Consider the following 55711-nt stretch of genomic DNA (forward strand, 5'->3'; position numbering starts at 1 on the left):
AGGCATTCGGCATTGCGGTGCGCATCACCCCCATCGCCACCCCCAGCTTCGTCAGCATCTTTCCGGTCAGCCGCATCGAGATGGGCCTTGGCGTCGCGATCGGCGCCATCACCTTTTCCGGCTCCGTCATCGCCTTCCTGAAGCTCAACGGCAACATGTCGGGCTCGCCGATCCTGTTGCCGCTCAGGCACGTCATCAACCTCGGCACGCTCGTCGCCATCCTCGCGCTGATCGCCTACTTCACGCAGGACCAGAGCGCCTGGGTGTTCTGGACCATCATGGCGCTGAGCTTCGCCATCGGTTTCCTGCTGATCATCCCGATCGGCGGTGCCGACATGCCGGTCGTGGTCAGCATGCTGAACAGCTATTCGGGCTGGGCCGCGGCGGCGATGGGCTTCACGCTTCACAATAGCGCCATGATCATCACCGGCGCGCTGGTCGGCGCCTCGGGTGCGATCCTGTCCTACATCATGTGCCGGGCGATGAACCGCAGCTTCATCTCCGTCATCGCCGGCGGCTTCGGTGCCGAGGCAAGCAGCGGCGGCGCGGCGGCGGCTATCGATCGCCCCTACAAACGCGGCTCGGCCGAGGACGCCGCCTTCCTGATGAAGCAGGCCGACAAGGTCATCATCGTCCCTGGCTACGGCATGGCCGTCGCCCAGGCGCAGCACGCGCTCCGGGAGATGGCGGACCTGCTGAAGAAGGAAGGGGTGGAGGTCAAATATGCCATCCACCCGGTCGCCGGCCGCATGCCCGGTCACATGAACGTGCTGCTCGCCGAGGCCAACGTGCCCTATGACGAGGTGTTCGAGCTGGAGGACATCAACAGCGAGTTCGCGCAGGCCGACGTGGCCTTCGTGATCGGCGCCAACGACGTCACCAATCCCGCGGCCAAGACCGACAAGAGCTCGCCCATCTACGGCATGCCGGTCCTTGACGTTGAAAAGGCCCGCACCGTGCTGTTCATCAAGCGCTCGATGGGCGGCGCCGGCTACGCAGGTGTGGATAACGAGCTATTCTACCGCGACAACACGATGATGCTTCTTGCGGACGCCAAGAAAATGGTCGAGGAAATCGTCAAGAGCTTGGGATAGCTGGATAATTTCCGTTATCCCAGCGCCGGTAAAGAGCGCGGGAAGGGGAAGCGTTTTGCGCAAATTGGGCATCATCGGCGGCGCGAGCTGGTCGTCGACCGCCATGTATTATGACCAGATCAACAGGGCCGTCGCACAGCGGCTGGGCGGGCTGCACAGCGCCCGGTTGGTGATCGAAAGCCTCGACTTCGAAGCCGACTATGCGAGCTTTCACCGCAGCGGGGATTGGGCCGGCGCCGACCGGGTGATCGCCGGCGCCGCGGCGCGGCTCAAGGCGGCGGGCGCCGAAGGCCTGCTGCTCGCCTCCAACACGATGCACAAGAATGTCGAGGCGGTGCGCGCCGCTGTCGACCTGCCGATCGTCGACATTCGCGAGATCACTGCTGAGCGGTTGAAGGCGGACGGCCGCAGCCGCATCGCCCTGCTCGGCACCCGTTTCACCATGACCGAAGCCTGGGCGCGCGGCCCCTACGAAGAGCGTGGAATCGTCATCCAGGAGCTGAACGCCGAATGGCGCGCCGAGGTCGACCGGATCATCTACGAGGAGCTCGCCGGCGGCCGCGTGGTCCGCGACAGTCAGCGCAAGCTGAAGACGCTGATCACCGAACTTCAGAAGCAGAAGGTCCAGGCGGTGGTGCTCGCCTGCACCGAGCTGGTCATGGCCGTCGACGTCCGCGCCAACGTCCTCCCCGTCTACGACACCACCGCGATCCACGCCCGTGCGGCAATGGAATGGATGCTCGCCGACGAGGAGCAGGCGAGGGCGGCCGCCTAGCTTTCCTTGCTCCGACAAGGGTGGCTTCGCCCGTGCGGCTGGAATGGAGTCTGAGCAACCAACGTCCGCTTCCCACCCATTGCGGACACGCGCGGTGCCAGTATTCATTGAGCATGAGCGATGGGCGAACATTGCCTGGCGGCGTGGTTCACGAACTTCCTGACGACTTGCGAGCCGTCCTGATAGTGGACGAAGCTGCTTCTGCTACCTGGAATGACATCACACCCCTTGCCCGCAACGAGTGGATTTGCTGGGTGATCTCAGCGAAGAAAGCCGAGACGCGGGACAAGCGCGTCCGATGGGGTTGCGAGAGTCTTGGCGAGGGAAGGCGCCGACCTTGCTGCTGGCCTGGATGCCCGCATCGCTAAGAAAGGCTGTGCCACGTCCGCTTTCCACCCGTTCTGGACGTTCAGCCGAGAGTCCGCTTTCGACCCATTGCGGACATTCGATCCTGAGGGCAAACTCTCCGGTATGCAGCCCTCCAAGCGCCTAACGCTGTGCGTTTTAGCTGCTGCTCTTGGTGGCTGCTCCTACAGCTACAGTCTGCGTGCCGTTGTCATAAACGGCCGCTTGGCGTTCGTTGTTGATCCCTCGTCTGGGCGATCACCGGATTGCGTAAGGGGCATCACTGTATCCTTGGACGACAGCGGCCCAAATGCTGTGGCTGAGCAGGGCGACGACGAAGGCTTAGTTAAGAATGGCGGTGCCTATTGGTGGGAGAACAAGGAGACCGGTTCATGCCTGAACGACTTTCCGGTCTTTTATGGCGCACCGCTTGAAGGCAAGCCTTTCGACTACGGCGATGAACACTCTGGATATGTGAGGCCGAAAAAGCTGCGCGTTGGAGTGATTTACGAAGTCAACGCCCAAAGTAGCGGCTCAGGTTATGGCAGCGGGTGGTTTCGCATTACGCCTCAACTGACAGTGGAGAGCTGGCCCGAAGATCCCACGCCGGTGAGCCCCAGCAGCTAATTTCCGCTTCTCACCTTTTCCAGACGCTCGCCTACTTTGGTGGCAGGGTCTCTTCCGATGGCTCTTCATGAGGACCGGTGATGCGAAACTGTTCTATCGCCGCCCAAGCTCTTTCAGCAATGGCGACCTTGAAGGGGTGGCTCAGTAGCCAACGGAATCGAGCTGACTTTCGAGCCTCTGCTACGATGCGTTCAAGCAGCTCGGGCGACGGGTCTTCAAGGACATCTTCGAGCGGACCGCAGCCAAGCTGACCGAGGAACACGGGTTCATCTGTTCGAGAGGCTCCGATTATCACGTAGGCGAAAGCCTTCTCGGGATCATCGAAATGACAGGTGATTATCTCGCCGAAATCGTCCGCAAACTCATCGGGCCAATCACCTTGGCCGGACGCGAAATATTCAGCATAGGCGTCCAGCTGCTGGATCATCTTGTCTGCATCCGGCCGAGCTAAAGCCCGTTCGAGTTCGTCCGAGTAGCGAGCGCCTGTCATGCTCACTGTTTACTTAAGCAACCGGTTTGATATGTCTACATGTCAACGTCCGCTTCCCACCCATTGCGAACTCTTACGGCTTGGGAAGAACGAACCTCTTAAGCGCCACCATAACGACGAGCATAATGGCTCCTAACCCTGCAAGGGCGGCGGTTAGGTCGGCATCCTGCGCACGCCCATACCAACCGGATTGCAAGGCCACTGTGAGGAGGGCACATCCAACGGTGAACGCTCCCGCAAACCAAGTGGCATTGCGGATTGCCCGCTTGGACCGAAGCTCTGATGGTGAGGGTTCCATCCCGGTGCCCTACCGGTGCCAATGTCCGCTTTCCACCCATTCGAGACGTTCAGCGAACGCCTGCATACGACCCATTGCAGTCAACGGAAGCCTGGTACCGGTGTGCAGACACGTTTGTTCACCTGAACGCGACTGGGCCTCAGCAGCAAGGGCTTTCAGGCGATTGATCGAACAGCTGTTCCATAGCGTTGCGACCGCGCTTCGACAGACGTACCAACGGCTGCCCACCGACCCTGTCGAACTCCACATCTCCCCTTTCGGACAACGATGTAAGCCATCGCACCGCTACGGAGTTCGGCACGTCAATACTCCCGAGCAGCCGATCCTCACTCAGTTCGGAATGTGACAGGTCGGCCAAGAAGATCTGAAGCAGAAGATCCCAAGCAGGGTCGGCGAACAGTCCGCCGCCGAACGCTGCGTGCCTGCTTCTGTTGAAGGTGATCATGCACTGCACTCGCTCTATGATCGAGTGGCCAGGCAGGGGTGAGGAAACTGAGCGGTGATATGTCACTGAAGAAAATCCGAAATTCGGGACATTATTGCGATGCAGCATAACATCGTTGAAGCAATCGAGACCTGTTAAGATGCACATAATGTGCACCAAGGCACTGTGTGGAGGAACTTTCGATGAGGCAGCTTCTGTCGGATAAGCAGATGGAAGCGAAGAGCCGTCCAACGGTCATCGCGCTCTGCGTTCTTACGCTTCGCCTCATGGAAAATTGGCGGTCGGTCATTCGGGAAGTTGACCTAGATCCGAGTGACTCTGACACAACGATGATTGTCATGGCTGTGGTGGCAATTGGCGCTGAGAAGTTCATCAGGGGCGAGCTGGAACCGGAGTTGCACAATCTTAAAGCGGTCATGCCGGCGGGACGGCTGAACGCGCCCAATGTTAGCTCGATAGCCGCCGCGACGGGCATCAATCGAGAAACAGTCCGGAGAAAGGTGTCGCACCTCATCAAGGCAGGGCTGCTGGAGCGGGAAGAGGGCGGCGGTCTTCGCGTGCCAGCCTCATTCGCAGTGCGGGAAGAGCTGCGAAGTGTGATCCGCGCCCAAGTGGACGCTTTGGAGAGAACCGTAAATCAACTTCGAGTGATAGGTGGCCTGAGGGGAGCCTAACAATCGGGCTTGAAGAGCAATGAGCCAAAGGTTCACGTTGCTAATCAAACTATTCGGGGTAGAGGCGGCGCTTCTCTGCTCGGGAACCACATGCAATGATCAATGACGTTCTACCGTCACAGCTGTGCACGGATGCCCTTCAACAGCTTCAGCAGGCTCTCAGCTTGCTGGATCAGGCTGAAGCTCCGGGCGACATAGGAGCGCACGTGGACATGGCGATTGCCCGACTCCAGTCTCATCTCGAGAACTCCTTGGCGGCCTAAGGCGGCTTCTGGGCGCAGCAAGTAGACCTGCGAAGCAAAGAGCAGGGTAGCGGAAGGGGCTTGCCGTCATTCGCGGCGAATGTTGCTCCGAGACCGTCGCCGCTGTTGCCACGAGCAATCCAATGCCCTCCTTCTAATCAATCGCGACCATCTGCGTTGCAAGCGCCGCTAGGGTCGCTCCAAAGCTTAGGAGAACGCGGAACGTCGAACGGACCGCATCATCGTTGATGAGCAAGGGAGAAAACAGCGCACTAGGACCGTAGATTACTAGTAGGCTGCGCCGGATTTGCACATGTCTGCTTTCCACCCGTTGCGGACGTTAGCTTACGTCTGCTTGCGGCCCGAAGTGGATGTTCATACCCCCGATCCTGAAAAACTGCCGGCAGATTCCGGCTCCCAGCCAATTGCCGAACGTGCCAGTATCGCCTGGTGAAAGAGAAGGACTTCTACTCCGTTCTCCAGGTTTCGAGCAGCGCAGAACAGGCGGCCATCCAGAGGGCGTATCGCGCCTTGATGCGCCGCTATCACCCGGATGCGGGGTGGGAACAGGACGCCGCTCGAACCAAACAGATCAACGCGGCTTATGATGTTCTGAGCGACCCCGAGAAGCGTCGCCTGTATGATGCGCAGCGGCTCAAACAGGAAAAGGGGAAAGAAAAGAAGAGACCGCCTTCTCGACCGAAGCGACCCACTGTTGCGCCCGAACCTTTCGAGGCTGAACCCTTTGAGCAAAGGCGCGGTATTTCGGAAAGAGCATTGTTCTTGTGGTCGCTGGCGTTCATCTTAACTCTTGTCGCCTTGCTCCTCACGGGCCCCTGACGAACTGCGAGCACGGGTTTTCCAGCTTCGAGTTCCAAAGGCCTCGGCTTTCCACCCCGAGCAGACACATCGTCACCCCACTGCAGAATGGATTTTCCTACAGGCCCTGTTTTGTGCCTTAACATGGCAGATGACCGGCAAATCCGAAGCCTGCCCGCCTCACGCCCATCCTGAGCGATGTCGAAGGGACGGCTGGACGCCCCATCGGCAGGCCATCTTCCTGGCTACGCTTGAACGAACCGGAAATGTGCGCGCTGCGGCCGGTGCTGCGGGGATGAACCGTGCCAGCGCCTATCGGCTGCGCGAGCGGTCGGACGGGCGGGCCTTCAGCAATGCTTGGGACCTGGCCCTTAGCCGGCGTCGCGCGCGGCTGCTTGAGGAACAGCTGACGAAAGCGACACTTTTGCTCGCAAGGGCCAGGCCTTCGACCAAAGGCGACACCGGGGCGCGTGCCTCTTTCCCTCGGAAAAGTGGCGAAAGCGACAGGTTCGGCGCGGCCGCGAATCCACGTCAACCGAGTCACACGCGTCGCCTTCGCCCCGATGCCATTCCGGAGGCCGTGCGACTGGCAGCGCGAGGGGCAATCGCCTACATCCACGATCGTGACCAAGGCTGATCGCCCCGACCATCCCCGAGCCGCCGAGCGCTTCAACGAAGAGAATGCGACCTACACCGTCCAGGGCGGTGGCGAGGCGCCCGACCTCGAGCGTGGCGTCAAGGCGATCCGCGAGGTGGTGAAGACGCTGCCGGTCCGCCCCGGCGTCTACCGGATGCAGGATGCGCGCGGCGACGTGCTCTACGTCGGCAAGGCGCGGGCGCTGAAGAACCGGGTGACCAACTACACTCAGGTCAACAAGCTGCCCAAGCGGCTGCAGAGGATGGTGAGCCAGACCCGGTCGATGACCATCGTCACGACCAATACCGAAGCCGAAGCGCTGCTGCTTGAGGCGCAGCTGATCAAGCGCTTCCGCCCGCCCTACAATGTCCTGCTGCGCGACGACAAAAGCTTCCCCTTCATCCTGCTTCGTGAGGACCATGCCTTCCCCGCGTGCAGAAGCATCGCGGCGCGCGGCGGATCAAGGGGCAATATTACGGGCCGTTCGCCAGCGCCGGGTCGGTGACCCAGACGCTCAATTCGCTCCAGAAGCTCTTCCTGCTGCGCAGCTGCTCCGACAGCTATTTTGAGAATCGGGCGCGGCCCTGCCTGCTCTACCAGATCAAGCGCTGCTCGGCGCCATGCGTCGGGCGGATCGACGCGGACGCCTATGGCGAGCTGGTCGAGGATGCGAAGGGCTTTCTGACGGGCAAGTCGACGGGTGTTCAGGCGCGGCTCGGCAAGCTGATGGCCGAGGCGGCCGAGGCGCGGGACTATGAGCTTGCCGCCGTCTACCGTGACCGGCTTCGGGCGCTGACCTACATTCAGGGCAGCCAGACGGTTCACTCCGAAGGGCTCGGCGACGGCGATGTCTTCGCGCTGGCCTGCAAGGGCGGGCAGATGTGCATCCAGGCCTTCTTCATCCGCGGTGGGCAGAACTGGGGACACCGCAGCTTCTTCCCGGCTCACACCACCGACGTGCCGGAAGCCGAGGTGCTGTCGAGCTTCCTGGTCCAATTCTACGAAGACATGCCGCCGCCCAAGCGAATCCTGCTCGACCGCGATCTTCCCGATCGCGAATTGCTTGAGGAGGCGCTGGGCGAGCGGGCGGAGAAGAAGGTCGCATTGGAGCAGCCGCAGCGCGGGCCGCGCCGCAAGCTGGTCGAGCAGGCCAAGCGCAACGCCGAGGAAGCGCTGGACCGGCGGATGGCGGAGGCGACCACGCAGGGCAAGTTGCTCCGCGAGCTGGCCGACACGTTCGAGCTGCCTGACGTCCCCAAGCGGATCGAGGTCTACGACAACAGCCACATCATGGGCACCAATGCGACCGGGGCGATGATCGTCGCCGGGCCCGAAGGCTTCCGCAAGAACAGCTATCGCAAGTTCAACATCAAGTCGGCGCAGACCGACGACGATTTCGGCATGATGAAGGAAGTGCTGGAGCGGCGCTTCGCCCGGCTGGAAAAGGACGATCCCGACCGGCAGAGCGGGGAGTGGCCCGACCTGCTGCTGATCGACGGCGGAAAGGGGCAGCTCAACGCGGTTCTGGAGATCATGGAGGATGCCGGAGTCCACGACATCCCGGTGGTCGGCTTAGCCAAAGGCCCGCACCATGGCCGCGAGGGCAGGGAGGTATTCCACTTCCCGAGCGGGCGCGAGCTGACCCTTCCCACCAACTCGGCATTGCTCTTCTACCTGCAGCGGCTCCGCGACGAGGCGCACCGCTTCGCCATCGGCACCCACCGCGCCAAGCGCGCGAAAAGCCTCACCACCTCGACCTTGGACGAGGTGCCGGGCATCGGACCTAACCGGAAGAGGGCATTGCTGATGCACTTCGGAACCGCGCGCGCCGTGAAGGGCGCCGCGCTGGAGGATCTGGAGCGCGCGCCCGGGATCAGCAGCGCGATGGCGCGACAGATCTACGACTATTTCCATCCGCGCGGCTGACCGGTGCTGATCGAGACCGACGCCATCGTCTGCGGCCTTCGGGCTCACGGCGAGCATGGCGCAGTGGTGCGGCTGATGACCCCGCGCGATGGCCTGCAGGCGGCCTATGTGCGTGGTGCAAGGGGGCGGCGGATGCGACCCGTGCTGCTGGCGGGCAACGTGGTTCAGGCCCGCCTTCGGGCACGCACGGAGGGACAACTCGCCCAGGCGGAGGTGGAACTGGTTCACAGCCGGGCGCTGTTGATGAGCGAGCCGCTGCCTGCCGCCGCGATCGAGTGGGCAACGGTTCTGGCCGCCACGGCTCTCCCCGAAGCGCAGCCCTACCCGCGGCTCCATGCCGCACTGGACGGGCTGCTGAGCGCGATCGAGGCTGCCCCGTCGGCAAGCGGGTGGGGCGCAGCCCTGGTCCGATATGAGCTGTTGCTGCTGGCCGAGCTTGGCTTCGGTCTGGACCTCGACAGCTGCGCGCTAAGCGGATCGCAGGAGGACCTGGTCGCGGTCAGTCCGCGGTCCGGCCGCGCCGTGAACCGAGCGGAGGCACAGCCCTATGGCGACCGGCTGCTGCCTCTTCCGGGCTTCGTCCGGGCAGGGGGAGTCGGAAGCTGGCGAGACATATTGGACGGCCTTCGGCTCAGCGGGCACTTCCTGACCCGCGACCTGCTGACCGACCGGGCCGCGCCGATCCTTGAGGCGAGGAGCCGGCTGGTGGACCGCATCGGGCGCGCGTCCGGCTTAGGCGACAATCCCGTTGCCGAGCGGGGCGGGGGTGCCTAGCTAGGCGTCATGAGCTTCGCCGATCCGCTTGCCATGTTGTTTCCCAACGTCGCTGTCACCAATGGCATCACGGTGCGTGTCGCCGTGGCGTATCTTTCGGAACAGTCGAGCCCGGCCGCCGCGCGGTGGTTCTGGTCCTACCACGTAAGGGTGGAGAATGGATCGGAGAAGGCGGTGCAGCTTTTGTCGCGCACCTGGAAGATCAGCGACGGGCGCGGCAACCTGCACGAGGTGCACGGGGAAGGGGTCGTCGGTGAGATGCCGCTGATCCCGCCGGGTGGCAGCTACGACTATGTGTCCGGCTGCCCGCTCGATACGCCGACCGGGTCAATGGTCGGCGCTTACCATATGGTCGACGAGGATGGCGGCACGTTCGACATCGCCATCCCTCGCTTCAGCCTGCTTTCACCGCTGAACTAAGCTGGCGCGATTCCAAATTTCGTCCAAGGTGCTGCTGATAGCTAACAAGTAAAGGGGCAATAACAGGGATATTTGCGCGTTTCGGCTGTTAGAACAGGATTGTTTAACCGGCGGGGATCTCGATAAGGCCTGAGAAGTCCCAGTTTCCAGCCACTTCCAAGCCTAAAACACGCGTTCTCCTGTTATTCGCCGGAACAGGGCTCTAAATCGCCATAACAGGCGCTTTAATCGCCACGAACAGGGTGTCTGTTCGCCATAACAGGGCGACGATTAGCTTCCGTGGGGCTGGTCAGAGCAGCTTCGCCCAGTGCGGCGATCTTCTCGCAAAATCCCCCACGAGTTCTGCCATGCAGATGCCGTGTTTTCGTTCGAACGCTCGTTTGCCGCGGCCGAGTTGAACGATCGCTATGGATCAGGATCCGGTCGACCAGGACACGGGTGTCTGTCTGGTCGTCCGGGGTGCTCCCTCTACTGTGTGGGAGCTGGGTGCTTGCTCTGATTTCTGACTACATCCACCAGAACATCGAACAGTGGCTGATGTTGGGCAGTGAATGTCGGGATAGGTCGAACCGTAATCGCGACGATCTCGACTCCTGCGTTTTGGCGTCAAACAATGAGCCGCAGATTTTCGAGCGCACCGACCTTAAGCGTCGACAGGCGAGGAGAAGCCGATCGTCTGAATATCGCAAGAAAGCGGCAATGCCTCCGCGTTTGGATAACGGCTAAGGCGCTGAATGTCTGCAACGGACAAAAGACGGGAATTCAGCGCCTAGCTTAACCTACTCGTAAATCTATCGTTCTAACCCGCTGGGCTCCGCCTTGCTCATCAACCATGATGCGGTTCGAGCGGCGCTCTGCCGCTTTCCACGTCTGGGCATTCAAGATGCTCGCTATGCGCCAAAAAGGGGGCGGAGATTGCTCCCATGCCGGGCGACCGCTAGCAACGAGGTGCGGTGACGCAGCATACGCCGGAGCTAAACATGGATGACATTGAAGCTGACGTGAGGCGCACGGTCGCCACGCACGTCGCAAACCTCATCGCTCAACTGGAGCGGATCGGCCTTAGACGTGACCTGATGTTGGACGGTTTAGAGCAAGGCGTTCGTGACATGCGCGAGCAGACGAAGCGTGGGATAAGCTGAGCATCTAAGGTTTAACCTCGATGGCTGGCCGACTGCCTCCGATACTCTTGGTAGGTTGGTAGTTCCTCAAAAGGCGGAGGTAGCCCGCTTGCTTCATAATGTTGGCGGGGCATGAAGGTTTGAAACGTTTGGATGCTTCCCCAGTCCATGAAGACGACCTCGCCAGCCTCTTCGTCTACATCCTTGTACAAGCCCTTGGTGATCATCGCGCGCCCCAGCTGTCAGTCGAATGATCGCACACCATCATTCCAAGATGGGGACGGCACAACTCTCCGATGCATTCGGTAATATTAAATTGAGGCGATCGAGTTTGCCTGGAAGTACGCGTCCATCGCCTCCACGCCCGTGAATGAAAGCTCAACGAAAACCCGCCGACCGTCATAGGGGTCATTTCGCCGAACGATGAGCTGACTCTTCTCCAGCGTTGTGATCCACCGCAGAGCCGTCGTCGGTGGAACGCCAGAGCCACCGCATAGACTGCTTACCGACAATCGACGCTGGCCGAGGTGCGCAGAGTAAAGTTCCAGCAGCATGTCCCATGCCGGATCCGCAAACAGGTGCGCGGGAAAGTGGCGATCGCGGTTCCTGCGTGCTTTAAGGATCGCGCCAATGTGCTGCTCAGTGGGACGATCCTTGGGATCTCCGCTGTATTTAGGTGCCGGTGTCAAAGTCTCTAGAACCGACAATACGGAGTGGAGCTTCTCCCGGACCTCCTGAACCGGAGCGAACGGGGGCTGGTCTGAACTCAACTTATCAAGGTCATGCTTCATTCCGGCCTCCAATGTTGACCAAGCAGTTTCGAATATGAACCTACTTTCAAATTTAGGTAAATGCTTCTTTCATGATTGCTTCGTTATGGAGGCATCTAGCAGCTCCGGGGCACAGGTTGGCTGCTAAGTCACGCACGTCGGATTTTGAGTGCGGCGGTAAATCAGGGGAAAACCATGGGCTCTTTAATCAGCGGCGATTTGGTCGATGCGATACAGTATCTGGAAGCGGCGCTTGCGCTGATCGACGCGCATGATGCACCAGCTCACATTGGGGCGCATGTGGACTGGAGCATCTGCCACCTGAAAGAGCATCTGGAAGTCGGCAACACTGTCCTAGATGCCAGTGTCCGGAGTTTGCAGGCGTCTGCTCCCCTGAGCCATTAATTCGTGATGGTCTGAGTTGAGGGGCGCCGGACCCAGCTGTCCGTTGTTCGGTCGCACGCCATCAGGTCAGGGTAGGGGGGCCGCGAAAGCATCAAACGTCGTTAACGCTTGTTGGCGTTATCAAGACCTTGGGTCACGAGCTTCGCTTGTGCTCGTTTGTGAGTCAGATGGCGTTCGAACCCCGATATAACTTAGTCGGCGACTACATTAGCGAAGGTCAGCAATTGCATGACTACGCTCTAAGTGGGCATCAACTTCAAGGTCGAGCAGCGGCCGGACGAATTCAAGCCAAGTAGTGAGTGGCCGTTCCACACCACCGTTAATAGCACCTCTTCGCTTCCGCAGCATATTACCACAAGTTCACTCGGCGAGCAGTTCAGCCGCGTAGTTCCTCGCAGTCCGTCCTCACTGATGTTCTGCCGCGGTCAGTTGACGATGTGGCTCGAGCCCCAAGGTAATGCGCTACTCCTACTTCTCGGCGGAGCGCAGTAGGCAGTTGGCGTACTTACCGATTGTTGGATGATGCTTCCAATCTGCGCATCAATCAGCTCGAAGACAATCGATCACGAGCTGAGTATAAGCGTGTAACACCTTCATCGGGGCCATGGCAAGCAAGCCCGCAAAGGTAAGCACTGGACGTCGGCGAACACCGGGGGTGTAAGTCAAACTTACGGCGTCAACTTAGACGTCCAGAGCCTGTAGCTTCTCGGCTATCGCGGAGAGAGGGGATGCAAAGGCGGTGCGGACGGCAGCGGCCGCCGCCCCAGCAAGCGAGAGTGCGACCACCGCCAAAAAACCGTACTGGATTGCAGAGGACAAATTTCGGCTGAGCTCGTGTGCTTGGGCGGTGCTATGCCGTGGGACGGACCTCCGATCCGCTTCTTCGCCCAATTCGGTCTTGGCATGCGCGCAGGAGCGGTTCTGAATGATGTCATCAAGAGGCAGCGGGTCTTGGGTTTGCGCGCCGAACTCCTGCTCCTTGGCCCAGATAACTCTAGCCACAATGACGTGGCTACCCCTGCGCAGCTCTACGTAAGAACCTGCACGTGGTGGTGAGCTGCTCTGGAGGTGAAGTCCCTTGGACGACATGTTGCGAATGCACACGTCCGTCCAGCTGACACCCTGCTTCATACGAGCGGGAAGCAGTACCCGCCGCCGTGCTTCCCGAGGCTTTTGATAAAGTGCTCTGCACTCCTTTAGCGTCTGCATTTTGGCCTCCCCGGGAAGGGTGGGCCGCGCGGAGCTACGGGAGAGTGAAGCAAAGCTCCGAATCGAACCATTAACTCGGCCACCGGGGCGCTGCTCTTAGCTCACTGGAGGGTCAGTGCGTGCTCACATGCTGTTCGAAGGTTGTGCAATCTAGGGGTTTTTGACGTGTCATCGTCGCTGTTCAGCGCTTCAGCCGAGACCTCCGTCAACATCTGCATAGCAAGGTCCAGGTGCTGCAACTTGTAGCTGTGCCGCACGAGGGTGTCCGTGCATGCAGTTAGCTCATCCTCAAGCTCTCTTATGCATTCGAAGATCTCGCCGAGGCTGTCGATGAACTGATATCTCGATTGCTGTTCCAGCTCCGGAGCAGCGAGTAGCTGCTGCGCAGTCTTCAGAATTGGCATCGTCCCATAATGTGACCTGAGCGTTTCAGCGGAGGAGGAAAGGTCCTGCTCTAAATCCTCCAAGAGCCTATGCACGATCTCGAGGTCCTCAGATCTTCGAGAAGGTGAGCGTGTTTCTAACTGCTCCGGCAACTTGCCTCTTGCTGACCCAGCATTTCTCAACGCGGCCACAATCTGATCTACACGCCTTTGTCCTACAGCCTTCAGCGGCATGACCCAGGCACCAACCTCTATGTCTTCGGCAAACTGAAGGCCGCAGGAGCCGGCTGACGACCAAATGACGGTGGCTTCCGAAAACAGTCCCCCCGAACGAGGTGAACCTTACAGCCGGAACTCAGCTCATGAGCCGTCTTGATCATCGCACCGGCCGGCGAGATGTTCGCGATAGTCACCGACGACTGAGTCGCGCCTTGATGCATCACCGCCGCGAGTGCGACGCTAGCTCTCGGGTGGCGGCGACTATCCCCAACTGACCCGCCAGACGCCTCCAGCAAGGACACGTTGCCACCGACACGTTTCAGACGAGAGATGATTCGTGACCTTTGTGCGCTCTGCATCAATGCGCCGACCCGACTCATCCACCAATCCTCATCTTGAGCTCGGCAACTGGGAGGAGCGTGGTTCAAGAACTCTTATCACTTGATCCAGCTTGGAGGCGATCTGAAGCACCAATGAGTCTTTGTCCTCCCGATCAGGCTTTAGCTGAAGGTCTGCTCTGGGTGGAAAGCGGACATTCGACGGACGCCCCGGCTGTTAGCGATTGCAGGCCATCATCTTGCCTGAAGGCTACTGAGGTAAAGAGCGTCGGCTACGGCTGCGCGATAGGTGGCAACATCTAGTGGCAGCTCGCTTGGCTTCAAACCGCAGCGGTCCGATGCCGCTATAAGCGCTGCCGTGGCGCTTTTTTCTTCCGGTGAACCGGGATTGGACTTCAGCAGGGCGGCCGACTGGTCAGGCATTGCGAAGGCAGCGCAGCGCCCCAGCCATGACATGGGTATGTTCTCGAAGCGGTTGCGAACATCGCCGCGGGGCTGAATCTCAAACAGGCCGGCCAGGTATTCCCCGGTGGGAGTAGACGTGGCAGCTTGCGGGACGATGCTGTTTGACTTCCACATGGCTTCGGCGACCGCGCCACGTAACACCGCTGGATCGACCCGGCCGATGGTCGGGGCACAGCTAGCATAGCGTTTTGCAAGTCGGTTCAGCGCAACCCACTCGGACGATGTCCCGGCGGAATGCTTCAATGATGAGGCAACCGCTTTCTGACCGCCGCCGACTCGCATTGCGCAAGTCGCGAAGGTCAGCGTTTGCATGTAGGTCAGAGCGGTGTTCCAGTCCTGGCGAAGGGCCTTTTCGTAAAAGACCGATTCCTTTTGCCTAAAGTCGAAAAGTTCCGGCTGGCCCCTACGTGAGGGGTTATCATAGGGGTGGCGGGACTCGAATGGCGCCTCGCGCTGGATCGTCGTTTGCGCCATTCCGACGCTGGAAAGCAGGATCAGTGTCAGGCCAGCTAGGGATCGGGTAAGCATGGTCATACCTCCTCAAAGGTCGATAAGACGATCCGAGCTATCGTGGACCTAAGGCTACCCTAAGTATCGTGGCTCGACCAGAAGCAATATTGAGACTCGAATGTCTGTTTTGGGTCGAGAGCGGACCTTCTCTGAATGTCGTGTTCGGGTGGAAAGCGGACGTTTACCTACAGCGGCCGCACTGACTGGAACCGCCTTAAGTAACCTAATTTAAGTTGGTAGCGGTAACATATTGAACTTGAAGGAACTGAGCCATTTCGTATGGGTTCCTCGTTTGAGCGGTTGACGTTGGTGTGGGCAGCCGCAGCATCTGCGGTAAGCGTCTTCTGACGAGGTGTTTATGAACGCCGACCAAGATCAGCCGAGCCCGCATGACGCAGGCGCATCGGGGTCAAATCAGATCATTGGCAGCTCTCGTGTTCTAGAGGTCGCCTTAGCCGATAGATCTGCAATATTTCCCGAGTTTGCTCTTTTTGAAGTTGCCCGTGCCATCCGGGAGCTCCGAAAGGTCAGACGGGAGCACTTCGGAACTTCTATTCCAGAAGCTGCATGGGACATGCTCCTCGAGATCTATTTTCGCGAGAAGAGCGGTTCCGCAACGGCGACTGAAGACCTGCGCGAAGTCAGCGATCTGCCAAGGTCAACCACAAGCCGATGGTTAAGGTACTTGGAGCAAGAGAAATGGGTGCGCTGCGTGCCTCCTGCTCATAGTGCTATTAGCAGTCTCGTTGATCTTGAGCCTGCAGCAAGAGAAGCAATGCATCGCTACTTAACCGAAGTTCGCGAATTTGCCCTTAAGCAGCCGCAAGCTGCATTGTGAACCGGCTCACAGCGGCGAAGAGGTCATAAGCTCACGGAGACGATGAACAGCGAGGTCGAGATGAGCAGCAACGTCGAGAGCTTCGTCGGCTTCGTCCAACAGCGCTAACGCGCTCTCCATCAAGGCAAGAGCCTCGTGCAACTTGTCTTCAACGGTTTTCATGAAACACCCGAGCAAATGTTTGGATGATCAGTAGCTAGGTTGGCTTTGGTGCAGCAATTGTGTGAGCCGTTGCTGGCCAAGATCGGGACAGTGAACGCGATCAAGCCATTTTGGGTCCAACTGTGGGTAGGAACCGTTTCGGCCAATCGCCCCCGTGTCCGCAAGAGGTGGAAAAGCGGACCTCCGACGCGAGTGGGTTGATTAGGCCTTCAAGCAAAGGGCGCGATCAGGTGGCGCAACTCGTCTCTACGGAAGCCTCGGTTCACGGCATCTTACGCTTCTGTCCACTTTGGTGCGGAAATGGCGTAGAGGCCGACCCATCATACTTACCTTAAAGCAGCCGTTATGGCCGAGAGCGGTTTCGATACCGTCGCGTGAACAGAGTCTGCGCAAATGAAAGCAAGGCCGAGGCCTGCAACGACAACGAAGCAGAACTCAATCGCCCGGCCCAGAAGCTTACTTTTCTGGTGCCGATCGAGCGAAGCTGAGTTGCGAGGGACTGCTCGTCGCTCCGCCGGTAGACGTGCTTCTTGGGGGCATCTGAAGTCTCGGAGTTATCTTGCTCACTTGCGATCGCATCAATTGCCAGCGCATCTTGGGTGCGAACTCCGAACCGGTGCTTTTTTGTCCAGACAACGCGGGCGATGATGACGTGGCGGCCGCGCCTGACTTCAACGTATGTGCCCTCCGCTGGGGCAACTGACCCCTGCATCAACATGCCTCGCGACGACATGTTGAGCAGGCATACGTCGGACCAGGCGGACCCTGCCCGCATCCTGGCTTTGATCAGAACCTTTCGACGAGGCTCCCTCGGCTTGTAACCTCGGCCTTGAAGATGACCCATGGACATACCCCCCGGTAGTTCCCTGTGGGAAGCCTTGGAGGTGGACTGTCTTTGGAACGTTTACATGTGGCTCCGAACCGGTGCATTCTCATCTCAGTGGTCGGCACCTTGAATAACTGCCTTGGATGGAGCGCAGACCTTCGGCGAACGTCCGCTTTGGGTAAAAAGCGACGTTAGCTGGGCTCTGCTTGCCACAAGTTGGGATACAAGCTGACAAAGCCATTTGGCTGAAGCTCAAGCGTAGCTCGATATGGGCCTTGGGGCGAATTGTAATCATAGCTCCGGTTCGACAGCCGCTTGTAGATTTGGGGCAGCGGCTGAAGGGTGGCACTGTCTACGTCCATCCAGGCGACGGCAAACTTGCATTCGTCTCCGACGGCGAGGTTTATGCGGCGGAGCTGAGCGAAGTTCGTTGCCGGAGTGAAGCCGAAATCCAGGTCCTTCACGCCATGCAGTCCGTCCTGTCGCACCCCGTTCAGCAGCCAGCCGTCGGCATCTCGGCGGATTTGATGCTCAATTGGCTGGCCGCCAGTATATCCTCTTACCAAGCCGCTTTTGGTCTCCCAGTTTGCAGTTAGCTTCAAACGGTAGTTCAAAGCCGTGGGCAGACCTTCTGCGAGGTAGACCGCACACCCTTCAAGCACCCACCCATGATCAGCCTCAACCAAACAGGCGGCATCATGGCCGGGTGTGTACAAGGCCTTCCAAAAGGCTGTGGTCACCATCTTTTAACCTCAAGTTACCCAGCAACGGAAATTAGCAGGTGTGACCGGACGTGCGGGCTGGGTGAAACCGACGTTAAAGTCGGACTCCCACGCGCGGGCCAGCCCATGCCGTAAGGCTGTAGAGACAGATGGTGAGTGCGCATCCCACAACGAGCGAAACCCAAAAGCTGTAACCATTGCGAAGCATGGCTGGAATCAACAGAAACATGGGCAATGACGGCAGGACGAACCAAAATGTTGCTTCAGCGTGGGCGGCCATGTTTGAGGCGTCTGGATTGTCGCGCCACAGCCATACCATGCCAAGAACAGAAACGAGCGGTAACGACGCGATCAACCCGCCGAAGCCGGGGTAGCGCTTTGCCACTTCCGAGATGATGGCAATAAGAATGCCAGAAAGCGCAGCCTTGACGGCGAAATATAGCATCCGCGTATTTTGATGCGGTGAGCGAATGTCCGCAATGGGTGGAAAGCGGACATAGGGTCATGCGAGCTTGACGATGTGCTTCTCTCTGTCGTCCCACCAAGTCGAAAACTCCGCTTCATCCCCGGCGACGCGCAGTAGCCGCATGAAGCCGAAGCCTCTGCTTAACCTCTTAAGCGTCAGCGTTCGCGGGTTGATGCGCACAAGATAGAAGCTTGTCAGCGCCCACATAGGAACGAGAATGTCGCCGTTGTATTCGAGTGGCGACTGGTGAAACCGTAGCGGTTCGGATGACCACCAGAGGAAGCGGCGGACGACTGGCTCACCGTCAATTGAGAGAGTGCATGTTGTGGGGCCAGCTTGACCAGTTTCTCGACAGTCTGAGAACTGAAGCTCGTGGCCAGCAACGGTGAGCGTGCTCATACGCTATGTTGTCGCCAACAGCGGATGTCCGCAACGGGTCGGTTGCAGACATTCCGCGAACGTCTGGAACGGGTGGAAAGCGGACATTAACGAACAGCGAGCCGGCAGGACAAAGTGTTTACGAGGACGGCGTCCTCGCGGATTAGTTTGGAAGATTGCTGCTGAGGTAAAGACCATCCGCGACCGCCGCCCGGTAGATCGAGACGTCGATCAACACGTTGGTCGGTCGCAGCCCGCACCGGTCAGATGCTGCGATCAGGTCGACGACTGCCCTTTTCTCTTCGACAGAACCCGGCTCGGACCGCACGAGTGCTGTCGACCGGTCAGGCATCGTAAAGGCCGCGCACCGGCCTAGCCACGCCATCGGAACGTCCGAGTAGCGGTGGCGCGTGTCGCCGTGAGGCAGGGTTTCGAACAGGCTGGCAAGATATGCTCCGGTGGGCGCACCGGCCGGAGCCTTGGGCAGTACCTGCTCCCTCTCCCAGAGCGCCTCGGCTAACGCGCCGCGCAAGATCGCTGGATCGACCCGACCTAGAACCGGTGCGCAACTGCCGTAACGCTGCGCGACCTTGTTCAACGCGACCCATTCCCGCGACGTCCCTGCCGAAAAGGTGAGCGGGTGGGAAACCGTTTCGTGACCGCCGATGCGCGTGACGCAATTGGCGAAGCGCAGGGTCTGCGCGTAGTTGATGGACGTCTGCCAATCCTGCCGAAGTATCTTCTCGTAATGAAAGTTCTCGAAAGGAGGATTGATAATCTCCGGCTGTGCCTCGGTGGCTGGGGAGAAATAGGACATGGCAGCGGTCGAAACCGAGATAAAGGCCATGCAAGCAAGAGATCGGGCAATCATGTTCAAACCTCCTACAAGGTTGACGAGACGATCCGAGCTAATCGTGAGCCTCAGAATACCACTGTTCTGAAGACGGCACTATAGGCGAACTTAGGACGGCTGAACGTCCGCTATGGGTCGATTGCAGACTCAAGCTGAACGCCCGCTGAGGGTGAAAAGCGGACATTTGGCTGATCCGCACTTTTCGCTATCACTGCGCAATGAAGAGTTCGCCGTGGGTGATTGGACTGGTCGCATTGACGATGTGCCTCGCGGGCTGCGCCTCTACTTCAGCAATCTTCAAATCGTGAACGGGGCCGACAGCCGAGTGGTTGGCGTGACAATTTCGGACGGTCGAAAGACATGGAAGCTCCGCGACTTGGACCGTGGCGAGCGGGTCACTTTCTCCGGCCATCTTTCGGGAGAAGGCGGACCCAACATTTCTTGGACCTGGCGCGGCAAGAGGTTCTCAGAGGACGGCTGCTACTACACCGGCGGCAGCCCAGCCAAAGGCACAATAACGATTGCTGGGGAGAAGCTACGCTATCGCTGCCAATGACGGGCAGTTCGCAAGGTCTGCTTTGGGTCGAAAGCCGACATTCGGCGCGGGGGCATCCCACAGCCGGTGGGCTACTTAGGCGGATCATTTTGAAGGTAGGGGATCATTTTGAAGGTAGGGTAGTGACAAAGTCCAGACCCCGTTGCACCCACTTCTTCAGCAACTGGTTGGACTTCAGTCTGTTCTGATCTACCAGAACGAACCCTTTGGTCGGTCTTCCGCCAATCTCCATTGGTTTGACGCCCGGCTCAGCTAGAGCTGCAAGGTATGCGTCAGGCCCGGTGCGGACCATCAGAGCCGATCCAGTGACCCCACAGGCCATATGGCCGTCGACCATGAAGCATAGCGCACCCATCATTTTTCTTTCGGTCAGCGAATGCCGCGAAGACAGGACCCGGCGAACTCGGTGAGCTAGAGGTGCATCAAACGCCATGGGCTCGTTGATCTCTTACGTGACAATGCTGCGCGGCTTGTTTTTGCCTACCTGCGGAACGTCCGCAATGGGTGGAAAGCGGGCATTCGGGCTTTCCCAGCTACTCGTAGTCTATCGTTCTTACGCGCCGAATTTTGCCTTGCTCATCAACGATGATGCGGTGCGACCGTCGTTCTGCCGACTTCCAAATTTCCGCGGTCACCTTGGCGGCGTTTACAATCCGGATCGTCGCAGTTGCTTGCACCGAGTTCTTCGGAGCGCTTGCTGTCGCCGCAGCGGCAATAAGGAAGAGGAGCGACATGCTCCACGAATGACGACTGCCCAGTTTCCGTGACCCTGCACTTCGCTCCGCAGTGGATCAGTTGATCTGTTGATCACCCGCAATCAGGTCAGCGATGATTTGCATTGGCATCGCGGTCTCAAATGACACCCCGTAGTCGTTCCCATCCGACCAGCGGAGGAATGCTCTAAACTGGGGTAAGCCAGCTAGTTCGAGGATCGTATGCTCGCCAAAGGCGATTGGCTTTGTCGATCGAAGACGTGCGCCCAGCATTGATAGGTCACAGACGGTGACTGAATGCCTCGAACCGGCTGTTCGGACATTTGCCTGTAAGCCAGTTGCAACTCGTGGTGCAGACCTCCGCTTATGAGCGACCATTTTCTGGCCAATGCGTAGCAGCGTCTGAGGATTCAGTTTCTGGTCGAACTCGATGCCGGCGAGCCCGTCACGCATCCAGACGATCTTTCCATCGATCGGGTCTTCGTCACCTACGCGCAGTGCAACAGGTATCTGCAACTCGACTCGCCCGTACGGTTTGATCTGAACACCTGCAGACGAAATGTTTTTTACCAGGCAAAATATGGATCGGCCGTCTAGCTCAAGAAGTCCGATGCGCAGGACAAGCTTCTGCCGAGTTCCTGCTCGGCGGTCTGGCTGACGTTGCCGAAGAGGCACATCACTTGGTGCGATCGACATCATTTTCGCCTCCCTTTACTAAGGAAAGCTAGAAAAGCCTGTCTTGCTTAGAAGTAGCGAGCCGGTCCGTTTCGGTCACATCAGGGCTGCTTCAGGTAAGGAGCTCTGCCGGCAGGTGTTTCACCGGCAGGGGCAAGATGCTGTCTAGTGGTTGCTGGAGCGACCAACCGAGCTGAAGTAACTGTGCATGGAGGCAGTTGCATGTTCCGTCAGCTCAACAAAGGTGCGTCGTGCATCGAGCGGGTCAGGATAGCGCTTCACAAGACCCTTCTGTTCGAGTGTCACCAGCCAGCGGAGAGCCGTTGTTGGCGGCACGCTTGCACCAGCACAGGCAGCCGTGACACAAACCCGACGTTGGCCGAGCCTGGCACCAAAAAGGTCCAGCAGCATGTCCCAAGCCGGGTCGGCGAAAAGGTCAGCCGGGAAATGCTCCGCACGCATCCGACGCTCGCGTAGGATCTGACGTATGTCCTGTTCGGTAATTGCGGTTGGCTGGCACGCCTTCACAGGTTCGGGAGCGGCGATGCTGTCCACACTGTCCAGCGCCCCGTAGAGCTTCTCACGGATAAAGTCTGCGTCGAAGGTTTGAGAGTTCAAAAACGAACGCGACGTGTGGTGCACTTAAACCTCCTATTCCGAAGGGTTCAGATCCGACCTGGAGAAACTTTCACCTCAGGGTTAACAACTTCTTACGAAACTTTTCACAATGGGCATATTCGGGTAGAACATACCCGAAGGGCCTGTTGCTACGGCCGCTACCGTGAGTTGAAACACGCGAAACTTTGCTCGGGGTTACGACGATGAACGGTGAGAACAGCGACAGCGCTGGGCTGTGCGCGAAAGCCTTGCGGCTAATGAAGCGCGGTTTAGAAATGCTCGACAGGGCGAATGCACCTGCTGACATTGGAGCTACGTTGGATCTCGCAGTCTGCCGCCTCGAAGAGCATCTGCAAGGGCATCAAAGCATTGAAACTCGGACTAGTCGCCAGACTGAGCAAGGTGGCCATCATTGAGTATCGGTGCTGGTAAGCAGGCTAACGCCGAGCGGATACAGCACCTCAGAGTTCTGGGCGAAGGTCTGCTGGTCATCTACGTTTAACTTTGCGGATTACCGACGGCAGGCGCCGGGGTTCTTCTCGCATGCAAGCCATCATTAGCGGTTTGAACCGCCTGAAAACCGCTTGGTGATCCGAACGGCGGCACTGACTTATGAGCGGTTCCTAACCGACGGTTTGAAGTGCGGCGACCTTTTCGCAAACTCCTCCGCCAGCTCTGCCATGCAGATGCCGTGCTTTCGTTCGAACGCCGGTTCACCGATCCGGTGCTGCTCCATGTGGTGGTCGGGGCAGAGGCTAATCACCCATCGGTCGGAGGGCTTGAGCGCCGTGCCGCCGTCGGTGCCGCGGCGCACGTGAGCACATTCGCAGGGGTGGTTGGCGCAGCCCGGGACCGAGCAGGCGTGATGGCGAACCCAGGCGCGGTGAGCGGGGCAGGAGCGCTCGGGTGATGGCGCCCTGATGCGCTTAATGTAGCGGGGCAGCCGGGCCATTGGCCTTGCTCGTCCTAGGGGTAGATGGGGTGATCCGTGCTTTACGTGTACGCGAGGAGCGGCGTTCGGACGTTTTGGGCTTCGGCTCAGTGGACCCGACGTTGCTCCGGCGTGCTGCAAAGGCCTGGCCAAGCTCGGTATAGAGCTCGGGCCATGCTCGGCTGAGCCGCCGCAGCAGCGGCCGATGCGTATGTTGCAGCCGCTCCAGTGCCTCGATGCTCTCGCAGCTGGCGATCAGCGCCGTGATGTCCGCTGACCATTGCTGCCAGCCCTGCGGCGGCTCAGTGTCGTTGATGGTTGCTGCCGCGCTGGTTGCAGCTGCGCCGTTCAGCCTTGGCGAGCTTGCGTCCGCATCCTCCATTCCGGCCACCGGCACGCAGAACGTCTGCAGCATGGCGGCCTTGTAGGCAGCGGTGAGCGCCTTGGGCGTGGCCTTGTCGCTGCGGTCGAGGGCCTCGCCATAGACCTCCACGGTGTGGCTTGAGCCATCCTCCGGGCTGACCAGGTCATAGGCAACCTTCAACGTGACGTTGGTGAGGAGGTCATCGCCTTGCCGGCGCTCGGCCGAGCTGCGCTCAAGCACCCGGGGGAGGATGCACAGCTTGCGCACGGCAAGGATCGGCGCCAGCCGGTTCATCAGCTGGTCGATCGAGCGATAGCCATAGCCATCGTCGGTGTTGATCATCGACTTGGCCAGCCCGAGGTTGGCAAGATCGGCAGCAACGCCGCTGATCGCCTGGTACACGAGGGCCCCGCTCACGGCACAAGCTCGCGGATGGTCAGCGCACCGGCCTTCGATCGCTTCGCTTCAACACCATGGCCGAACGCTCGTCCGACATCGTCATCAACCATGCCCTTGATCGCGGATGCAGCTTCTCCGAACAGCCTCGCAGCGGTCCTGTGCTGCAGCCAGTCGTCGGCTGCCGCTGCCCAGGCATTGTTGCCCTGGAGGCAGATCTCGCGGGAGCCGAACACGCGTGGCGGCGGGGGAGGGGCGACCACCACCGGCGGCGTGCCATCCACCACCGCGCTCCAGAACGCTTCTTCTGCCTCAAGCAGATCGAGCTGGTAGAGCCAGTCGGCGGCAACCTCCATCACCTCGTGCTTGTGGTTTCCGTAGATGACCGACAGGATCGCACGGTCGACCCTTGCGATCGCCATGTTGTGCTGGAGCTGGGGCATGTAGCGCTCCAGCACCTCCTCGCCCTTCACGAACGCGCCCGTGTGCTTGGCCTCCCACACGGCGCCCGTTCGCTCCACCAGCCCATCCAGCGTGCAGGTGCGCCAGCCATAGGTCGGGCAGGTCATGGTCATGCCGGCAAACACGACCCGCTCGCCGCTGACCTGCTCATACCATTGCCGGTTGAACGGCTCGGTCCAGCAGCCAAGCATCACCGGCAGCTTGGCACTGAGGTCCTCAGGCTCGCGCTGACCGGTCTTCTGCTCCCACAGCTCCAGAACACGCTTCGGATCGCCCGACAGGATGATGTTGGCATCCGAGCCGCCGATGCTCTCGCGCCTCGCTGCAAGCTGGCCCGGGGACAAGCCCAAGGAGCCAAGCATTGGCCAGTGGGCCGATACAGGCTGCTCAGCCGCGGCCAGGTCGAACGATTGCTGTGGATCAGGCTCGCGGATCGCGGATCCAGGTGACTGCGTGATCATGTAGGTTGCTCCCTCTACTGCGTGGGAGCTGGGTGATTGCTCTGGTTCTTAGACACATCCACCAGAACATCGAACAGTGTCTGATGTTGGCCAGTGAATGTCGGGGATAAGTCCGGGCAAAAACGACCACGTCTCGACGATTAAACCATGCGCCGTCCCCTCGTCGAACTCGAAGCTGGACTTTGGGGCTTTAAAGCAGATTGTCAGTTTGAACATCCGCTTACACTCATTAACACTCTTCGCGTCCGTGATCCCATTGCCGCTCGTGCCATCAAGTGGGGCTGCTGCCGACAGCTGTTCGAAGCAGAGATGGGACGGCGCTGAGGCGTAGCCGCCATTTGAAGAAACCACCGAACGCTACGGGAAGGTGAGTGAATAATCTCCGTTCGCGATAGGTACCAAGAAGGTAAAATGCCTTGTTTCACCTTGCACCGGGTCCGTCTTGACACCGAAGCCTCGCTTAGCTCTCAAGCATTGCAGGCTTGTTGCCTCGCTAGGATAGAAGCGCCCGTCGCCCTCATATGGAACTTTTCGAACGACATGGCACGATTGTACGGTAAACAAAGGCGTATCCTGGTCACGGGTGGAGCGGGGTTTCTAGGTTCACACCTTTGCGAAAGGTTGTTGGACCAGGAGCATGACGTTCTCTGCGTGGACAATCTATTCACTGGCACAAAACGCAATATACAGCATTTGCTGAGCCATCCCAATTTCGAGTTTATGCGTCACGACGTGACTTTCCCGCTCTACGTCGAGGTGGACGAAATATACAATTTGGCCTGTCCGGCCTCGCCCGTCCACTACCAGCATGATCCTGTTCAAACCACGAAGACCAGTGTTCATGGCGCCATAAACATGTTGGGGCTTGCCAAGCGCATTGGGGCAAAGATCCTCCAGGCTTCGACCAGCGAGGTGTACGGCGACCCTGCGATTCACCCGCAGACGGAAGACTACTGGGGCCACGTCAATCCAATCGGCGTTAGGTCCTGCTACGATGAAGGCAAACGCTGCGCAGAAACGCTGTTCTTCGATTATCACCGCCAGCATAGAACGCGGATCAAGGTCGCGCGGATCTTCAACACGTATGGGCCGCGGATGCACCCGGATGACGGTCGGGTTGTATCAAACTTTGTTATGCAGGCACTGCAAGCGCGACCCATATCGATCTATGGTGATGGTGCCCAAACTCGAAGTTTCTGCTTTGTAGACGATCTTGTGGACGGCCTCATGCGCCTGATGGACAGTGCCGATGAGGTCACCGGCCCTATCAATCTTGGCAACCCTACAGAGTTCACCATGATGCAACTCGCACAGCAGGTTGGCATAGCTGCCAACGTTCAGGTTGCGATCGCCCATCGACCATTGCCTCCGGACGACCCGAAACAGCGTAAGCCTGACATCAGCAAGGCGTTGGAATTGCTTGGCTGGAAGCCAACAATCAACCTTGCCGAAGGCTTGGCCAAAACCGTCGCATATTTCCGCGCAATAGAAAATTTGAATGCCCCAGAAGGTCGCACGGGGATTTGACCGGGTCTTCGGCGCTTACCGGAGCGCGGCAAGGTTCAGAAAGCTGCACCACAGCCGGCAGCTTTCTGGAGAGCCGCCAGCTCCTAGGGACATGACATGATCCGCGTAGCAACTTTGGCAATTCCCATCTTGGCGGGCATCCAAGCGACCACCGCGGGAGCGCGCTCCGCCACTAGCCTGGAGCGTTTGCTTGCCGCGCACAATGCTGAGCGGGCGCGCGTCGGCGCCCCGCCTTTGCGATGGGACATGCGCTTGGCCCAAGCTGCCGGCAGCTACGGTCCCGTCCTCGCTCGGCTAGGTCGTCTCCAACACTCTCCCAAGGCGAGCCGTCCCGGTCAGCGCGAGAATTTGTGGATGGGAACTCGGGGAGCCTTCTCCCCCGAGCAGATGGTCGGCACCTGGATCTCGGAGCGGCGTTACTTTCGGCCGGGTGTGTTCCCGAACGTGAGCAGTACCGGCAACTGGTATCACGTCGGGCATTATTCCCAACTCGTCTGGCGCACCACGACGCATGTCGGCTGTGCCATCTACTCGTCGCGAACAACGGACTATCTCATCTGTCGTTATTCCCCGCCCGGCAACATCGACGGCAGGTTGGTGCCGTAGATCCTGCCCTTCAATCCCTAGCTACCGGCTTAACTAGCGCTCTATTAGCCACACGGGGTGTTGGTTTTTCGACGATAGCTCTGTCAGTTCTTGTTAAGACTGCAAGGCGCATTTATAGGGCCGCTTGAATTGGCTGCTTTCCGTCTAAGTGACGGGAATCAGGACATTTCGCCTCCGGCTGAAACGGTCGTCCGGCACAGCCGGCGACGGCAATCCAACTGCATCGGGGGATGCAGCGACGGGGAGGGAAATATGGCGACTGCGTTAGCCGACTTCTACAGTGAAGAGCCGTTCGATCGGCTAATCCTTCCGGATGGCTACCAGCCTTCCGAAACGGAAGACTTCATGTGCGCCCGTCACCGGGCTTATTTCCTGCGAAAGCTGAAGGCCTGGAAGGAAGCGATCATCGAAGAGTCGCGCCAGACCATGGCGCAGCTTCAGGTCGACTCCCTTCGCGAGCCGGACCTCGCCGACCGCGCATCAAGCGAGACCGACTGGTCGATCGAACTTCGCACCAGGGACCGCCAGCGCAAGCTGATCGCCAAGATCGATTCAGCCATCCGTCGCTTATACGACGGTGAATTTGGCTATTGCGACGTCACAGGCGAGCCGATCTCGCTAGGTCGCCTCGAGGCACGGCCGATCGCGACCATGACGCTCGAGGCCCAGGAGAAGCATGAGCGGACCGAGAAGGTCTCTCGCGACGACTGACCTGAGGGCGCGGCCTAGTGGCCGACCAGCTCGTCCTTCAATCGAAGCTTTTCTTTCTTGAGGCGATGAAGAAGGGACGTGTCGGGTTGGGGGCGATGCTCCTCTTCCGAGATGATCGATTGAAGCGCCGCGTGTTTCGAAGTCAGAGCGTCGGCATGAGCCTTGTTCATCCGTGCCATCCTTTCTTGAACCCAGGTGATAGCCTCCGCAGTAAATCACCATCCGGGGCCCTTGTCTTTCCCCCAGTTCGTCCGTCTGGCCCCTTTCGGGCGCACCTCATCGCTGGCCTGCCGCAATGGTTGGGCTTCGCGTCAACTTCGGCTAAGGCCAGGCCGGAAGCATGAACGACGACCATTCCAGCCTAGAACAGATGAAGCAGGAGCATCGCCGGTTGGATGATCAGATCCGGGCGCTCACGGAGTCGGGCGATGGAGATCAGCTGGAGCTTGCACGCCTGAAGAAGCGCAAGCTGCGCTTGAAGGACGAGATACAGTTGATCATGGACGCCAGCGTTCCCGACATCATCGCCTGACCGTCCCGCTTCGGGACGCCTGAGCCGTCTTCTTCTCCTTTCGGGACGTTCGCTCGTTTGCAGGCTGGAACGAACATGGCATTCTCACCTGAGGATATGGACGAATCAGACGAACCTTCGCCGCCGGAAGTCCGGATCGCGCCGCGGCTCATCGACAGCCTCTACACCGAGGCGTTGGTGCTGGCCGACGAGGCGCGTTCCTATTTCGATGAGGCCGGGCGCGACGAGCGGAACCAGCTGGAGCCGTTCGCGCGGGTCGGATTTGCTTGCGAGTCGCTGAAGGTGACGACGAGGATCATGCACATCGTTGCCTGGTTGCTGACCCAGAAGGCGGTGGAATCGGGTGAGATCGGCCGCGGCGATGGGCGTCGTCCGGAGCGTCGCCTGGGCAATGCGCAGGACAGCGATCCCGAGGTGGTGAAGCAGTTGCCTGAAACCGCCCGCAAGCTGATCGACAACAGCACCGATCTCTATGCGCGGGTGCGTCGGCTGGACGAGGGCGTGGTGGCGGATGAGCCCGTTCAGAGCCCGGCGCGCGCCCTAATGGGCCGGCTGGAGCGGGGCCTGCTCCAGGGCTGATCATCAGGCCCTAGTTGCGGCCAATCCGGTGATAATCGTGATACCAACGCACGAAGGCGGGCACGCCCTCGTCGATCGTCGTCTTCGGCTCGAAACCGTGATCGCGCTCGATGGCCGTGATGTCCGCGAAGGTTTCCCGGACGTCGCCGGCCTGCATGGGTAGTGCGTTGATCCGGGCCTTGCGGCCGGTTTCCTGCTCAAGAAGTTCGATCACCCGCAGCAGATGCTCGCTCCGGTTGTTGCCGATATTGTAAACGGCGTGCGGCTGACTGCTGCCACCAGCCTTGATTTGCCCGTTGTCGGCAGGAGGCCCGTCGAGGCACGCGATAACGCCAGCGACGATATCGTCGATGTAGGTGAAGTCGCGGAACATGTCGCCGCCGTTGAACACAGGCAGCTCGCGATCCTCGTAAAGCGCCTTGGTGAAGATCCACATCGCCATGTCCGGACGACCCCAGGGGCCGTAGACGGTGAAGAAGCGCAGGCCCGTAGCGGGCAGGCGAAAGATATTGGCGTAAGATTCGGTGATTAGCTCGTCCGACTTCTTGGTCGCGGCATAGAGGGACAGGGGATGGTCGACCCGATCCTCGACCCGGAACGGCAGTGTCTTGTTGCCGCCATAAACCGATGAGGATGAGGCATAAACGAAGTGGCTCGACTTGCGCTGACGGGCCAGCTCCAGGAGGTTGCAGTGACCCACCAGGTTGGATCGAACGTAGGCGGCCGAATTTTCGATGCTGTAGCGGACACCGGCCTGGGCACCGAGATGAATGATCCGGTCGAAATCTGACGTATCCGCGACGCGTTGCAGGGCATCAGCATCGGCAAAATCCACTTGGTGGAACGAGAAAGCGTCATCGAATGTGCTGGCAAGCCGCTCAAGACGCGCCTGCTTCAAGCGGGGATCGTAATAGTCGTTGATGTTGTCGATGCCGACGACCCGGTCCCCGCGTTCCAGCAACTTGCCTGCTGTGGTCGCGCCAATGAAGCCCGCTGCGCCGGTCACCAAGACGTTCAATGCCATATCCCTTTGCTCTTGCCCCCGGGGAGCTCATTGCGGCCTTACGGAGACGCCCGCCAAGTGCAAGCCCGCTACCAGGGCCTCAGAGCCGCCACTTCCGTCTCGACCAGTTCGGTGAGCTTACGGTGGTCGGCCAATGAAGGGTGCCAGTCACAACCCATTCGGTCGAGGTCGCCGAACTGGACCGTTGCGATGGTCAGCCCCGGCAGTTGGCTCAACCGGCCAGCGACCTGGCGGACGTCGAGGATGAAGGCGTCCGACCCCATGAGCAAGAACTTGGCGTTGGGGTGACGGGCGTGGAGGCCCCGAACGAAGCCTTCGTACCGGGCGCGGTAATCGGTTCGGAGGTCCGCATCGCTCTTCCAGCGCTCGCCGACATGGAGCGGGGTGGAAAAGTCATTCGTTCCAAGGTTGATGACGATGAGCTGCGGCGACCAGTCGTCCTTCGCGGCGGCTGCGGAAGGCACATCGGGTTTGGCGCGCGGATAGATGATCGGAAGGCTGAGGCCGGGGGAAGACCCGTTGTAATTGCGGACGATGCCGAAGCCCGAGTAGGCATTGATCCGGTAATCCGCGTCGAGGCGCTTCGCAGCCAAGGGGCCGAACGCCTGCTGTGTGTCGGTAAGATCATGTACCTCGTCGCGCGTGCATTCCCGCTTGGTCGAGCGGTTGCCATAGCCGACCGTGTAGCTGTCACCGATGAACTCGATGCGGCGAGCCTTGGGGCGTGGCGAGAGCACCCTTCCGCCGTCTGGCAGCGAGAAGCCGAGGAAGCGCCCGCCGCCGGTCTGGCTTTCGGTAAGCTTTTCGAGGCGAACGACGTGAGCACCGTCGCCAAGACCGCTCAGCGTGAGGTCGGCAACGCCCGGCTTCTCGAGCACAGCCTTCTGCTGGCCGTCGACCAGCAACCGCATATGCTCCGTCGATGTGTGCAGTCGCAGGCGAACTGCGGATCCTTCGAAGCGGCTTTCGAAGTAGGTGCCAGGCCAGCCGAAGGAGAGGCTCCCGTCAGGCTCCGTCAGTGTCCGCCCGCCGACGAGTAGCGGCAGCGTGGAGGGCGGTGAGGCGCCGAGCACCGTCCCCGCGGCAATGGTGATGGCGGCCGCCCTGATCGCCCGGCGCACCATCAGCGGCTGGGCTGCCCGACTTGCCGGTAATATCCCGCGAGAACGTCGAAGGCCTGCTTTCGCTGCCCGGACTCCGAGATGAGGCCCTTGCGGTTCCAGCCCTGCTGGAACTCCGGATGCTGGCGCCGCGGGGAGCGGAAATCCTTGAGGATCCACGGCGACATGCCGCGAAGGAAGGGCACCTTGGCAGCCATCGCGAGCGTCTGCCGATAATATTCCGCCTGGAACTCTTCAGAGAACTTCCGCTGGTTATCCGTGTCGTGGAACCCCGCCTTCGCGTCCGCCCCGAATTCAGAGAAGATGAGCGGCTTTCGAACAGGGCTAGCCCAATTAATCGATGGCAGGACGGACAGTGGGTCTCCGCTGTACCAGCCGTTGTAGGTATTCACTGCCATGACATCGAGCGAGGCGGCGAGTGGGTCGTCGATGACCTGCGTGATCGTTCCACCCGCCTCGTCCCGACGGGCAAGCAAGGCAGCCGTGACGAGGCGGCTGTCGTCCAGCTGTCGCACGTCAGCGACCAAGGTGTTGAGGAATGCATTCCGCTCAGGGCTGACGGGCGTCTCGTTGGCGACGCTCCATAGCACCACGGACGCGCGATTGCGGTCGCGGACGATGTTCTCGCGCTGCATCTTGCGGGCCAGCGCAAGCGTCTCGGCGCGCCCAAAATTCACGCGCCAGTAGACCGGGATCTCGCTCCAGACGAGCAGCCCCATCTCGTCCGCAAGCCGGGTCATGACATCGCTGTGCGGATAGTGGGCGAGGCGGACGAAATTCCCGTGAAGGCCGTTCTTGATCTCCGACAGGAGAGCGCGCGCCGCGGCAGGCGTCATGGCGCGGGTCGGATTGGTCCCCAACTCCTCCTCGTGCATGCTGATGCCGCGGAGGAAAATCGGTTTGCCGTTGAGCAGGATATCCGTGCCGCGCACTTCGACCGTGCGGAAGCCAATGCGGTCGTCGATCCGATCTCCGCCGGCCTCGACGCTGACGTCGTAGAGGGTCGGCACTTCCGGCGACCAGCGCTTGAGTGACGACGGCGCCCGAACGTCTCCTGACCAGCTTCCATCGGCATCCGTCACCCCCTCGAACGCGACGCCGAGTTGCCGCACAATGATGCGAACGTGTTGGCCGCCGGCGTTGGCGCCGCTTAGCTTGACGGTGGCGCGCAGGCGGCCGTCCTTCGTCAGCCGGATCCAGCTGTCATCGATCAGCGTCTGCGGCGTCTCGACCAAACGCACCGGCCTGGTGATGCCGCCGTAGGTTTCCCAATCGGTGACGATGGGCGGGACCGTGTCCCAGGTGCGTTCGGAGTCTGCGCCGACGGTGATCTGGTTGCGTCCGGGGCGGAGCGTGCCGGTGACCTCCAGAGCGAACGGAGTGAAGCCGCCTTCATGCTCGCCAACCTTCTTGCCGTTGAGGTAGACGATCGCCCGGTAATCGACGGCGCCGAAGCGCAGGAAGTAGCGCTTGCCGGGTTTTGGGTCCGCGGCGAACGTGCGTTGGTACCAGACCAGTCCGTCGTAATAGCGCATGCTCTGGTCGTGACCGATCCACGATCCGGGCAAGGTGACGACCGGCGAGTGGACCATGTCTTGCTCGAACAGGGCGCGCGGGTCGCGGCGCGCGACCTCCTCCGGGTCGACGTCGGCATAGCGGCGGCTCGATGAACCCGGCTCCCCGCCGTGAAAGCCGGCAAGCCCGTCGCGGTACGGGTCGACCGACCAGTGCCACGGACCGGAAAGGTCGAGCCCGGGGCGGAGGTCGCCATTGATCAGGGTGATGTCGGGCTGCTGCGCCAATGCCGCCGATGGGGCCAGCAGGATAGCGAGCAAGGCGAGCAGCAGCCGTTTCATCGTTTGACGTCTCCGCCAATTCCAGAGTGGAAGTCGGCAAGCTCGTCGCGCGTGCCGACCCAGCGATCGCCCGCAATGCCGATCTTGAGGATGCCGGCGGCAAGACCTGCTTCGGCGATCTGTTGGAGAGAGGCGCCCCGCATAATGCCATCCAGGGCGGCAGCGGCGAGGGCGTCCCCGGAACCGATGCGATCAACCACTAGGCCGACGGGAGTTGCCTCGGTCTCATAGGCACCGTCGGACGTGTGTACCTGCATCGAGAGGGACTGGTCGTAGTCGCCGCGGTGCGCCCGACGGGTGGAGATCAGGTATCGAAGCTTGGGAAAGCTGGCGAAGGCAAGCTCGGCGGCATTCTGCTGGTCGACGCAGCGACCGAGCGCTCGTGAGAGATCGCCGGCGCTCGCAAACAATACTTCCGCCGCATCCATCATCTGCCGCTCCAGCCTGGCGGCTTCGGCGACCCGATCGCCCCAGAGGGATGGGCGATGATTGACGTCGAATGAGATGGGGATGCCCGCGGATGACATTGCCTCGACCGCGCGCAGGGCGGACGCGCTGGTCTGGCTGCTCAAGGGAAGGTTGATGCCCGACAGGTGGAACCATCGGGCCGCACCAGCGAGTCCCGTCCAGGCGATGCGATCCGCATGTTCGGCAAAGGCGGAGCCTGCCCGGTCGTAGACGATTGCCGCCGGGCGCGGTCCGGAGCCATGCTCGATGAAGTAGGAGCCGAGCCGCCCCTCGGTGCGCAGGACATGCGTGACGCCGATGCCGGAACGGCGCAGATCGGCGAGACAAAGGTCGCCGAGAGCGGAGGCCGGTAAGACGGTGACATGCTCGACCCGGTGCCCAAGCGCCGCAAGCCCCGCTGCGACATTGGCTTCGGCGCCGCCGACATGAACCTGGAAGTCGCGCGCCTGGGAAAGACGAACGCCGGGGAGGGCATTAAGCCGAAGTAGCACCTCGCCGAAGCAGAGGACCGGCAGGCCGCTCGACTCTACCAATTGAACAAAGTCCCATCTTCGAGGCGGTTTACGGGCAGGTAGGCGCGTTTGTAGGGATATTTGGCTGCGAGCTGTTCGTCGATGTCGACGCCCAGGCCCGGTGCATCGCCGGGGTGAAGCGCGCCGTCGGCGAAGCTGTAGCTGTGCGGGAACACGGCGTCCGTTTCCTCCGTGTGGCGCATATATTCCTGGATTCCGAAGTTGGGCACCGACAGGTCGAAGTGAAGCGCGGCCGCCATGCACACCGGCGACAGGTCGGTGGCACCGTGGCAGCCGGTGCGGACGTTGTACATGTCGGCAAAGCTGGCGATCCGGCGCAGGTGGGTGATGCCGCCGGCATGGACCACCGTGGCGCGGATATAATCGACCAGCTGCTCCTGGATCAGCTGCTTGGCATCCCACACGCTGTTGAAGATCTCTCCCACCGCAAGCGGCGTGGTGGTGTGCTGGCGGATGAGGCGGAAGCTGTCCTGATTGTCGGCAACCACCGCATCTTCCATCCAGAAGGGACGGTAGGGCTCCAGATCCTTGCCGAGCCGGCCGGCTTCGATCGGGGTCAGCCGGTGGTGGACATCGTGGAGCAGGTGGACGTCCCAGCCGAGCGTGTCGCGCGCGGCGGCGAACAGCTCGGGCACGACCCGAAGATATTTGCTGGTCGACCAGACATTCTCGGTCGGCAGATCGGCATCGGCGGGTTCGTAGAAATATTTGTCCTTGGACACGCCGTAGGTGGAAGGGAGCCCGGGAACCCCGCACTGCAGCCGGATCGCTTTGTAGCCCTGCGCCTGATAGTCGGCAGCGACCGCGATCGTGTCCTCGATGCTGACGCCGTTGGCATGGCCGTAGACCATGACGTTCTCGCGCGATGCACCGCCGAGCAGCTGGTAAAGCGGCAGGCCGGCAACCTTGCCCTTGATGTCCCACAAGGCGGTGTCGACCGCGGCAATGGCGCTCATCGTCACCGGTCCGCGCCGCCAGTAGGCACCGCGATAGAGATACTGCCAGATGTCCTCGATGCGGTGCGCGTCGCGGCCGATCAGGCACGGAATGACATGGTCGTTGAGATAGCTCGCAACCGCCAGCTCACGGCCGTTCAACGTCGCATCGCCAACCCCGCGAACACCGTCCGACGTCTCCATCACAAGGGTGACGAAGTTTCGGCCGGGACAAGTGACAACCACCCGCGCCGAGGTAATCTTCAACATCGCTCCCCTTGCTTCGTTCGCGCGCTTCGTTCCGTCCGAACGAGGGGAAGTCAAGCGCGTCGTGCGAGAGCTGTAGGGATTAGCGGTCGCGGGCGATGACGAACTCGGCAAGCTCGGCGAGAAGCGACCCGCGGCTGCCAAACGGACGAAGATGCTCGACCGCCTGCTCGATCAGCAGGTCGGCTTGCTGCCGTGCCCGCTCGACACCGAGAAGGCTGACGAACGTCGCTTTGCCTTGCTCCGCATCCTTCTGGAGGCGCTTGCCCACCGCCGCCTCCTCGCCGCAGACATCGAGCAGGTCATCGGCGATCTGGAAGGCCAGTCCCAGCTTCTGCCCGTAACCGCGCAGGTGAGTCCGGACGTCTCCCGACGCTTCCCCGAGAATGGCGCCGGCGTCGAGGCACCAGCCGATCAGGGCGCCGGTTTTCAGCCGCTGCAGGCGGGTGATCGCCTTCAGATCATGCTCATCCGGGGCTGCAAAGAGGTCCAGCATCTGCCCGCCAGCCATTCCCCAGGCTCCCGATGCCCGGGCAAGCTCCGTCACCAGGTGTGCCCGAACCTCGGCCGACGGGTGAGTCGGCGCGGCAGAGAGGATTTGGAACGACAGGGCGAGCAGCGCATCGCCTGCTAGAACCGCCGTCGCCTCGTCGAAGGCGACGTGAACGGTGGGCTTGCCACGGCGCAGCGCGTCGTCATCCATGCACGGAAGATCGTCGTGGATCAGGGAATGGACGTGGATGCACTCGACGGCCAATCCGGCGCGAAGAGATTGGCTACGCGGCACTCCGAACAGGTCGGCCGCTGTACAAGTCAGAAGCGGACGAAGGCGCTTGCCGCCACCCACCGCCGCGTGCCGCATAGCCTCGTAAAGACGGGCGGAGGGGTCGTCGGGGAGTTGAAGCTCCGCCTCAAAGGCAGCATCGATTTCGCGGGCGACGTCCGCCATCGCCTCTTGCAAGCTGGATCGAAGAACGCCTTCGGGGATGGTGCTCATGCGATTGCTACCGGCTTGAACATCGTCTGCTCGGCTATTCCAGCCTGCTCCGACATCCTGACGGTAAACCGGGATCGGAGAGCCTCGACGATGGCGGCGACGCTGGTTTCCGGGGTCGATGCGGCTGCAGTAATAGCGACCGAGCCCAGCCCGGACAGCAGGTCCCAGTTCAGTTCATGCGGACCGGCGGCCAGCTGCACCGACCGGCAGCGCTGTGCGGCAACCTCCGTCAGGCGGCAGGCATTGGACGAGAAATGCTCGCCGACTACGATGACTCCGTCAACGTGGCCGGCGGTATCGGTGATCGCGCGCTGGCGATTGGTCGTGGCGTAGCAGATGTCGCTGGTCGCCGGCTCTTCCAAGTCCTGGAAGCTGCGGCGCAATGCCTCCACGATCTCCGCGGCATCGCTTTCCGAATAGGTCGTCTGAACGGCATAGGCCACGGGAGCGTCGGGCGCGATCGGTAGTGCCTCGACGTCGGTCACATGCTGGACCAGGTGGGCGGAACGCAGCCTGCCGACGGTGCCCTGGATTTCCGGATGGCCCTCATGCCCGATCAGCACAATCTCGCGGCCATTGCGCTGATGCCGCTCGACCTCCCGGTGGACCTTGGCGACTAGGGGACAGACGGCGTCATAGCTCTTGAGGCCTCGACGCCTCGCCTCAGCAGCGATTTCCGGCGCGACCCCGTGGGCGGAGAAGATGACGATCCCTCCCTCCGGTACCTCATCCAATTCCTCAACGAACACGGCGCCCTTCGTTTCTAGGGACCGAACCACTTCTAGATTATGGACGATAGCGCGGCGGACGTAGACCGGAGCCCCATGATGATCGAGCGCGTCCTCGACGGCGCGGATTGCGCGGCGGACACCTGCGCAAAAGCCGCGCGGCGCCACCATCACGACATCCAGGGTTGGGAGCCCGGAGGGAAGCGGCGGGGAAGTGGATCTCATGGTCGTTGGCGAGTGCCGCATCTCGTTCCGCTCACAGCAACCCACCCAACGACCATTTTATGCAGGACCGAAACCCCGCACCAGTAGGCTAAAGAAGGTATTGAAGGTGGATGGGTTGGCTGTTGTTGCCAGGAACAAGTTGGAATTCCACCTGCCTGAACTTGGGCGCGCCGAACCGAACAGCGGGATTTCGGGAAAAGCCGAACCCCTCACGCGGGATGCCGAGCATGGTGTCCAGCCGCTGATTATTGTTTTCATCGTGAAACAGGGTGACCGCATAGCGTCCAGCCGGGATGCCGCCGATGCGCACGCTTCGAGTCGTCGCCGCCACCGTTCGTTTGATGGCCGCCGGATCCTTGCTGCAGTCGGGAAATTGCCGCTCCGCCGCGGTGACGCAGATATGGAACACGCCCTTCGTGTTTCGGGCGTTGGAGATCGGCAGATCGAGCGTTGTGCCCGGCGCCGCCGCTGCAAGAAAAATGGATGTGGCGAGTGGAAGCAGATGTTCAAAGGCCATGACCCGTCCTACGCGGACTTGGCAGCTTCCGCCAACCGCCCTGGATGTTCCGCGCTATCGTGACCGACCCAGTAGACATTCTGATTGCCGGCGGCGGTCTTGCCGGAGGGCTGGTGGCGCTCGCGATGCTCGAGCGCCGGCCGGACGTCCGGGTAGTGGTGGTGGAGCAGGGGGAGCGCTTCGGCGGGCAGCACGTCTGGTCCTTCTTCGACACCGATGTCGACGCCGAAGCGAAGGCATTGCTTCAACCGTTGATCTCGCAGCACTGGCCGGACCACGACATCGCCTTTCCCAAGCGCGCGCGCACCATCAGGATCGGCTACAATAGCGTTCGCTCCAGCCGCCTGGATGACGTGCTCCGGGCGCGGCTGGCACCATCGGCGTACCGGCTGAACAGCCCGATCGCGGAAGTATCAGCGGACCACATCGTCCTTGCAGGCGGAGAGCGGATAGACGCCGGCCTCGTGCTTGATGCGCGTGGCCCGACGGCGATGGATGGGCTGACGCTCGGCTGGCAGAAATTCGTCGGTCATACCTACCGCTTCGCCGAGCCTCATGGCTGCCAACGACCGATGATCATGGACGGTACGGTGCGGCAGCAGGACGGATATCGTTTCATCTACCTCCTGCCGTTCAGCCCGACCGAGCTGATGATCGAGGACACCTATTATTCCGAGGGTGCCGACCTTGACGAAAAGGTGCTTGGTGGCGAGCTCGATCGCTTCGCGACCCGATACGGCACCTTCGAGCAGGTCGATGCGGAGCGGGGCGTGCTTCCTGTCGTGATCGAAGGTGAGATTGCCTCGCTTTGGGAAACGGCAGCGGCAACACCCATCGGCATTCGGGGAGGGTTCTTTCATCCCACGACCGGCTATTCGCTGCCGGACGCGGCCCGGCTTGCCTTGCTGCTGTCGGCGCAGAGGGAGTTCACCGTTGCGGCCATCAAGCAAATGCTTAAACGATATGCGGAGACGCTGTGGGGCGAGCGGCGCTTCTTCCAGCTGTTGAACCGAATGCTGTTTCGCGCCGCAACGCCTGACGAGCGGTACCGGGTCCTTGAGCATTTCTACCGTCTACCCGAGGCAACGATTGGGCGCTTCTACGCTGCGGACCTGACCATGGGCGATAAATTGAGAATTTTGACGGGAACACCGCCTGTGCCGATCGGCCGGGCACTGGGCGCCATGCGGAGGCAGGCGGCGTGAGCAGCGCGGCCGTCATTGGCTCCGGCTTCGGCGGACTAGCGCTCGCCATTCGTCTTCAGTCGGCCGGTGTCCAGACCACGATCCTGGAAGGGCGCGATAAGCCGGGCGGACGCGCCTATTATTGGGAAAAGGACGGGCATGTCTTCGACGCCGGCCCAACCGTCATCACCGATCCCAATTGCCTCAAGGATTTGTGGGATATCACCGGTGCCGACATGGCAGTGGACGTCGAGCTGTTGCCGGTATCTCCATTCTACCGGCTGTCGTGGCCGGACGGCTCCACCTTCGATTATCTGAACGACGACGAGAAATTATTCGCCCAGATCCGCGAACTGGAGCCGAGTGACGTCGAGGGCTATCGCAAGTTCCTGGCCTATTCGGCTGGAGTGTTCGTCGAGGGTTATGAGCGGCTTGGTGCCGTGCCGTTCCTCGATTTCAAGTCGATGCTTGCCGCCGCCCCCAAGCTGGCGCGCTACCAGGCCTGGCGGTCGGTCTATTCGATCGTGTCGGGCTTTGTGCGTCATGAGAAGCTGCGGCAGGCGCTGAGCTTCCACACCCTGCTGGTCGGCGGCAATCCGATGACGACCAGCGCAATCTACGCCTTGATCCACAAGCTAGAGCGGGACGGCGGAGTCTGGTTTGCACGCGGCGGAACGAACAAGCTGGTTGCTGGAATGGTTCGCCATTTCGAGCGGCTCGGCGGAACGCTGCGGCTCGACGATCCGGTCGAGGAGATCTCGGTCTCCGGCGGCAAGGCCTCCGCTGTTCGCACCCGCAGCGGCTGGTCCGGTAGGTTCGATGCCGTTGCGTCGAATGCCGATGTCGTTCGCACCTACGACATGCTGGATCATGCGCGCGGAAAGAAAAGGGCGAAGGCGCTGCGCCGCAAGAGCTTCTCGCCAAGCCTGTTCGTCGTGCATTTTTCCACGACCGGAACCTGGCCGGACATACCCCACCACAGCATTCTGTTCGGACCGCGTTACAAGGGATTGCTGAACGATATCTACAAGGGCGACCGGCTGGCGGCAGACCCTTCGCTCTACCTGCATCACCCGACCGCCACCGATCCAGGCATGGCCCCTCCGGGCAAGGCGACCTTCTATGCTCTGGCGCCTGTTCCCCATCTCGGCAAGGCGCCGCTTGACTGGGCGGTCGAAGGCCCGGCCTATGCCAAGCAGGTAATCGCCATCCTCGAGGAGCGCATGATGCCGGGGCTGAGCGGGCGCATCGATCAGCTGTTCCATTTCGGGCCCCGCGAGTTCGACAGTGAGCTTCAGTCGCACCTCGGTTCCGCCTTCAGCCTGGAACCGGTGCTCACCCAGAGCGCCTACTTCCGCGTTCACAACCGCGACGACGTCATTCCCAATCTCTATTTCGTGGGGGCAGGCACCCATCCGGGCGCCGGCATTCCGGGCGTGGTCGGAAGCGCTAAGGCAACGGCGGGGCTGATGCTGGACGAGCTGGCGCGGTGACCCGCGACGAGATCGTTGCTGGAGCGTTCGACGCCATCCAGCGCGGTTCCAAGTCCTTCCGCGCTTCGAGTCGCCTGTTCGACCGCGAAACGCGCGAGCGTGCCTGGCTGCTCTACAGCTGGTGCCGTCATTGCGACGACCAGTGCGACGGGCAGGTGATGGGGCAAGGCTCGGTGGAGCGCGGCAGTGTGGCGGACCTTCGCGACAAGACGGCCCGGGTGGTGCGGGGCGAGTCCGTCGCCGAGCTACCGTTCGAGGCGCTTGCGCTGCTGCTCAGCGAACGGCCGGTCCCGCAGCGCCTGCTCGACGATCATCTTCAGGGATTCGAGCTCGACGCGGCCGGTTGGCAGCCCAAGACGCACCACGATCTCATCCGCTACTGCTACCATGTGGCTGGGTCGGTCGGGTGCATGATGGCGATCGTCATGGGTGTGCCGGCAGACGACCAGGCTACGCTGGAGCGCGCCTCCGACCTCGGCATCGCCTTTCAGCTGTCGAACATCGCCCGCGACGTTCGCGAGGACCATCTCAATGGCCGTTGCTACCTTCCCAGTGACTGGCTCGCCGAATTCGGCATCCCGCAGGCCGAGCTGTTCGCGCCCGAGCACCGCGCTGGCCTGCTGGCGATGGTCGACCGGCTCGTCGGGCTTGTCGACCTGTACGAGGCCCGGTCGCGATCGGGCGTCAACCGGCTGCCGTTCCGTTCCCGCCTGGCGGTCCTTGCGGCGGCACGGATTTATGGAGCCATCGGTCGGCGGGTAGGCAGTCTGGGCGAAGCTGCGTGGGACGAGCGGGTCACGATCGGCCGCGCGCGCAAGCTCGGCTTTCTGGTTCCCAGCCTTGCCGAAGCGGTGGTGCGCCGCCGGCCCTGATGGCGTACTTCGGTTTCACCTGTCCGCCGCTTCCCGGACATATCAACCCGATGACCGTGCTTGCGCGGGAGCTCGCAACGCGTGGTCACCGGGTCACCTTTCTCGGCTTTCCCGACATGCGGCGAAAGCTATCACCGGACCTCGAGTTCAGAAGCTTTGGAGAGAGCGATTGGCCTGACGGCAGCCTGGAGCCATTCCTCAAGCGATTGGGCAAGCTCGGCGGCCCGCTAAGCCTGCGCCGTCTGATCCTGGACCTTGCGGACTTTGCCGACACAGTGTGTCGCGACCTTCCGGGCGCGCTGGAGGAACTGAAGCCGGATGCGCTGATCGTCGACCAGGCAGACGCGGCGGGCAGTCTCGTCGCGCGCGCCATTGGGTTGCCTTACGTCAACGTCGCCAATGCTCTCCCGCTCAACATGGAGCCTGGAGTGCCGCCGCCTGTGTTGGCATGGCCCTACGATCCCACCCCCAAAGGCATCCGTCGCAATCTTGGCGGGTACCGGGTTGCGCGCTTCATCGAGCGGCCGATCACGAAGGTCATTCGGCGACACGCGGTCCGTCTCGGTCAGCCGGATGTTCGCTTCGCCGAGGACACATTGTCGGAAGTGGCGCAGCTGACCCAATGCGTCCGCGGACTCGATTTTCCAAGAGAGCGGCTGCCCGCGAACTTCCATTACGTCGGCCCGCTGCGCGAACGGGATCAGCCGATGGACCTGGGGCTGCCAAATGACGGGAAGCCGCTGGTCTTCTGCTCTCTCGGTACGCTGCAGGGCTCGCGCCTGTCGATCTTCCGAGCGGTGGCGAAGGCTGTGCAAAGCTTGGACCTCCGTCTGCTGATCGCCCATGGTGGAATGCTGAGCGAACGACAGTCGGCAAGCTTGCCGGGCGATCCGATGGTGCGCAGCTTCGTGCCGCAGCGAGCCGTTCTGGCCAAAAGCGCGCTGGCAATCACTCATTGCGGCTTCAACACAGTGATGGACGCGCTGAGCTTCGGAGTGCCGATGGTCGGCATGCCCCTAGCCTTTGAGCAGCCGGCGACCGGGGCGCGGCTGGAACGGGCGGGGGTTGGGGAGGTGCTCTACCGCTGGCGGACGCCGGGTCGAATTCGGGACGCCGTTGCGGCAGCGCTTGCCGATCCTGCCTACCGCGTCAGCGCGGCGGCCCTTCAGGCGGAAATCGCCTTGGCTGGCGGTGTTCGCCGGGCTGCCGACATCATCGAGAGAGCGACCGGCGCCGCTCCGCCGGAAGGCGCCACCAGGGGACGTGCGGCGCGAGGTGGTGCTCGTGGTGATAGCCGAAGTGAAAGCAGCTGAGCAGCGACGCCAACCAGCCGAAATCATTGGTGCGGGCGTTGTGGCGATCGGCAAATGGATGCGCCTCCTGCCGATGCGGACGATAGGTGCCGAAATAGAAGAGTTGCAGGGCGGACAATATGGCGGGCAGGGCCCAAAACAGCAGGATGTTGGCGTAGCTTGCACCCAGCAAGAGGTAGGCAATTGTAAGTGCCGTCAGGAAGGCCATTTGCTGCCACCCGAAATAATGGCGGAAGAAGGTGACGAACCAAGGCCAGAAGCTGGTCGAGTGGTCGACGCTGAAATCCGGATCCCCTGCCGTCCCCGGCTCCCGATGATGGGACATATGTTCGGCGATCAGGCGGTCGTACCAGAAGCCCGCGTAGAGCAGCAGTGCCATACGTCCGACCCAGCGGTTTAAAGCGGGGCGCCCCGGCGCAAGCGAGCCATGCATAGCGTCATGCGCGACGATGAACATGCCAACGTTGAGCCAGCAGATCAGCGCGACGATAAGGGGCGCGGCGACGTAAGTCCCGCGCGTGAGCGGCAGGAAGAATACTGACCAGATATGAAGCGCGAGCCAGCCGCCGATGATCATACCGGCGAGGCTCAGACCCTTTGCAGCCTGTGCGGAAACGATCACCGTGACCCTTTGAGGCGCGCCAGCAGGCTTGCCACCGGAGGCGCGTAGAGAAAGCCGAAGGAGACACCACCGTCCCGCTCTCGAACCGAATGGTGAAGCCGATGCGCCTGAACGAGCCTCTTCCCATAAGCTCCCAGCCGCCGCCTGGGGAACGGAATACGCCGGTGAACCATACCGTCGTGGACCAGGACGTAAAGCAGGCCGTAAACCACGGTCCCGACGCCTGCCCACCACAGTAACGGCCATCTGTTCCCAGCAATGAACAGGCCCACGCTGATCAAGCTGAAGATCATCGCATAGAGGTCGTTCCGCTCGAACCACCCAGTCGACGGCTCATGGTGAGAGCGGTGCCATCCCCAGCCCACGCCGTGCATGACGAAGCGGTGGATCAGCGTCGCAAACACCTCCATCGCGATCACCGTGGCGATCACAACACCGGCCGCAACAAACGCATCCAAGCCCATGAAAAGCCTGTAGCTTGAGGTGTTTGACCGGTCCAGCGAAGAGCGGTCGACATGGCCGAAAGGATGGACTGCTCGGCTTGGAATCTGACCTCTGAGAAGCTGTAGGATGAGGGCGCGGCGGTACGGCTCCTTCGAAATACCTACGCAAATTCCACGCCCCGACCGACCAGCCATCCCATCTTACACTACATGCTCCTGCGGCGCACTGGTGAGGAAGGAACAGGTCTGCTAGCAGGCACCTTGTCCAAGGTAGGCGTGCGTTGACCGACTTAGCTCTTCGCTTGAGGAATTAGGCAGTCGTGCAAAGCTTCAGCAGCGGAGTTCAGGCGGAAGCTAAACTTCAGATGAAGCAGCTGGCGATCTGATCGGCCACGCTAAGTTGCCGTCGACCAGGCACAGATGAGAGGAACGATGTCAGACGACTATTGGAACACTGTTGGACCGGCGATCCCGGGGGACGTGGCGGAGCAATACACATCTCATCGGCTGGTTCGTGAAGTGATAGGATCTCGGCGAGCACTCAAGATCCTAGATTTAGGAGCAGGCGACGGTCGGGCCGTGGACCTGTTCGCGAGTATAAATCAGAACTTGACGTACTATGGAGTGGACATCGAAGTTTCACCCGAGGTCGCATCGCGTAGCCGGGCTGATGTTCAATTCGAGACCTTCAACGGAACCGACCTGCCTTACGACGCCGAGTTTTTTGACATCATTTTCTCTCATCAAGTGTTTGAGCACGTCGCAAATCCCTTGAAGTTGCTTATGGACGTGAGGCGAGTACTGAAGCCTAGCGGCTCCTTTGTTGGGTCCGTGTCACAGCTAGAACCATATCATTCGTTTAGTCTCTGGAACTTCACGATTTATGGCTTTGGAAAGATCCTGTTGAGTGCCGGCCTTAAACTTGAACAGCTGCGGCCAGGGATCGATGGACCAACCCTTATAATGCGGTCTGCGAGCAATCGTGATCAGCGATATTCAAAATTCTTCGGCGCGACTTCGCCGCTGAACCAGAGACTCATCCGAAAGGGTGGAAAGGCTGGGATGTCGACGAAGCAGATCAATCATCGGATGTTGCAATATGCTGGCCACATTTGCTTTGTGGCTACACCGGCAGAAACTAATGAGGCCGTTGCAGCAAACGTAAGTGGTCCGGAGAGTCCAGTTTGAAGATCACGACAAAGCTTTAACTTCAATCTACAGTTGACTGCTATCCGGCTGGCTGCAGCGTGGCAGCAGAGAGGTCGTCGATTTTGGCCCGATGACCGGAGTGACTATAAGTTTGCCTTGCACCGAGCGGACAACAAGTTCCTGCGCCGACTGGTTGAATTCAATTCGTAGCTGACATCTCTGCTGCCCGAGTCTTAGCCCATCGGCGTACGCCCGAATGCGCATAGCTCCCGCGCGATTTAGCACAGCAGGGCTCAACTTCAATTTGTGGGTGAGTCCGTCGCCCATCTCACCCTCTTTGATGATCACAGAATTCAAAATGGCCTTGTCCCGAATATTCGCTTCAAGGGTCAAATTGATCTCAGCGGCGACCGCATCCTTTAGCTCAGCCTCGCTAAGCTCGATGTTCTGCCATAGGCGAACAAACTTTGGCGCGCCCTGCCATTGGAGCCTAAGCCCGCCAGATGGGTCGGGATTTACCTTACCATGAACATCCGAATTCATGGCCTTGAAGTCGAGGGACCAACATTCAGAAAGCCCCACACGACTTGGCAGTGCAGCTTCAGACCTTACGTCAGCAAAGGTCTCGTCATTAACGAGCGGGCGCTCATGCTTGAATGCCTCTGGCGCGTCGGACTTAGCCGGATCGAGGAATCCGTTTAAGGGCAGTTGTCCAACGAGCTTAAGATCGAAGTTGAAGGTTTGCTGAAAGTATTGGTCCAGATCGGAAATTGCCTTGTTATTTCCGCCGTTTGAATTGTAAGTCATGTACAAGCTGGCGTCATAACTCACGCCGTCGAGCGGGGTGCGGTAATCCGTGTTTATCACGAACGTCGGCACGCCGTTCCGTGCCAAATTCCATCGCAGCCACAAATCGTCTGCCGTCGGGGCCAAGCGCATCGCCGCATCGATGTCCAGCACGCTCTTTGGGAAGAACGCCGTATCATAAAGGATGCCATCTTTCCCCGTGCCAACAATCAACAAGCTTGGATTCTGCACTATAGTGCTGCGCATCCATGTCCGATAAGGCGCAAATTGTTGATCCTCGATTACCATGCGATGACCTCTGAAGGCGATCGAGCATCCTAAGCTTTGGTGAGCAGCAAGAAGATCTGTCAGCCAATTTCTGGGGTATATCGTGTCATCGTCGGCAGTCACGACCAGACGAGACAGACCCCAATTCTCCTCAAGATAGGGTAGAAGCTTCCGATAGGGCCCGGTGTTGCGAGTATACTGCACGCGCAATCGGTCCTCGAACTCCTCTCCTAGTAAGATGATCTCTGTCGGAAGCTGTGGGACGCCTTCATCAAGAAGATACGGCTCTCTCGACAGATACAGGTTCACCCGAGAAGCGGCGTAATCCTGCTCGAGTATAGACCTGAGGGTTAAGCATACACTGTCTAACCGACTGCTGATCGTTGTCAGGCAGATGTCCACAAAGCCGTGGTTTATCATCAGGCCAACCTGGTAGTTGCAGGCCTCAGTCCGACAGGTATCTGCACTTGGTGGCTCAGTCGTAAAGGCACTCCATCTCGGCGCAGGCTATTAAGATCAGGGCGGCGAGCCATATTAGCGCGGAACAGTCTGACGTGAGGACCCTTCTCCGCAAGCGCTCGATGAGACAAGGTCTGAGAGCCGGCAAAGCAAAGCACTAGCGGCAGGGGAAGGTGCGCAACCGCTTGATAGCCGTAGTACGCCATGATCCTATCCCTCATCTCGATGTCGCCACGAGAGCAGACGGCGGCGAAGTCGCCTACGTCGCGGAACACTTCTACACGGAACATGGACGTCATTGGGCCGTCACCGAATACTTCAAACTGACCTTCAAGCGCTACGAGACCGGCACCGTTGATGCGGATATGTTCCGAAGCAACCACTTGAGCTGCCGGGTTGCGGGACAGGTACTCAATCTGAGCGGCAAAGCGCTGCGGATGCGACCAATCATCGGCGTCCTGGATGGCGATGTATTCTCCTTGCGCTCTACGAAGCGCAAGATTGCGTCCCACATAAGGGCCCGCGTTGGTGCTGAGGCGGATCAACTCAGCCTGGTTAAACTTCGCAACCAGCCGAGCTATCTGATTGGCCTTATCAACATCGCTGGCGTCGTCGACGACGAAAATTTCAACATTCCTCCACGTTTGATTCGAAACGGAGCTTAGCGCGGCCTCCATCAAACTCATGTCTGGATTGAAGGCCGACATTATGACCGAGACGAGAGGTCCATCGATTTGCGGTAACTCTGTCGCCGTTGAACAGGCATTACTGAACACATCGAGCGTGGAATTGCCTCTGATCTTTAAAGGAGTAATCGTGCTCGCCGCACACTTCTCAGCGATAATGCTGTCCAACATCTCGCCATTACCTGATAAGTTTAAAGCGACAGCGTTCATTGCATCATGATCGTCCAAGAGGCCTGACACGCGGAGCTGCTCTGCCGCTGTGGCATCCGAAAAAATGATTGCCGCCAGTTGGCGATTGGCCGCGTCCAGTCCTAAACCGTCTAAGTCTGATACGCGAACACCAAGCTCTCGAAGTTCGTTGGACAACGCCCGTAAGCTGTCCATCCATTTACGAACGTCTACTTTAGTAAACTCCGCTTCGTCAGCAATAATAGACAGCGCTCTCGCCTTGTCTAACTCCAATACAGCCGCCCGAAAGCGATCTGTAATGTTAGCGGAAACCTCAATCTTGTCTAAGATCTCTTGTCCAAACTGAGCCTCCACAACGTGTCGTTGATTCGAGGAAAGTAGCCTGTTAAAGCGTTTTAGTACTTTGGATTTCATGAGCCAAGCCGGCTTGATCCTTATCAGACTGGTGAGGAGCAACGCCATGATCGTATCGTCTGCAAAACTTCGCATACTATCTGCCAAAGCAAGGAAATGCTCTTCCGAGACTGGAAGCTCGCCTGCACAAAAAGCAAATGTTGAGTTCAAGGCCACTGGTGAGAGATGAGCGGCAAGAAATTGGAAGAGCGGCGGGATGACGCCTGGCTCTCGCTGACATAATTTAGAGGCGACAACGACCAGATTGCTGGCAATTGAATCAGCCTCGCTACATCGCCGACACAAGTCGAAATATTTCTGAAGCATTGCTTCATTCAGCACCAGCAAGATGTCTCCTCGCAGCGAAAGAGCCGATAAGAAGCTGTCTGCCAGCTCAAATCGAAATAGAAGATCATCCTGATAGTCGTCAAATGACCTAAGCGTCTTTGTTGCGACTTCCACCGTAAGTTCTGCGGCCCTTAAGCTTAAATCCCGGAGCAGACAATCGAAGTCCTGCAGTCTACGTTCAACCTCGTTCGCGATCGGCCATCGAGACTGTGGTTGTAATTTAAGAATATGTTGGTGGCCCAACGAACCCATCTTGGCAAGACGTTCGAGCTCCTTGGCGTCATCACTGCTTGGAGTACACGCACGTTCGAGTTCTTCTAATTCCGTCTCGGTTAATGGGTGCTGAGGGATGCAGACGGCAAATCCAATTGTGGGAACAAACAAGTGCTCTTCGTCCTTGCATGCCAGTGCTTCTTCCAGAGGCATGACCATGCTGCCTCCCAGCGTCGCAATACGTTGAAGCTCAGCGTGAGCAGGATGCCCGAGCTGCAACTTGCCACTTTTTGCCTCATATTCACATCTGACACGCGAGAGCACATACTTGCCGCCGAAGCGCCAATGTAGGCGAACGGCCTCCACGAGGTAGTCGTTAGCCAGCGAATGTCCGTCAGACAAAATAACGACCGGCTTAGACAAGAGTCGCGGCCCTGCATCAGCAAGGGAACGCCGAAGAGCATCAAGGCTCAAAAACACGACACAGTGTTCTGCGTTTTCCAACTCGTCGAGGAAACGCGTTGAGTTGGGCGCAATCAGCAAAGCAAACGCGTCTTCCGGCGCGACGTTCGTTGAAGCAGGCGAAGTATTCACGGTTGGTGAGCGCCAGGGGTGTGCCGCCATGTTAAGTACGAACTTCGTTCCGAGCGACTGACCTTGACTCCTCATAAACGTAAAAGTCGCTGAACGACGTGTTGTTCGGATCTGACTCATCGTAAGGATACATGTTTGATTTGAACATCGTTAGCTCAAAGCCGACGCGGTTGTCCGAAATCCAATTGGTAAACCGCCGATGCCGAACATGCGGTGCCAGCACACCATCTTGGTTGCTTGAGTATATGATGACTGCACGCCGGGAATGATGGAATAGCTGCTGCATGTGTTTTTCAAAAACATCGTCTTCAACAAGGTGGTAAATGACGTCTAATGATAACGTTAGGTCTGCTCTGAAATCGCATTCAACAGCATCAGCGTGAAGAAACTTGATAGCATCGTTTCCATCAAAGGCTCTCTGAGCAAGGTTCAAGACAGTCGAAGACACGTCGACTCCGATGTAATTCGGGTATTTAGCGCGAGCGAGTTGCGCGCCATCTCCACACCCAAACTCCAAGACAGTTTGAATACCGGCTTCAGCAACATAGCTGTTGATAAAATTAGCCTTGAACTCAGCAAGTCTGCCATAGGATCCTGCACCGGAGTTACGGCCCGATGCGTAGCGTTCCTCCCAGTATAAGGCCGAATTCTCTACAAGGCTCTGCAAGCTGGTATCCCTCAATTCAGAACTTGTCCGCAGCGTCGAAGCTTGTGAATAAGACAGCGCGGCGCAACATGGGCATCAATAGCTAGAGCTCGCCTTCAATCGCGTATCTTCCGATAGAAGTGAACCGAATGGCTAGTCAATTGCGTCAAAGATGAAACAGGAATGGCTGACATTTCGCAATCAGCCTCACTTATAAACTCCGTAAGGTCGATCTTCTTGAAACCTGAGAAGCCCACATCTATACGCTCAAGAAAGTCCTCACTTCCAAACGATCTGAGATGGTCGAATTGCCCGAACAATTCATCACGTTCTTCGTGCGAAAGTTCCGGGTTCATGTCTTCTCGATACCATTTTGAAAAGATTGGGACGACAAACGCATGGAATCCGCCCACCTGGATTGCCTCATTCATTTGCAGAAGGGTGCTCGTCAAATCTCCAGGTATGTGTTCCAAAACATGTGAATGCACGAGGCCCTGCACGCCGCCCTTCGGCAGGAACTTGCTTGGAGAGGACAGATCGACATAGCGTACCGGAGTATTCAGCCAATCATAGGATTCAGGAGAGACGTCAGCCGGTACATAGGCCTCATGAAATAGTTCCTGAAGCACCCGCGCCATTCCCATTTCGGGGGCAAAGTGAAAGACGGGTAAGCCTGAGTTCTTAATGCCTAAACGTTTGAATACCAAAGCCAGGAAGCGTCCTCGTTCGTGCGAACCGCAACCGGCACATCGAAGGCGGTTTGGCTTCCCTCGGTAAGCGCCGAATTCTTTACTTGAGCAAATCGGGCAAGTGACCACCTTACTGTCAACGCTCGATTCATGTTCAGCCGTAAACATTGCTTTCAAGCGTCCTAACGTGAGATGTCAATCTGATGTCGCGGGAACAGTGCCTCATCACGCAGGATCAGCAATCTTACCTGAGCAGTGAGGAGCACAGCGAACCGCTGAGATCCTAAGCATTGTTGTGAGCAAGCTCAATGGCGTGTTCCCAGTGAGTATCAGGCGAGGCTTGATCAAAATCGGGGCAAGTGCGGCAAAACGGCGAGACGGATTGACACTGCTGCCAGCTTGTTAGTTCTCGGCTGCGCAACGCGGCGTTCCTAAGGCTGAGCGGTGGGGGAATGGGTAAGCACCAAGTCAACACAAAATTCCGAAGGCTTTCAACCCTCCCGGACATTCGGCCAAAGGCCCTTTCGATCTGCAGAGAGCATCTCCGATCCGTTGCCGTGAAGGTTCGTCAACCTACTGCAGCTAAATGACCCTCGGCTCATGCTTGATAAATGAATTCATTTCAGCACTCATCGGCTGATCGTCAGTCAACTTGCGCCCTTTTCCGAGCGTCTCTAGGGGCGACACTATGCAACAAACCTCAACTGATACTCTTACCTGCCCCATCTGTTTCGGCCACGAGTTTGGTCCATTTAGAGGAAAAGCGACCCGGCTTCGGTGCATTAGCTGCGGTTCGCACGAGCGAGGCCGTCTGATGGCGCTTGCGCTCCGCGCTATCAATCCTGCCGGCTCTGAACTTCCCGTATACCACTTTGCCCCGGAAAAAGGTGTCGGCAGTGTGCTTCAGGAAATGTTCGGTGCGTCTTACACACCGGCGGACCTTTCTCCGGAAAACTATGACTGGAGTGAGGTCCCCGTTAAGCGGATCGATTTGTCGCGTTCAACAGAGTTTCTTCCAACTAGAGGAGCCCGCGGGCTCGTCCACTCACATGTCCTAGAGCACGTTCCTGGTGATCTCACATCGATTTTGCTTGCAATGAATGCCGCTGTTGAAGTGGGCGGTTTTCATGCTTTCGTGGTTCCGTTTTTTTCAGAATGGTATCGCGAGGATATGGACCCAAATGTGACCTATGAGGAGCGCGACAGGCTGTACGGTCAATTCGATCATCTTAGATCGTTCGGCACCCGGGATTTCCTGCAGCGCATTCATCTTGCGTTCTCAAACTTTGAAAAAGTCGATCTGACGTCCATCATCAGCTTCGATGACTGCCAAAGGAGCGGGATCCCCGTTACGGCTCTTACTCGTTTGACTAGTCACTCAGTGCATTTTTACTGGAAAACTCATCATTAAGTAGACTACATAGTAGCCTACAAGGCACCAACGCTTCTCAAATCATTTCCGGCGGCTCTGCGCTTAGCGTTAGGGGCGCACTTTGCCGCTCACAGGCCTGCTGCCAGCGGCGTTCGCGGCCTGTCTTATAACCTCTTCTCCATCCCGCTATTCGCGCCAGCCTCTCCTCATTCATCAGGATTGGTGATGCTCGCGGATGGAGAGGCGAGTTGAGCTTGGGAGGGTGAACAATTCCTGTGTCTCGAACCTCTCTCTCGCGAATATCTGGTCCAACGCATCCTCGTGATGCGGTCTTTACGGGCGTTCGCCGATAATCGGGTAAAGGACCCCATTGCCATTGTTTGCGGGTAGAGAGGGCTGAGTTGCGGTTGAGCCAATCCTGTGCATGCCAAGATGCAGTATAAGCTTTGCCATCGCCTAACGTGTATAGCGGACTGACATGTCGAAGTTCGAGAACTACCTTGGCGAACTCCGCTTTCCACCCATTGAAGACGTCCGCTTAAGGTCTGCAATCGACCCATCGCGGACATTCAGTGGCCCCAACGATTTCGTGCTTCTTCATAACCGGATTTGAAAAGAAATGTCTCAGCCTTTATGGTCCTATCTCGAAGTAGGATCCACAGGATGAAATGGCTGAAACTTCCGCCTGAACGAACTGGAATCATCGCCAGACATTGGCACAACGAAGGCTGGTATGAGCATCGGATGCTCAGCCACATTCAGGCACTAAGAATTGAAGGCGCTTATCTAGACGTGGGCGCAAATATAGGAAACCACACGGTCTTCTTTGCTTCCGAATGTCCTTCGACACATGTCTATGCGGTGGAGCCGAGCGATGAAGCCATTGGTGTTCTCAACGAGTTCGCGGAGTTGAACGACTTAGCGAGCAAGATCACTGTCATCCCTTATGCCGCAAGCGATTCTGACACGATTGAGGTCGAGTTCCCCCGCAAGGGAGTTGTTCCGTTCAAGGCGGTGAAGCTGGACGAAGTAGTTGCTCCTGGCATCAAGCTAGTCAAAATGGACATCGAAGGCGCCGAACCCTCCGCCCTTCGTGGCATGACGCGGATATTAGCCGAAGATCAACCACGCCTGTTCATCGAAGCCCACACCGACGAAGACATGGCCGCAACTCTCTCGGTGATCGGTCCTCTCGGCTATCGTGCGACGGGTAACGTGTTCAACGCGTCTCCGACTTACGAGTTTGTCTTGGACTGAATCGTCTGATGCCGATCGCGGCTTTATTGAAGAGGTCACTGACGCGTCGGCTATCCACCCATCGCGGACGTTCAGCAGCGGGCTGCAATCGCCCCGTTGCAGACGTTCACTTCGCCTTATAAATCGAAGGGCATGGGGCGGCGGCATTTTTATGGCTTTGCGCCGGGCGAGGCAGAGCATCGGCTCAAAAAGGTCGTCCAACGCCCTGATCCGGGGCTCCCGCTGATCCATAAGCTCCACGAAGTTATCGCCATTCCAGGGCTCGCCAGCCTCTACACTACAGAGGGACATCGCATTGACGAGGCCGCAGAGATGACGCTCTCGCCCGCAGCGCCGGCTCGTCTCAAAGACAAGCTCAGGGTTCGACCAAAAGCGGAAGTCGGCGTGCCCGCAAACCTCAACATCATTGACGGACCGGTCCTGTTCGCAGGGCATCTGACACCCCACTATGGGCATTTCTTAATCGACAGCATGTCGCGGCTGTGGGCCAGAGACATGTTTCCTAAACTCCCTGTTTTATTTACCAGACCGCCTGTCGAAGATGGCTGGCGTCAATTCAGTAGGGACGTGTTCGATGCGTTGGGGCTTTCCGCTCGCATCATTCCAGCCGACGAGCCGACGCTGTTCCGAGAGGTCGTTTGTCCGGGCACTTCCTTCGAGTATCGATGGAAGGCCTTTTCAGTTGCTGATGAGCCTCACACCGCGGCTGCCAGGAAGCTTAACAGCGGCGCTAGAGGTTGGCGTCGACCCGTCTATCTAAGCCGCACCGGATTGCCTGACGCTTCGGATGTGATCGGCAAGGGGCGTGGGAAGATCCGTAGGAGCGATGCCGAACCGGAACTAGAGGCGGAATTGTCGAGGCGCGGCTTCGATGTGGTTCGTCCTGAAACTTTGCGGCTGTGTGATCAGATTTCCCTTTTTGAACAGGCCCCACTCATCTTGGGCATCATCGGGTCCGCCCTGCACACCGCGTTGTTTTCGCAATTTGGACGAGCAAATATAGCGGTGATTACATGGGGCCGTGGTTTTGAGAATTGTCTTTTAATAGACTCGCTGAAGGAACACCGTTCATTCTATATCAAGTCAATTGGAGGGCCCAACGAAGAGCGTGAACACTCCCTTGACGTGGCGCTGACAATCAGACTCCTGGAACAGGCGGGACTGGTATCGACGCGCACGCAAGTGGGCTTAACGGCCAGCCGCCCCCTGCGGTGTAGGTTAATGCGTATCTACTTGCCGCTCCGACTTACACCCGTTGCGGACGTTTAGCGAAGGTTCGCACCTCCATTTCGCACTTGCAACGACTAGCGACTTCGCCTTGCTGACTGATCGAATAGATTCATATGTGAAGGGTTCACGAAGGAGTTGAGCGTGCAAAGGTGCACATGCGTCGACCCTTTCTGCTAGGTTCGTCCAAGTAGCTTGATCTACGGCGTTCCCACTCCTGATTTTCCCACCCAAGCGCGGAGGTAAGAAGGACGTTTCTGGCAATGAGGACCAATCTCAGCACGACGTGTCGCAACCATCCTCTTTGGACTTGAGGCAGAGAACGACTATAGCCTTTTGCGACAGTCACACCGATGCGACACGTCGGGCATTCGGCGGCAATGAGGGAGTCCCGAGCGGTGGGCCGTGCGTTCCTGAAGGAGCGCTACCCTAAACTGTCTGGTGTTGATCCGAACGAGACTCATTAGCCTCGCAATGGTCGGAGCTGCTGCAAACGCTGAAGGATTACGAAAAGAGCCCTACTATTAAGCCTAAGTCTCGCAAGGACATTGTGTCGCCCTATAGATCGCCTCACCGCTGCCTCCGGGTTTCATTCTCCAGCGCTGACCTCTTGACCCTTTTGAGGGTGAGCCGGTCGGGGCGATCTTCCCATTGTCCTTATCGGCCCGATGCGGCAGCGGCTCTTGAAGTGGGCAGTCGGGCCGCTCAGCTGATCGCGCGCCGCCGCAAAGTGCGAAACCACTCCTAAAGGTTACCTAGCGACTAAGCGGTCAATAGGTGATGGCGCTGCGCGCTCAAAGATCCTAGCTAAGTGTCTGACAAGTATGGTGGACGCACTAGGGCTCGAACCTAGGACCCGCTGATTAAGAGTCAGCTGCTCTACCAACTGAGCTATGCGTCCACTGCCATTCTGGCGGAGCGCTCCGGAGCCTGTGGCTGGGCGCGCGGCAGGCCGGTAGCATGGCGGTTTGGCATGCGCAACAGCGGAACCGTTGATTGCGCTTAGCTGAGCGTTGACCCTGTCCGCTGCTGCCGTTCGAATGACATCAACAGCCCAAGGCAGATCATTACCGTCATTACCGCCGATCCGCCGAAGCTTACCATCGGCAGAGGAATGCCGACCACCGGCGCCAGGCCCATCACCATCATCAGGTTGATGCAGGCATAGAAGAAGATCGTGGCGGAAAGGCCTGCCGCCGCGAGCTGGCCGAAGCGGGTCTTCGCATTGACGCTGACCTTCATGCCCCATCGGATCACCATGAAGTAAGCAAAGATCAGGACGACTCCGCCGACGAGCCCCCATTCCTCGACCATGGTGGCGAAGGCGAAGTCGGTATGACCCTCGGGCAGATAGTCGAGATGGCTCTGGCTTCCGTTAAGATAGCCTTTCCCGAATATGCCGCCAGATCCGATCGCGATCTTCGACTGACTGATATGGTAGCCCGCACCAAGAGGGTCGCTTTCCGGATCGAGAAAGATCAAAACCCGCTTGCGCTGATATTCATGCATCAGCGCGAAGGCCAATGGCAGGGCCGCGGCGATTGCCGTTGCTGACCCAATAAAATACCACATAGGCAAACCGGCCACGAACATGACGACCGCGCCGCCGAACAGCACCATCAGCGACGTCCCAAGGTCTGGCTGTAGCATCACAAAGGCGACCGGCACGCCGGTAAGAGCAAGCGCAGGCCACAACGCCCGCCACCGCCGGATGTCTCCTGCGGGAAGAAGATCGTAGAAGCGCGCGAGCGTCAACACGATCGCCGGCTTCATGAACTCGCTCGGCTGCAGCCGGATGAAGCCGAGGTCGATCCAACGCTGCGCGCCCTTGCCGACGAAACCGACCATGTCGACGACGATGAGCATGATCAGGATCGCGGCGTAGGCAGGGAAGACAAAAGCCTTGATCGTCTGTTCCTTGATGCCGGAGATGACCATCGCCATTCCGAGGAAGGCGCAGATGGTAATGCCCTGCTTCAAAGCCCACGGCTGGGCGGACCCGCCCGCCGCCGAATAGAGCGTGATGAGCCCGATGCCGGAGATGGCGGCAACCAGAAAGATCAGGCGCCACGGCAGGCGCGCGAGCGGCTGGGGAATGATGGCGGAGGAGATCATTCGGGGATCGGTGGCTTGATCTCGGCCGCGGCCTTGATTGCCTCGTTTCTGCGCGCATTGCGCTCAGCCAGCGTGCCACCCCACTGTTGCTCGAAACCGCTCAGCGCATTCATCGCTTTTTTGCGGTCGAACAGGAAGGTCAGGGCATCCTTGACGATCGGAGCCGCGGCGCGTGCACCACCCATGCCATGCTCGATCACGCAGGCGCCGGCATAGCGCGGCCGGTCATGGGGTGCGAAGAAGACGAACAGGCCGTGATCGCGGTAACGCCAATCTCCGCCCTGGCCCCGCTGGCTGCCGGCGATTCGCCGCACCTGCGCCGTGCCCGTCTTCCCGCACA

Annotated in this window: 60 protein-coding genes, 1 tRNA gene and 1 pseudogene (2 of these 62 cut by a window edge); 26 read left to right on the forward strand and 36 right to left on the reverse strand. The window is 59.4% G+C overall.

The window, feature by feature from the left end; translation table 11 throughout:
* From G7077_RS12555 to G7077_RS12570, 4 genes are all read left to right on the forward strand, one after another.
* On the forward strand, positions 1 to 1094 hold the 3' portion of the coding sequence (locus G7077_RS12555) for an NAD(P)(+) transhydrogenase (Re/Si-specific) subunit beta (protein ID WP_246167206.1). Its footprint begins 358 nt before the window's first position; the window shows 1094 of its 1452 coding nt (coding positions 359-1452); the start codon falls outside the window, past its left edge; it ends in the stop codon at positions 1092 to 1094.
* A 55-nt stretch (positions 1095 to 1149) separates the two neighbouring features.
* Positions 1150 to 1869, forward strand: coding sequence for an aspartate/glutamate racemase family protein (locus G7077_RS12560; RefSeq protein ID WP_166412003.1), 720 nt, complete (start codon positions 1150 to 1152; stop codon positions 1867 to 1869).
* Between the two features lie 113 nt (positions 1870 to 1982).
* Positions 1983 to 2237 (forward strand): YdeI/OmpD-associated family protein, encoded by a 255-nt coding sequence (locus tag G7077_RS12565; RefSeq protein ID WP_166412004.1) that lies wholly within the window; start codon positions 1983 to 1985, stop codon positions 2235 to 2237.
* Positions 2185 to 2841 (forward strand): hypothetical protein, encoded by a 657-nt coding sequence (locus G7077_RS12570; RefSeq protein WP_166409934.1) that lies wholly within the window; start codon positions 2185 to 2187, stop codon positions 2839 to 2841. Before G7077_RS12565 ends, G7077_RS12570 begins: the two co-directional genes overlap by 53 nt.
* A 31-nt stretch (positions 2842 to 2872) precedes the next feature.
* Here the strand turns inward: G7077_RS12570 and G7077_RS12575 are convergent, their stop codons facing one another.
* Both G7077_RS12575 and G7077_RS12580 read right to left on the reverse strand, forming a co-directional pair.
* Complete coding sequence (locus tag G7077_RS12575; RefSeq protein ID WP_166412005.1) at positions 2873 to 3331, reverse strand: DUF6869 domain-containing protein; 459 nt, start codon at positions 3329 to 3331, stop codon at positions 2873 to 2875.
* A 437-nt stretch (positions 3332 to 3768) separates the two neighbouring features.
* Positions 3769 to 4074, reverse strand: coding sequence for a hypothetical protein (locus tag G7077_RS12580; RefSeq protein WP_166412006.1), 306 nt, complete (start codon positions 4072 to 4074; stop codon positions 3769 to 3771).
* 182 nt (positions 4075 to 4256) lie between these two features.
* Between G7077_RS12580 and G7077_RS12585 the strand changes: the two genes are divergently transcribed.
* A complete protein-coding gene (locus G7077_RS12585; protein ID WP_206367648.1) occupies positions 4257 to 4748 on the forward strand; it encodes a helix-turn-helix domain-containing protein in 492 nt (163 codons plus the stop codon).
* 116 nt (positions 4749 to 4864) lie between these two features.
* Here G7077_RS12585 and G7077_RS14355 read toward each other — a convergent pair whose 3' ends face one another.
* Entirely contained in the window at positions 4865 to 4987 is a 123-nt protein-coding gene (locus G7077_RS14355; RefSeq protein WP_281347041.1) for a hypothetical protein, read from the reverse strand.
* Between the two features lie 453 nt (positions 4988 to 5440).
* On the opposite strand from G7077_RS14355, the gene G7077_RS12590 reads away from it, so the two are divergent.
* The 5 genes and pseudogenes from G7077_RS12590 to G7077_RS12610 all read left to right on the forward strand — a co-directional run bounded on the left by G7077_RS12590 (position 5441) and on the right by G7077_RS12610 (position 10708).
* Positions 5441 to 5830 (forward strand): DnaJ domain-containing protein, encoded by a 390-nt coding sequence (locus G7077_RS12590; RefSeq protein WP_166412007.1) that lies wholly within the window; start codon positions 5441 to 5443, stop codon positions 5828 to 5830.
* A 542-nt stretch (positions 5831 to 6372) separates the two neighbouring features.
* Positions 6373 to 8372: pseudogene (uvrC, locus tag G7077_RS12595) on the forward strand (excinuclease ABC subunit UvrC).
* Between the two features lie 3 nt (positions 8373 to 8375).
* Positions 8376 to 9146, forward strand: a complete 771-nt coding sequence (gene recO, locus G7077_RS12600; protein WP_166412008.1) for a DNA repair protein RecO — start codon at positions 8376 to 8378, stop codon at positions 9144 to 9146.
* A gap of 9 nt (positions 9147 to 9155) precedes the next feature.
* Positions 9156 to 9566 (forward strand): Co2+/Mg2+ efflux protein ApaG, encoded by a 411-nt coding sequence (gene apaG / locus G7077_RS12605; protein WP_166412009.1) that lies wholly within the window; start codon positions 9156 to 9158, stop codon positions 9564 to 9566.
* 980 nt (positions 9567 to 10546) lie between these two features.
* Positions 10547 to 10708 (forward strand): hypothetical protein, encoded by a 162-nt coding sequence (locus G7077_RS12610; RefSeq protein WP_166412010.1) that lies wholly within the window; start codon positions 10547 to 10549, stop codon positions 10706 to 10708.
* Between the two features lie 290 nt (positions 10709 to 10998).
* Here the strand turns inward: G7077_RS12610 and G7077_RS12615 are convergent, their stop codons facing one another.
* A complete protein-coding gene (locus G7077_RS12615) occupies positions 10999 to 11478 on the reverse strand; it encodes a MarR family winged helix-turn-helix transcriptional regulator (protein WP_166412011.1) in 480 nt (159 codons plus the stop codon).
* A gap of 174 nt (positions 11479 to 11652) precedes the next feature.
* Here G7077_RS12615 and G7077_RS12620 point away from each other — a divergent pair, with 174 nt between their 5' ends.
* A complete protein-coding gene (locus G7077_RS12620) occupies positions 11653 to 11862 on the forward strand; it encodes a hypothetical protein (protein WP_166412012.1) in 210 nt (69 codons plus the stop codon).
* A 1310-nt stretch (positions 11863 to 13172) separates the two neighbouring features.
* Here G7077_RS12620 and G7077_RS12625 read toward each other — a convergent pair.
* The 3 genes from G7077_RS12625 to G7077_RS12630 all read right to left on the reverse strand — a co-directional run bounded on the left by G7077_RS12625 (position 13173) and on the right by G7077_RS12630 (position 15010).
* A complete protein-coding gene (locus G7077_RS12625) occupies positions 13173 to 13688 on the reverse strand; it encodes a hypothetical protein (protein WP_166412013.1) in 516 nt (171 codons plus the stop codon).
* 17 nt (positions 13689 to 13705) lie between these two features.
* The gene (locus G7077_RS14625; protein WP_425505283.1) at positions 13706 to 14053 is read right to left on the reverse strand and encodes a PilZ domain-containing protein; all 348 of its coding nucleotides are present in this window, start codon (positions 14051 to 14053) and stop codon (positions 13706 to 13708) included.
* Between the two features lie 192 nt (positions 14054 to 14245).
* Positions 14246 to 15010 (reverse strand): hypothetical protein, encoded by a 765-nt coding sequence (locus G7077_RS12630; RefSeq protein WP_166412014.1) that lies wholly within the window; start codon positions 15008 to 15010, stop codon positions 14246 to 14248.
* 334 nt (positions 15011 to 15344) lie between these two features.
* Between G7077_RS12630 and G7077_RS12635 the strand changes: the two genes are divergently transcribed.
* Positions 15345 to 15824 (forward strand): helix-turn-helix domain-containing protein, encoded by a 480-nt coding sequence (locus G7077_RS12635; RefSeq protein ID WP_166412015.1) that lies wholly within the window; start codon positions 15345 to 15347, stop codon positions 15822 to 15824.
* 6 nt (positions 15825 to 15830) lie between these two features.
* On the opposite strand, the gene G7077_RS12640 is transcribed toward G7077_RS12635, so the two are convergent.
* From G7077_RS12640 to G7077_RS12660, 5 genes are all read right to left on the reverse strand, one after another.
* Positions 15831 to 15986: a hypothetical protein gene (locus G7077_RS12640; protein ID WP_166412016.1), complete on the reverse strand. Its 156-nt coding sequence runs from the start codon at positions 15984 to 15986 to the stop codon at positions 15831 to 15833.
* 1017 nt (positions 15987 to 17003) lie between these two features.
* Complete coding sequence (locus G7077_RS12645) at positions 17004 to 17555, reverse strand: putative glycolipid-binding domain-containing protein (protein ID WP_166412017.1); 552 nt, start codon at positions 17553 to 17555, stop codon at positions 17004 to 17006.
* Positions 17556 to 17628: 73 nt separating this feature from the next.
* Entirely contained in the window at positions 17629 to 17979 is a 351-nt protein-coding gene (locus G7077_RS12650; protein WP_166412018.1) for a DUF3147 family protein, read from the reverse strand.
* Positions 17980 to 18036: 57 nt separating this feature from the next.
* Complete coding sequence (locus tag G7077_RS12655; RefSeq protein WP_166412019.1) at positions 18037 to 18399, reverse strand: hypothetical protein; 363 nt, start codon at positions 18397 to 18399, stop codon at positions 18037 to 18039.
* A 142-nt stretch (positions 18400 to 18541) separates the two neighbouring features.
* Complete coding sequence (locus G7077_RS12660) at positions 18542 to 19249, reverse strand: hypothetical protein (RefSeq protein ID WP_166412020.1); 708 nt, start codon at positions 19247 to 19249, stop codon at positions 18542 to 18544.
* Positions 19250 to 19463: 214 nt separating this feature from the next.
* On the opposite strand from G7077_RS12660, the gene G7077_RS12665 reads away from it, so the two are divergent.
* Complete coding sequence (locus tag G7077_RS12665; protein WP_166412021.1) at positions 19464 to 19787, forward strand: hypothetical protein; 324 nt, start codon at positions 19464 to 19466, stop codon at positions 19785 to 19787.
* Positions 19788 to 19890: 103 nt separating this feature from the next.
* Here the strand turns inward: G7077_RS12665 and G7077_RS14630 are convergent, their stop codons facing one another.
* From G7077_RS14630 to G7077_RS12695, 6 genes are all read right to left on the reverse strand, one after another.
* Positions 19891 to 20220 carry a TfoX/Sxy family protein gene (locus tag G7077_RS14630; protein WP_166412022.1) on the reverse strand — a complete coding sequence of 110 codons (330 nt, stop codon included), beginning with the start codon at positions 20218 to 20220 and terminating at the stop codon, positions 19891 to 19893.
* Between the two features lie 358 nt (positions 20221 to 20578).
* Positions 20579 to 21199, reverse strand: coding sequence for a PilZ domain-containing protein (locus G7077_RS12675; RefSeq protein ID WP_166412023.1), 621 nt, complete (start codon positions 21197 to 21199; stop codon positions 20579 to 20581).
* A gap of 141 nt (positions 21200 to 21340) precedes the next feature.
* Positions 21341 to 21817: a helix-turn-helix domain-containing protein gene (locus G7077_RS12680; RefSeq protein ID WP_166412024.1), complete on the reverse strand. Its 477-nt coding sequence runs from the start codon at positions 21815 to 21817 to the stop codon at positions 21341 to 21343.
* A 586-nt stretch (positions 21818 to 22403) separates the two neighbouring features.
* Positions 22404 to 22745, reverse strand: coding sequence for a DUF968 domain-containing protein (locus G7077_RS14445; protein WP_343040000.1), 342 nt, complete (start codon positions 22743 to 22745; stop codon positions 22404 to 22406).
* The gene (locus G7077_RS12690; RefSeq protein WP_166411260.1) at positions 22720 to 23505 is read right to left on the reverse strand and encodes an ERF family protein; all 786 of its coding nucleotides are present in this window, start codon (positions 23503 to 23505) and stop codon (positions 22720 to 22722) included. Before G7077_RS12690 ends, G7077_RS14445 begins: the two co-directional genes overlap by 26 nt.
* The gene (locus tag G7077_RS12695; RefSeq protein ID WP_166411259.1) at positions 23502 to 24407 is read right to left on the reverse strand and encodes a YqaJ viral recombinase family protein; all 906 of its coding nucleotides are present in this window, start codon (positions 24405 to 24407) and stop codon (positions 23502 to 23504) included. Before G7077_RS12695 ends, G7077_RS12690 begins: the two co-directional genes overlap by 4 nt.
* A gap of 540 nt (positions 24408 to 24947) precedes the next feature.
* Between G7077_RS12695 and G7077_RS12700 the strand changes: the two genes are divergently transcribed.
* The 3 genes from G7077_RS12700 to dksA all read left to right on the forward strand — a co-directional run bounded on the left by G7077_RS12700 (position 24948) and on the right by dksA (position 27251).
* Entirely contained in the window at positions 24948 to 25934 is a 987-nt protein-coding gene (locus G7077_RS12700) for a UDP-glucuronic acid decarboxylase family protein (protein ID WP_166412026.1), read from the forward strand.
* Between the two features lie 96 nt (positions 25935 to 26030).
* Positions 26031 to 26540: a CAP domain-containing protein gene (locus G7077_RS12705; RefSeq protein ID WP_166412027.1), complete on the forward strand. Its 510-nt coding sequence runs from the start codon at positions 26031 to 26033 to the stop codon at positions 26538 to 26540.
* Between the two features lie 252 nt (positions 26541 to 26792).
* The gene (dksA, locus tag G7077_RS12710; RefSeq protein ID WP_166412028.1) at positions 26793 to 27251 is read left to right on the forward strand and encodes an RNA polymerase-binding protein DksA; all 459 of its coding nucleotides are present in this window, start codon (positions 26793 to 26795) and stop codon (positions 27249 to 27251) included.
* Positions 27252 to 27265: 14 nt separating this feature from the next.
* Here dksA and G7077_RS12715 read toward each other — a convergent pair whose 3' ends face one another.
* Positions 27266 to 27421 carry a YdcH family protein gene (locus tag G7077_RS12715; RefSeq protein ID WP_166412029.1) on the reverse strand — a complete coding sequence of 52 codons (156 nt, stop codon included), beginning with the start codon at positions 27419 to 27421 and terminating at the stop codon, positions 27266 to 27268.
* 170 nt (positions 27422 to 27591) lie between these two features.
* On the opposite strand from G7077_RS12715, the gene G7077_RS12720 reads away from it, so the two are divergent.
* Both G7077_RS12720 and G7077_RS12725 read left to right on the forward strand, forming a co-directional pair.
* The gene (locus G7077_RS12720) at positions 27592 to 27783 is read left to right on the forward strand and encodes a DUF465 domain-containing protein (protein WP_166412030.1); all 192 of its coding nucleotides are present in this window, start codon (positions 27592 to 27594) and stop codon (positions 27781 to 27783) included.
* A 75-nt stretch (positions 27784 to 27858) separates the two neighbouring features.
* On the forward strand, positions 27859 to 28362 hold the full coding sequence (locus G7077_RS12725) for a DUF1465 family protein (RefSeq protein ID WP_166412031.1): 504 nt from the start codon (positions 27859 to 27861) through the stop codon (positions 28360 to 28362).
* A gap of 10 nt (positions 28363 to 28372) precedes the next feature.
* Here the strand turns inward: G7077_RS12725 and G7077_RS12730 are convergent, their stop codons facing one another.
* The 8 genes from G7077_RS12730 to G7077_RS12765 form a co-directional block, all read right to left on the reverse strand.
* Positions 28373 to 29380, reverse strand: coding sequence for a GDP-mannose 4,6-dehydratase (locus G7077_RS12730; protein ID WP_166412484.1), 1008 nt, complete (start codon positions 29378 to 29380; stop codon positions 28373 to 28375).
* 74 nt (positions 29381 to 29454) lie between these two features.
* Positions 29455 to 30510 carry an SGNH/GDSL hydrolase family protein gene (locus G7077_RS12735; RefSeq protein ID WP_166412032.1) on the reverse strand — a complete coding sequence of 352 codons (1056 nt, stop codon included), beginning with the start codon at positions 30508 to 30510 and terminating at the stop codon, positions 29455 to 29457.
* Entirely contained in the window at positions 30510 to 32363 is a 1854-nt protein-coding gene (locus G7077_RS12740) for a glycoside hydrolase family 2 protein (protein ID WP_166412033.1), read from the reverse strand. The genes G7077_RS12735 and G7077_RS12740 overlap by 1 nt, the downstream gene beginning before the upstream one ends.
* Complete coding sequence (locus G7077_RS12745; RefSeq protein ID WP_166412034.1) at positions 32360 to 33322, reverse strand: sugar kinase; 963 nt, start codon at positions 33320 to 33322, stop codon at positions 32360 to 32362. The genes G7077_RS12740 and G7077_RS12745 overlap by 4 nt, the downstream gene beginning before the upstream one ends.
* A gap of 35 nt (positions 33323 to 33357) precedes the next feature.
* The gene (manD, locus tag G7077_RS12750; protein ID WP_166412035.1) at positions 33358 to 34569 is read right to left on the reverse strand and encodes a D-mannonate dehydratase ManD; all 1212 of its coding nucleotides are present in this window, start codon (positions 34567 to 34569) and stop codon (positions 33358 to 33360) included.
* Positions 34570 to 34648: 79 nt separating this feature from the next.
* The gene (locus tag G7077_RS12755) at positions 34649 to 35563 is read right to left on the reverse strand and encodes a polyprenyl synthetase family protein (RefSeq protein ID WP_166412036.1); all 915 of its coding nucleotides are present in this window, start codon (positions 35561 to 35563) and stop codon (positions 34649 to 34651) included.
* Complete coding sequence (ispH, locus tag G7077_RS12760) at positions 35560 to 36516, reverse strand: 4-hydroxy-3-methylbut-2-enyl diphosphate reductase (protein ID WP_166412037.1); 957 nt, start codon at positions 36514 to 36516, stop codon at positions 35560 to 35562. The genes G7077_RS12755 and ispH overlap by 4 nt, the downstream gene beginning before the upstream one ends.
* 88 nt (positions 36517 to 36604) lie before the next feature.
* A complete protein-coding gene (locus G7077_RS12765) occupies positions 36605 to 37033 on the reverse strand; it encodes a DUF2141 domain-containing protein (protein WP_166412038.1) in 429 nt (142 codons plus the stop codon).
* 59 nt (positions 37034 to 37092) lie between these two features.
* On the opposite strand from G7077_RS12765, the gene crtY reads away from it, so the two are divergent.
* From crtY to G7077_RS12785, 4 genes are read left to right on the forward strand one after another with little or no spacing between them, the layout of a single operon-like run.
* Entirely contained in the window at positions 37093 to 38238 is a 1146-nt protein-coding gene (gene crtY / locus G7077_RS12770; protein WP_166412039.1) for a lycopene beta-cyclase CrtY, read from the forward strand.
* Positions 38235 to 39710 (forward strand): phytoene desaturase, encoded by a 1476-nt coding sequence (locus tag G7077_RS12775; RefSeq protein ID WP_166412040.1) that lies wholly within the window; start codon positions 38235 to 38237, stop codon positions 39708 to 39710. The genes crtY and G7077_RS12775 overlap by 4 nt, the downstream gene beginning before the upstream one ends.
* Complete coding sequence (locus tag G7077_RS12780) at positions 39707 to 40582, forward strand: phytoene/squalene synthase family protein (RefSeq protein ID WP_166412041.1); 876 nt, start codon at positions 39707 to 39709, stop codon at positions 40580 to 40582. Before G7077_RS12775 ends, G7077_RS12780 begins: the two co-directional genes overlap by 4 nt.
* On the forward strand, positions 40582 to 41895 hold the full coding sequence (locus G7077_RS12785) for a glycosyltransferase (protein WP_166412042.1): 1314 nt from the start codon (positions 40582 to 40584) through the stop codon (positions 41893 to 41895). The genes G7077_RS12780 and G7077_RS12785 overlap by 1 nt, the downstream gene beginning before the upstream one ends.
* On the opposite strand, the gene G7077_RS12790 is transcribed toward G7077_RS12785, so the two are convergent.
* Both G7077_RS12790 and G7077_RS12795 read right to left on the reverse strand, forming a co-directional pair.
* Positions 41795 to 42517: a fatty acid desaturase gene (locus G7077_RS12790; RefSeq protein ID WP_246167209.1), complete on the reverse strand. Its 723-nt coding sequence runs from the start codon at positions 42515 to 42517 to the stop codon at positions 41795 to 41797. The two genes, G7077_RS12785 and G7077_RS12790, sit on opposite strands and share 101 nt — an antisense overlap.
* Positions 42514 to 42981, reverse strand: coding sequence for a sterol desaturase family protein (locus G7077_RS12795; protein ID WP_166412043.1), 468 nt, complete (start codon positions 42979 to 42981; stop codon positions 42514 to 42516). The genes G7077_RS12790 and G7077_RS12795 overlap by 4 nt, the downstream gene beginning before the upstream one ends.
* Positions 42982 to 43392: 411 nt before the next feature.
* Between G7077_RS12795 and G7077_RS12800 the strand changes: the two genes are divergently transcribed.
* The gene (locus tag G7077_RS12800; RefSeq protein WP_166412044.1) at positions 43393 to 44148 is read left to right on the forward strand and encodes a class I SAM-dependent methyltransferase; all 756 of its coding nucleotides are present in this window, start codon (positions 43393 to 43395) and stop codon (positions 44146 to 44148) included.
* Between the two features lie 27 nt (positions 44149 to 44175).
* Here the strand turns inward: G7077_RS12800 and G7077_RS12805 are convergent, their stop codons facing one another.
* The 4 genes from G7077_RS12805 to G7077_RS12820 all read right to left on the reverse strand — a co-directional run bounded on the left by G7077_RS12805 (position 44176) and on the right by G7077_RS12820 (position 49568).
* A complete protein-coding gene (locus G7077_RS12805) occupies positions 44176 to 45492 on the reverse strand; it encodes a hypothetical protein (RefSeq protein ID WP_166412045.1) in 1317 nt (438 codons plus the stop codon).
* A gap of 110 nt (positions 45493 to 45602) precedes the next feature.
* A complete protein-coding gene (locus G7077_RS12810) occupies positions 45603 to 48014 on the reverse strand; it encodes a glycosyltransferase family 2 protein (protein ID WP_166412046.1) in 2412 nt (803 codons plus the stop codon).
* 82 nt (positions 48015 to 48096) lie between these two features.
* Positions 48097 to 48732 carry a class I SAM-dependent methyltransferase gene (locus tag G7077_RS12815; RefSeq protein ID WP_166412047.1) on the reverse strand — a complete coding sequence of 212 codons (636 nt, stop codon included), beginning with the start codon at positions 48730 to 48732 and terminating at the stop codon, positions 48097 to 48099.
* A gap of 95 nt (positions 48733 to 48827) precedes the next feature.
* The gene (locus G7077_RS12820) at positions 48828 to 49568 is read right to left on the reverse strand and encodes a hypothetical protein (protein ID WP_166412048.1); all 741 of its coding nucleotides are present in this window, start codon (positions 49566 to 49568) and stop codon (positions 48828 to 48830) included.
* Between the two features lie 646 nt (positions 49569 to 50214).
* On the opposite strand from G7077_RS12820, the gene G7077_RS12825 reads away from it, so the two are divergent.
* From G7077_RS12825 to G7077_RS12835, 3 genes are all read left to right on the forward strand, one after another.
* Complete coding sequence (locus G7077_RS12825) at positions 50215 to 50811, forward strand: class I SAM-dependent methyltransferase (protein ID WP_166412049.1); 597 nt, start codon at positions 50215 to 50217, stop codon at positions 50809 to 50811.
* 624 nt (positions 50812 to 51435) lie between these two features.
* Complete coding sequence (locus G7077_RS12830) at positions 51436 to 52029, forward strand: FkbM family methyltransferase (RefSeq protein ID WP_166412050.1); 594 nt, start codon at positions 51436 to 51438, stop codon at positions 52027 to 52029.
* A gap of 96 nt (positions 52030 to 52125) precedes the next feature.
* Entirely contained in the window at positions 52126 to 53298 is a 1173-nt protein-coding gene (locus G7077_RS12835) for a glycosyltransferase family 61 protein (protein WP_166412051.1), read from the forward strand.
* Between the two features lie 783 nt (positions 53299 to 54081).
* Here G7077_RS12835 and G7077_RS12840 read toward each other — a convergent pair.
* From G7077_RS12840 to mrdA, 3 genes are all read right to left on the reverse strand, one after another.
* Positions 54082 to 54157, reverse strand: a tRNA-Lys gene (locus G7077_RS12840).
* A 101-nt stretch (positions 54158 to 54258) separates the two neighbouring features.
* Positions 54259 to 55371, reverse strand: a complete 1113-nt coding sequence (gene rodA / locus G7077_RS12845; RefSeq protein WP_166412052.1) for a rod shape-determining protein RodA — start codon at positions 55369 to 55371, stop codon at positions 54259 to 54261.
* A protein-coding gene (mrdA, locus tag G7077_RS12850; protein ID WP_246167211.1) for a penicillin-binding protein 2 crosses the window boundary here: on the reverse strand, positions 55368 to 55711 show its 3' end. It continues 1582 nt past the right edge of the window; the window shows 344 of its 1926 coding nt (coding positions 1583-1926); its start codon lies beyond the right edge, outside the window — the gene reads right to left on this strand; the stop codon is at positions 55368 to 55370. The genes rodA and mrdA overlap by 4 nt, the downstream gene beginning before the upstream one ends.

The organism is Sphingomonas piscis (assembly GCF_011300455.1).
GTDB classification, from domain to species: domain Bacteria; phylum Pseudomonadota; class Alphaproteobacteria; order Sphingomonadales; family Sphingomonadaceae; genus Sphingomicrobium; species Sphingomicrobium piscis.

Excerpts from the sequence above, each read along its gene's own strand:
- G7077_RS12565 (WP_166412004.1), top strand. The coding sequence starts at position 1,983 with ATGAGCGATGGGCGAACATTGCCTGGCGGCGTGGTTCACGAACTTCCT.
- G7077_RS12575 (WP_166412005.1), bottom strand. The coding sequence starts at position 3,331 with ATGACAGGCGCTCGCTACTCGGACGAACTCGAACGGGCTTTAGCTCGG.
- G7077_RS12580 (WP_166412006.1), bottom strand. The coding sequence starts at position 4,074 with ATGATCACCTTCAACAGAAGCAGGCACGCAGCGTTCGGCGGCGGACTG.
- G7077_RS12585 (WP_206367648.1), top strand. The coding sequence starts at position 4,257 with ATGAGGCAGCTTCTGTCGGATAAGCAGATGGAAGCGAAGAGCCGTCCA.
- G7077_RS14355 (WP_281347041.1), bottom strand. The coding sequence starts at position 4,987 with ATGAGACTGGAGTCGGGCAATCGCCATGTCCACGTGCGCTCCTATGTC.
- apaG (WP_166412009.1), top strand. The coding sequence starts at position 9,156 with ATGAGCTTCGCCGATCCGCTTGCCATGTTGTTTCCCAACGTCGCTGTC.
- G7077_RS12610 (WP_166412010.1), top strand. The coding sequence starts at position 10,547 with ATGGATGACATTGAAGCTGACGTGAGGCGCACGGTCGCCACGCACGTC.
- G7077_RS12615 (WP_166412011.1), bottom strand. The coding sequence starts at position 11,478 with ATGAAGCATGACCTTGATAAGTTGAGTTCAGACCAGCCCCCGTTCGCT.
- G7077_RS12620 (WP_166412012.1), top strand. The coding sequence starts at position 11,653 with ATGGGCTCTTTAATCAGCGGCGATTTGGTCGATGCGATACAGTATCTG.
- G7077_RS12625 (WP_166412013.1), bottom strand. The coding sequence starts at position 13,688 with ATGCCGCTGAAGGCTGTAGGACAAAGGCGTGTAGATCAGATTGTGGCC.
- G7077_RS14625 (WP_425505283.1), bottom strand. The coding sequence starts at position 14,053 with ATGAGTCGGGTCGGCGCATTGATGCAGAGCGCACAAAGGTCACGAATC.
- G7077_RS12630 (WP_166412014.1), bottom strand. The coding sequence starts at position 15,010 with ATGACCATGCTTACCCGATCCCTAGCTGGCCTGACACTGATCCTGCTT.
- G7077_RS12635 (WP_166412015.1), top strand. The coding sequence starts at position 15,345 with ATGAACGCCGACCAAGATCAGCCGAGCCCGCATGACGCAGGCGCATCG.
- G7077_RS12640 (WP_166412016.1), bottom strand. The coding sequence starts at position 15,986 with ATGAAAACCGTTGAAGACAAGTTGCACGAGGCTCTTGCCTTGATGGAG.
- G7077_RS12645 (WP_166412017.1), bottom strand. The coding sequence starts at position 17,555 with ATGGTGACCACAGCCTTTTGGAAGGCCTTGTACACACCCGGCCATGAT.
- G7077_RS12650 (WP_166412018.1), bottom strand. The coding sequence starts at position 17,979 with ATGCTATATTTCGCCGTCAAGGCTGCGCTTTCTGGCATTCTTATTGCC.
- G7077_RS12655 (WP_166412019.1), bottom strand. The coding sequence starts at position 18,399 with ATGAGCACGCTCACCGTTGCTGGCCACGAGCTTCAGTTCTCAGACTGT.
- G7077_RS12660 (WP_166412020.1), bottom strand. The coding sequence starts at position 19,249 with ATGATTGCCCGATCTCTTGCTTGCATGGCCTTTATCTCGGTTTCGACC.
- G7077_RS14630 (WP_166412022.1), bottom strand. The coding sequence starts at position 20,220 with ATGGCGTTTGATGCACCTCTAGCTCACCGAGTTCGCCGGGTCCTGTCT.
- G7077_RS12675 (WP_166412023.1), bottom strand. The coding sequence starts at position 21,199 with ATGATGTCGATCGCACCAAGTGATGTGCCTCTTCGGCAACGTCAGCCA.
- G7077_RS14445 (WP_343040000.1), bottom strand. The coding sequence starts at position 22,745 with ATGGCCCGGCTGCCCCGCTACATTAAGCGCATCAGGGCGCCATCACCC.
- G7077_RS12695 (WP_166411259.1), bottom strand. The coding sequence starts at position 24,407 with ATGATCACGCAGTCACCTGGATCCGCGATCCGCGAGCCTGATCCACAG.
- G7077_RS12700 (WP_166412026.1), top strand. The coding sequence starts at position 24,948 with ATGGCACGATTGTACGGTAAACAAAGGCGTATCCTGGTCACGGGTGGA.
- G7077_RS12705 (WP_166412027.1), top strand. The coding sequence starts at position 26,031 with ATGATCCGCGTAGCAACTTTGGCAATTCCCATCTTGGCGGGCATCCAA.
- dksA (WP_166412028.1), top strand. The coding sequence starts at position 26,793 with ATGGCGACTGCGTTAGCCGACTTCTACAGTGAAGAGCCGTTCGATCGG.
- G7077_RS12715 (WP_166412029.1), bottom strand. The coding sequence starts at position 27,421 with ATGAACAAGGCTCATGCCGACGCTCTGACTTCGAAACACGCGGCGCTT.
- G7077_RS12720 (WP_166412030.1), top strand. The coding sequence starts at position 27,592 with ATGAACGACGACCATTCCAGCCTAGAACAGATGAAGCAGGAGCATCGC.
- G7077_RS12725 (WP_166412031.1), top strand. The coding sequence starts at position 27,859 with ATGGCATTCTCACCTGAGGATATGGACGAATCAGACGAACCTTCGCCG.
- G7077_RS12735 (WP_166412032.1), bottom strand. The coding sequence starts at position 30,510 with ATGGTGCGCCGGGCGATCAGGGCGGCCGCCATCACCATTGCCGCGGGG.
- G7077_RS12740 (WP_166412033.1), bottom strand. The coding sequence starts at position 32,363 with ATGAAACGGCTGCTGCTCGCCTTGCTCGCTATCCTGCTGGCCCCATCG.
- manD (WP_166412035.1), bottom strand. The coding sequence starts at position 34,569 with ATGTTGAAGATTACCTCGGCGCGGGTGGTTGTCACTTGTCCCGGCCGA.
- G7077_RS12755 (WP_166412036.1), bottom strand. The coding sequence starts at position 35,563 with ATGAGCACCATCCCCGAAGGCGTTCTTCGATCCAGCTTGCAAGAGGCG.
- ispH (WP_166412037.1), bottom strand. The coding sequence starts at position 36,516 with ATGAGATCCACTTCCCCGCCGCTTCCCTCCGGGCTCCCAACCCTGGAT.
- G7077_RS12765 (WP_166412038.1), bottom strand. The coding sequence starts at position 37,033 with ATGGCCTTTGAACATCTGCTTCCACTCGCCACATCCATTTTTCTTGCA.
- G7077_RS12785 (WP_166412042.1), top strand. The coding sequence starts at position 40,582 with ATGGCGTACTTCGGTTTCACCTGTCCGCCGCTTCCCGGACATATCAAC.
- G7077_RS12795 (WP_166412043.1), bottom strand. The coding sequence starts at position 42,981 with ATGGGCTTGGATGCGTTTGTTGCGGCCGGTGTTGTGATCGCCACGGTG.
- G7077_RS12800 (WP_166412044.1), top strand. The coding sequence starts at position 43,393 with ATGTCAGACGACTATTGGAACACTGTTGGACCGGCGATCCCGGGGGAC.
- G7077_RS12820 (WP_166412048.1), bottom strand. The coding sequence starts at position 49,568 with ATGTTTACGGCTGAACATGAATCGAGCGTTGACAGTAAGGTGGTCACT.
- G7077_RS12825 (WP_166412049.1), top strand. The coding sequence starts at position 50,215 with ATGGCGCTTGCGCTCCGCGCTATCAATCCTGCCGGCTCTGAACTTCCC.
- G7077_RS12830 (WP_166412050.1), top strand. The coding sequence starts at position 51,436 with ATGAAATGGCTGAAACTTCCGCCTGAACGAACTGGAATCATCGCCAGA.
- rodA (WP_166412052.1), bottom strand. The coding sequence starts at position 55,371 with ATGATCTCCTCCGCCATCATTCCCCAGCCGCTCGCGCGCCTGCCGTGG.